The 57,671-nt window shown below is 48.5% G+C and carries 43 protein-coding genes and 1 tRNA gene (2 of these 44 cut by a window edge); 41 read left to right on the plus strand and 3 right to left on the minus strand.

The window, feature by feature from the left end:
• The 25 genes from DWZ40_RS06295 to DWZ40_RS06415 all read left to right on the plus strand — a co-directional run.
• Nucleotides 1-96 carry the final stretch of a M42 family metallopeptidase gene (locus DWZ40_RS06295; RefSeq protein WP_118541826.1) on the plus strand. It extends 945 nt beyond the left edge of the window, so only the last 96 of its 1,041 coding nucleotides appear in the window; its start codon lies beyond the left edge, outside the window; it ends in the stop codon at nt 94-96.
• Nucleotides 97-157: 61 nt separating this feature from the next.
• Nucleotides 158-1,744 carry an ABC transporter substrate-binding protein gene (locus DWZ40_RS06300; RefSeq protein ID WP_118541828.1) on the plus strand — a complete coding sequence of 529 codons (1,587 nt, stop codon included), beginning with the start codon at nt 158-160 and terminating at the stop codon, nt 1,742-1,744.
• A gap of 190 nt (nt 1,745-1,934) precedes the next feature.
• Nucleotides 1,935-2,861, plus strand: coding sequence for a nickel ABC transporter permease (nikB, locus tag DWZ40_RS06305; RefSeq protein ID WP_118541830.1), 927 nt, complete (start codon nt 1,935-1,937; stop codon nt 2,859-2,861).
• Nucleotides 2,862-2,873: 12 nt separating this feature from the next.
• The gene (locus tag DWZ40_RS06310) at nt 2,874-3,749 is read left to right on the plus strand and encodes an ABC transporter permease (RefSeq protein WP_118541832.1); all 876 of its coding nucleotides are present in this window, start codon (nt 2,874-2,876) and stop codon (nt 3,747-3,749) included.
• 10 nt (nt 3,750-3,759) lie between these two features.
• Entirely contained in the window at nt 3,760-4,770 is a 1,011-nt protein-coding gene (locus DWZ40_RS06315; protein WP_118541834.1) for an ABC transporter ATP-binding protein, read from the plus strand.
• A complete protein-coding gene (locus DWZ40_RS06320) occupies nt 4,763-5,728 on the plus strand; it encodes an ABC transporter ATP-binding protein (protein WP_118541836.1) in 966 nt (321 codons plus the stop codon). Before DWZ40_RS06315 ends, DWZ40_RS06320 begins: the two co-directional genes overlap by 8 nt.
• Nucleotides 5,729-5,765: 37 nt before the next feature.
• The gene (locus DWZ40_RS06325) at nt 5,766-6,809 is read left to right on the plus strand and encodes a M42 family metallopeptidase (RefSeq protein WP_118541838.1); all 1,044 of its coding nucleotides are present in this window, start codon (nt 5,766-5,768) and stop codon (nt 6,807-6,809) included.
• A gap of 188 nt (nt 6,810-6,997) precedes the next feature.
• Nucleotides 6,998-7,085: transfer RNA gene (locus tag DWZ40_RS06330), tRNA-Ser, on the plus strand.
• A 144-nt stretch (nt 7,086-7,229) separates the two neighbouring features.
• Complete coding sequence (locus tag DWZ40_RS06335; RefSeq protein WP_118541840.1) at nt 7,230-8,216, plus strand: diaminopimelate dehydrogenase; 987 nt, start codon at nt 7,230-7,232, stop codon at nt 8,214-8,216.
• Nucleotides 8,217-8,860: 644 nt separating this feature from the next.
• Nucleotides 8,861-9,643: an HAD family hydrolase gene (locus tag DWZ40_RS06340; RefSeq protein WP_118541842.1), complete on the plus strand. Its 783-nt coding sequence runs from the start codon at nt 8,861-8,863 to the stop codon at nt 9,641-9,643.
• Nucleotides 9,644-9,779: 136 nt separating this feature from the next.
• Nucleotides 9,780-11,318: a DUF2130 domain-containing protein gene (locus DWZ40_RS06345; RefSeq protein ID WP_118541844.1), complete on the plus strand. Its 1,539-nt coding sequence runs from the start codon at nt 9,780-9,782 to the stop codon at nt 11,316-11,318.
• A 205-nt stretch (nt 11,319-11,523) separates the two neighbouring features.
• On the plus strand, nt 11,524-12,453 hold the full coding sequence (locus tag DWZ40_RS06350; RefSeq protein ID WP_182430472.1) for a peptidylprolyl isomerase: 930 nt from the start codon (nt 11,524-11,526) through the stop codon (nt 12,451-12,453).
• 198 nt (nt 12,454-12,651) lie between these two features.
• A complete protein-coding gene (locus DWZ40_RS06355) occupies nt 12,652-13,152 on the plus strand; it encodes a DUF5721 family protein (RefSeq protein ID WP_118541848.1) in 501 nt (166 codons plus the stop codon).
• A 100-nt stretch (nt 13,153-13,252) separates the two neighbouring features.
• Nucleotides 13,253-14,380: a response regulator gene (locus DWZ40_RS06360; RefSeq protein ID WP_118541850.1), complete on the plus strand. Its 1,128-nt coding sequence runs from the start codon at nt 13,253-13,255 to the stop codon at nt 14,378-14,380.
• Nucleotides 14,377-15,897 (plus strand): sensor histidine kinase, encoded by a 1,521-nt coding sequence (locus DWZ40_RS06365; protein WP_118541852.1) that lies wholly within the window; start codon nt 14,377-14,379, stop codon nt 15,895-15,897. The genes DWZ40_RS06360 and DWZ40_RS06365 overlap by 4 nt, the downstream gene beginning before the upstream one ends.
• A 254-nt stretch (nt 15,898-16,151) precedes the next feature.
• The gene (locus DWZ40_RS06370; RefSeq protein ID WP_118541854.1) at nt 16,152-17,231 is read left to right on the plus strand and encodes an ABC transporter substrate-binding protein; all 1,080 of its coding nucleotides are present in this window, start codon (nt 16,152-16,154) and stop codon (nt 17,229-17,231) included.
• A 205-nt stretch (nt 17,232-17,436) separates the two neighbouring features.
• Complete coding sequence (locus DWZ40_RS06375; protein WP_118541856.1) at nt 17,437-18,954, plus strand: sugar ABC transporter ATP-binding protein; 1,518 nt, start codon at nt 17,437-17,439, stop codon at nt 18,952-18,954.
• A 2-nt stretch (nt 18,955-18,956) separates the two neighbouring features.
• Nucleotides 18,957-20,018 carry an ABC transporter permease gene (locus tag DWZ40_RS06380; RefSeq protein ID WP_118541858.1) on the plus strand — a complete coding sequence of 354 codons (1,062 nt, stop codon included), beginning with the start codon at nt 18,957-18,959 and terminating at the stop codon, nt 20,016-20,018.
• A complete protein-coding gene (locus tag DWZ40_RS06385; RefSeq protein WP_118541860.1) occupies nt 20,018-21,031 on the plus strand; it encodes a sugar ABC transporter permease YjfF in 1,014 nt (337 codons plus the stop codon). The genes DWZ40_RS06380 and DWZ40_RS06385 overlap by 1 nt, the downstream gene beginning before the upstream one ends.
• Nucleotides 21,032-21,392: 361 nt before the next feature.
• A complete protein-coding gene (htpG, locus tag DWZ40_RS06390; RefSeq protein ID WP_118541862.1) occupies nt 21,393-23,393 on the plus strand; it encodes a molecular chaperone HtpG in 2,001 nt (666 codons plus the stop codon).
• A gap of 427 nt (nt 23,394-23,820) precedes the next feature.
• Nucleotides 23,821-25,332 carry an SPFH domain-containing protein gene (locus DWZ40_RS06395; RefSeq protein ID WP_118541864.1) on the plus strand — a complete coding sequence of 504 codons (1,512 nt, stop codon included), beginning with the start codon at nt 23,821-23,823 and terminating at the stop codon, nt 25,330-25,332.
• A gap of 13 nt (nt 25,333-25,345) precedes the next feature.
• Nucleotides 25,346-26,437 (plus strand): hypothetical protein, encoded by a 1,092-nt coding sequence (locus DWZ40_RS06400; protein WP_118541866.1) that lies wholly within the window; start codon nt 25,346-25,348, stop codon nt 26,435-26,437.
• 16 nt (nt 26,438-26,453) lie between these two features.
• The gene (locus DWZ40_RS06405) at nt 26,454-27,290 is read left to right on the plus strand and encodes a TPM domain-containing protein (protein WP_118541868.1); all 837 of its coding nucleotides are present in this window, start codon (nt 26,454-26,456) and stop codon (nt 27,288-27,290) included.
• A gap of 220 nt (nt 27,291-27,510) precedes the next feature.
• A complete protein-coding gene (locus DWZ40_RS06410) occupies nt 27,511-27,939 on the plus strand; it encodes a hypothetical protein (RefSeq protein WP_118541870.1) in 429 nt (142 codons plus the stop codon).
• A 304-nt stretch (nt 27,940-28,243) separates the two neighbouring features.
• The gene (locus tag DWZ40_RS06415; protein ID WP_118541872.1) at nt 28,244-29,464 is read left to right on the plus strand and encodes an MFS transporter; all 1,221 of its coding nucleotides are present in this window, start codon (nt 28,244-28,246) and stop codon (nt 29,462-29,464) included.
• 62 nt (nt 29,465-29,526) lie between these two features.
• Here DWZ40_RS06415 and DWZ40_RS06420 read toward each other — a convergent pair whose 3' ends face one another.
• The gene (locus DWZ40_RS06420; RefSeq protein WP_118541873.1) at nt 29,527-31,101 is read right to left on the minus strand and encodes a helix-turn-helix domain-containing protein; all 1,575 of its coding nucleotides are present in this window, start codon (nt 31,099-31,101) and stop codon (nt 29,527-29,529) included.
• 144 nt (nt 31,102-31,245) lie between these two features.
• Nucleotides 31,246-33,657: a pyruvate formate lyase family protein gene (locus DWZ40_RS06425; protein ID WP_118541875.1), complete on the minus strand. Its 2,412-nt coding sequence runs from the start codon at nt 33,655-33,657 to the stop codon at nt 31,246-31,248.
• Between the two features lie 338 nt (nt 33,658-33,995).
• Between DWZ40_RS06425 and DWZ40_RS06430 the strand changes: the two genes are divergently transcribed.
• The 15 genes from DWZ40_RS06430 (at nt 33,996) to DWZ40_RS06500 (ending at nt 55,481) form a co-directional block, all read left to right on the plus strand.
• Nucleotides 33,996-34,931 (plus strand): glycyl-radical enzyme activating protein, encoded by a 936-nt coding sequence (locus DWZ40_RS06430; protein WP_182431634.1) that lies wholly within the window; start codon nt 33,996-33,998, stop codon nt 34,929-34,931.
• A gap of 3 nt (nt 34,932-34,934) precedes the next feature.
• The gene (locus tag DWZ40_RS06435) at nt 34,935-35,858 is read left to right on the plus strand and encodes a tetratricopeptide repeat protein (protein WP_118541879.1); all 924 of its coding nucleotides are present in this window, start codon (nt 34,935-34,937) and stop codon (nt 35,856-35,858) included.
• Nucleotides 35,859-36,057: 199 nt separating this feature from the next.
• Entirely contained in the window at nt 36,058-37,437 is a 1,380-nt protein-coding gene (locus DWZ40_RS06440) for an MmgE/PrpD family protein (protein WP_182431635.1), read from the plus strand.
• A 27-nt stretch (nt 37,438-37,464) separates the two neighbouring features.
• Entirely contained in the window at nt 37,465-38,286 is an 822-nt protein-coding gene (locus DWZ40_RS06445; RefSeq protein ID WP_118541883.1) for an alpha/beta hydrolase-fold protein, read from the plus strand.
• 140 nt (nt 38,287-38,426) lie between these two features.
• Nucleotides 38,427-39,959 carry a serine hydrolase gene (locus DWZ40_RS06450; RefSeq protein ID WP_118541885.1) on the plus strand — a complete coding sequence of 511 codons (1,533 nt, stop codon included), beginning with the start codon at nt 38,427-38,429 and terminating at the stop codon, nt 39,957-39,959.
• Nucleotides 39,960-40,161: 202 nt separating this feature from the next.
• Nucleotides 40,162-42,261 (plus strand): sigma 54-interacting transcriptional regulator, encoded by a 2,100-nt coding sequence (locus tag DWZ40_RS06455; RefSeq protein WP_182431636.1) that lies wholly within the window; start codon nt 40,162-40,164, stop codon nt 42,259-42,261.
• A gap of 105 nt (nt 42,262-42,366) precedes the next feature.
• Nucleotides 42,367-45,720, plus strand: coding sequence for a CocE/NonD family hydrolase (locus DWZ40_RS06460; protein WP_182431637.1), 3,354 nt, complete (start codon nt 42,367-42,369; stop codon nt 45,718-45,720).
• Between the two features lie 27 nt (nt 45,721-45,747).
• On the plus strand, nt 45,748-46,983 hold the full coding sequence (locus DWZ40_RS06465; protein WP_118541891.1) for a prolyl oligopeptidase family serine peptidase: 1,236 nt from the start codon (nt 45,748-45,750) through the stop codon (nt 46,981-46,983).
• Nucleotides 46,984-47,259: 276 nt separating this feature from the next.
• A complete protein-coding gene (locus tag DWZ40_RS06470; RefSeq protein ID WP_118541893.1) occupies nt 47,260-48,213 on the plus strand; it encodes an ABC transporter permease in 954 nt (317 codons plus the stop codon).
• 13 nt (nt 48,214-48,226) lie between these two features.
• Nucleotides 48,227-49,093: an ABC transporter permease gene (locus DWZ40_RS06475; protein ID WP_243035239.1), complete on the plus strand. Its 867-nt coding sequence runs from the start codon at nt 48,227-48,229 to the stop codon at nt 49,091-49,093.
• Nucleotides 49,094-49,106: 13 nt separating this feature from the next.
• Complete coding sequence (locus tag DWZ40_RS06480; RefSeq protein WP_118541897.1) at nt 49,107-50,093, plus strand: ABC transporter ATP-binding protein; 987 nt, start codon at nt 49,107-49,109, stop codon at nt 50,091-50,093.
• Between the two features lie 10 nt (nt 50,094-50,103).
• A complete protein-coding gene (locus tag DWZ40_RS06485) occupies nt 50,104-51,069 on the plus strand; it encodes an oligopeptide/dipeptide ABC transporter ATP-binding protein (RefSeq protein WP_118541899.1) in 966 nt (321 codons plus the stop codon).
• Between the two features lie 85 nt (nt 51,070-51,154).
• On the plus strand, nt 51,155-52,840 hold the full coding sequence (locus DWZ40_RS06490; protein WP_182431638.1) for an ABC transporter substrate-binding protein: 1,686 nt from the start codon (nt 51,155-51,157) through the stop codon (nt 52,838-52,840).
• A 175-nt stretch (nt 52,841-53,015) separates the two neighbouring features.
• A complete protein-coding gene (locus DWZ40_RS06495) occupies nt 53,016-54,155 on the plus strand; it encodes a CapA family protein (RefSeq protein WP_118541903.1) in 1,140 nt (379 codons plus the stop codon).
• Between the two features lie 30 nt (nt 54,156-54,185).
• Nucleotides 54,186-55,481 (plus strand): SLC13 family permease, encoded by a 1,296-nt coding sequence (locus tag DWZ40_RS06500; RefSeq protein ID WP_118541905.1) that lies wholly within the window; start codon nt 54,186-54,188, stop codon nt 55,479-55,481.
• Between the two features lie 50 nt (nt 55,482-55,531).
• Here the strand turns inward: DWZ40_RS06500 and DWZ40_RS06505 are convergent, their stop codons facing one another.
• A complete protein-coding gene (locus DWZ40_RS06505) occupies nt 55,532-57,142 on the minus strand; it encodes a helix-turn-helix domain-containing protein (RefSeq protein ID WP_118541907.1) in 1,611 nt (536 codons plus the stop codon).
• 191 nt (nt 57,143-57,333) lie between these two features.
• Here DWZ40_RS06505 and DWZ40_RS06510 point away from each other — a divergent pair, with 191 nt between their 5' ends.
• A protein-coding gene (locus DWZ40_RS06510) for a pyruvate formate lyase family protein (protein WP_118541909.1) crosses the window boundary here: on the plus strand, nt 57,334-57,671 show its 5' end (the start). 2,065 nt of this gene lie beyond the right edge of the window; only the first 338 of its 2,403 coding nucleotides appear in the window; the start codon lies at nt 57,334-57,336; the stop codon falls past the right edge of the window.

Genomic DNA, 57,671 nt, shown 5'->3' on the forward strand with positions numbered 1-57,671 from the left:
ATGGGAACCTTCTGCTCCCACGGCATGGAGCGTACCCACCTGGACGGTGTGAAGAACACTGCAAAGCTTCTGGCAGCTTACCTGTTGGAGGAATAAAAAACGATGCCTGTGAAACACACAGGAACGAAAGGGAAAAGAAAAAAGGAGTACATATCTTATGAAAAAAACAGGAAAAATCCTTCTGGGATGCCTGCTTGCAGCTTCTGTCTTCATGACAGCCTGCGGCGGTTCCAAGAGCAGCAGCTCTGCAGACAACACACAGACCGAAGCTGGTAAAACGGAAGGCAGCGCGGCTGCAGGTTCCAGCGATGGCATCATCCGTGCAGCGATGAAGGCTGACATCACATCTTTGGATCCGCATGACCACAACGATGTACAGTCTTCTTACGTAACCCGCCACATCTACAGCAACCTGGTTCGTGTCAATGAGAACAATGAGGTTGTCGGCGATCTGGCAGAGAGCTGGGATTACGCAGATGACACAACCGTAAACTTCAAATTAAAAGAGGGTGTAACCTTCTCTGACGGCACTCCGCTGACCGCTGAGGATGTAAAGTTCTCCCTGGAGAGACTGAAAGCATCTGCAAAGGTTGGACATCTGGCAGCCATGATCGATTCCGTAGAAGTTGTGGATGACTTAAACTTCATCATCCATATGAATCAGCCGTCTAACGCACTGCTTACTTCCCTGGCTCACTCCGGCGGCGCAATCATGTGCAAGAGTTATGTGGAAAAACTGGAGAGCGAAGGCAAGAAGGTTGCAGACGCACCGATGGGAAGCGGTCCATACACGTTCGTTTCCTGGATGCCGGGCTCCAGCGTTGAGCTGAAGAAAAACCCGAACTACTTCGATGAAGAGCGTGCCGCAAAGAATGAAGGCATCATCTTAAAGGCAATCTCCGAGGAGACTTCCAGAACCATCGCATTGGAGAACGGCGAGGTTGACCTGCTCTTAGACGTTGGAAGCAACGATGCACAGAAGATCCGTGACAACGAGAACCTGGCTCTGGATGAGTATGAGTCTTCCCAGATCGAGATGATGAACTTAAATACTTCCAAGGCTCCGTTCGACAATGTTTTAGTAAGACAGGCCATGAACTATGCCATCAACAAGGAGGATGTTCTGATCGTTGCGATCAATGGCGAAGGTACTACCGTAGACGGTTACCTGGCACCAGGTGCGATCGGCTACAAGGATACCGCTGTAAAATACGAGTACAATCCGGAAAAGGCAAAAGAACTGTTAGCTGAGGCTGGCTACGCAGATGGATTTACCTTTACCGCATATCTCTCAAACGATACCCGTGCAAGAAGTGCAACTGCAGTTCAGGCAAACTTACAGCAGATCGGCATCACCATGAACATCGAGCAGATGGAGGCTTCCACATTCTTCGAGAAGACCGGTAACGGTGAGCACGATGCATGCTTTTCCGGCTGGGTAGCAAACGCAGAGCCGGATAACACCTACCGTCCGCTGTTCATGAGCACCAATGCAGGTGCAGGCGGAAACCGTGCATTCTACAAGAATCCGGATGTAGACGCACTGATCGATGATGCTGCAACCAACCGCGATGAAGCAAAGGTTGATGAGGATTACAAGGAGATCACCAAGACGATTTCCGAGGATGCGATCTGGGTTCCGTTATATTCCCAGACTGGCTTTATCGCAAGAAATAAAGATCTGCAGGGAGTTGAGATTTCTTCCTTCAGCATGCATGTTCTGTCCGGTGCACATTACGAGTAAGCACCACAGGCAAATTTGAATGAAATGCATGAAAAGCACATCCCGTATGGGTATGTGCTTTTCATGTTTTGTTGCTTTGCATATCAGAGAGGCGCCAGAGGTATCCTGGCTGATCCCTGCAATGGCAAAACGGCTACAAGGTTTTTATAGACCGCGAAATTTCGCAGAACAATAAGGAAGGAGTTGCGAAATGCATAAGTATATCATCAAGCGTCTGCTGATGCTGATCCCGGTTATCATCGGTGTATCATTTCTGGTGTTTTTTATCATGTCACTGGCTCCAGGTGATACTGCCCGCACCATTCTCGGTGAGACAGCCCCGATTGAGGCGGTAGAAGCTTTGCGGGAGGAACTGGGACTGAATGATCCGGTTCTGGTCCGGTATTTTCATTATATGGTAAATCTGCTTCACGGTGATCTGGGCGAATCTTATAAGTCCGGTCAGCCGGTATTCAATGAGGTTATGACACGTTTCCCGGCAACCATTAAGCTGGCTTTCTGGGGTATGCTGTTTGCTGTGGTATTATCCATTCCGGTGGGCATCATCTCCGCGACCAAGCAGTATTCCCTGACCGACAGCATCAGCATGGTCCTGGCTCTTTTGGGCGTTGCGACCCCGAACTTCTGGCTGGGCCTGATGCTCATCATTGGTTTTTCCCTGCATTTAAAATGGTTCCCGTCCGGTGGTGATGAGACCTGGCGTTCCCTGGTGCTTCCGGTCATTACACTGGGTACCGGCTGTATGGCGAGCATTACCCGTATCACCCGTTCCTCCATGCTGGAGGTCATCCGTCAGGATTACATCCGTACCGCGAAGGCAAAGGGTGTGAACCGCCGCGTGGTTGTGTACAAGCATGCGTTAAAGAATGCGCTGATTCCGGTTGTTACGGTCATTGGCCTGCAGTTTGGTTCCCTGCTTGGCGGTGCAGTCTTAACGGAGGCTGTATTCTCCTGGCCGGGTGTTGGTACCTATCTGGTAAACAGCATCAAGGCGAAGGACACCCCGGCGGTACTGGGCTGTGTAATCATCTTCTGTATCTGCTTTAGTATTGTAAACCTGGTGGTCGATATCCTGTACGGATACATTGACCCGCGGATCAAATCAAAATACAAATAGGAGGTGAAGAAGATGGTAAGAGTAGCAACGACAAATAAAAAACGCAGCATGGCAGCCGATGTATGGCACAGACTGAAACGAAACCGTATGGCTATGGTTGGTCTGGTTGTCTTGCTGATTCTGGTATTCATGGCTGTTTTTGCAGACGTGATCGCAGATTATGACACCAAGGTTATCGCACAGGATATCAAAAACCGTCTTCAGGGCCCGAGTATGGCACACTGGTGCGGCACCGATGAGTTTGGCCGTGATATTTTTGCCCGTCTTGTCCATGGCTCCCGTGTTTCCCTGGTCGTAGGCCTGATCTCCGTGAGTATTTCCCTGACCATCGGTGGTATGCTGGGAGCAGTCGCAGGTTATTACGGCGGCAAGATCGACAACATCATCATGCGTATCATGGATATCTTTCTGGCAGTTCCAAGTATCCTGCTGGCTATGACCATTGTTGCGGCACTGGGAACCAGCCTGGTAAACGTGATGCTGGCGATCGGAGTATCCGGTGTGCCGCAGTATGCACGTATTGTGCGCGCATCCGTTATGAGTATCAAGGATCAGGAATTCGTTGAGGCATCCCGCGCGATCGGTGCGAAGAGCCCGACCACCATTTTCCGTGAGATCCTTCCGAACTGCCTGGCACCGATCATCGTTCAGGCAACTTTATCCGTGGCAAGTGCGATTCTTTCTACGGCATCCTTAAGCTTTATCGGCCTTGGCGTACAGCCGCCGTCTCCGGAATGGGGCGCAATGCTGTCCGGCGGACGCGGTTATTTAAGAGATGCCCTGCACTTAACGTTATTCCCGGGTCTTGCGATTGTCATTACGATCCTGGCACTGAACCTTCTGGGCGACGGTCTGCGTGATGCGCTGGATCCACGTTTAAAACAGTAGGAGGTATATCATGGAACAGAAAAATTATACTGTTGATATTGAAAACCTTTCCGTCCGGTATACCACATCCGACGGCGTGGTGGAAGCGGTCAACGGCATAGATTTAAAGATTGAAAAAGGAAAAACACTGGGACTGGTAGGAGAGACCGGTGCGGGCAAGACCACTACGGCGCTGTCCATTCTCCGCCTGATCCCGAATCCGCCGGGCAAGATCACCGGAGGCGTGATTCGTCTGGAGGGAAACAATATTTTTGAATACAGTGAAGACGAGATGGAATCCATCCGCGGCAAGCAGGTTTCCATGATCTTCCAGGACCCGATGACTTCCTTAAACCCGGTTATGACCGTAGGCGACCAGATCGCGGAGGAGATCCAGCTTCATGAGAAGAAGATGTCCAAGAAGGAAGCCATGGACAAGGCACGCGAAATGCTGGAAATGGTTGGAATCCCGGGACAGCGTGCGGATGAGTACCCGCATCAGTTCTCCGGCGGTATGAAACAGCGTGTTGTCATTGCAATGGCTCTGGTCTGCAACCCGGATCTTCTGATCGCGGACGAACCAACCACGGCACTGGATGTGACCATTCAGGCACAGGTGCTGGATCTGATGCAGAAATTAAAAGAGCAGTATCAGACCTCCATGCTCATGATCACCCATGATCTGGGTATCGTGGCAGAGGTATGTGATGAGGTCAGCATTATGTACGCAGGACAGATCGTGGAGCACGGCAATCTGGTAGATATTTTTGAGAATACCGCGCATCCGTATACCGAAGGTCTGTTTGGCTCCCTGCCGGATATCGAAAACCGTGAAGAAGAGCTTCACCCGATTCCGGGACTGATGCCGGACCCGACCAATCTGCCGAGTGGCTGTCCGTTCCATCCGCGCTGCAAATATGCAACGGAGCTTTGCAAAACCAGAAAACCGGTTCAGACGAAGCTGTCTGAGACCCATATGGCTGCATGCCTGGCATACGAAGAGGGAACCGGAGTTGTAGTAGGAGGAAAGCACAATGTCTGAGCCGATCTTAGAAGTCAAAAACCTGAAAAAATATTTTAATACCCCGGGCGGTGTACTCCATGCAGTCGATGACATCAGCTTTACTCTGGAAAAAGGAAAGATCCTTGGCGTGGTAGGCGAGTCCGGCTGCGGAAAATCCACGATGGGTCGTGCCATTCTCCGTCTGCATGAGCCGACCTCCGGCGAGGTAATCTTTGATGGACGCGATATCACGAAGGTTTCCTTAGAGGAGATGCGCAAACTCCGCTCCGATATGCAGATCGTATTCCAGGATCCGTTTGCATCCCTGAATCCGAGAAAATCGGTCAGCGAGATCATTGGAGAGCCGCTGCGCCTGCACCATATTTACCGCACCAAAGCGGAGCGCGAAAACCGTGTACGCGAGCTGATGGAAGTCGTAGGACTGGCAGAGCGACTTGTGAACAGCTATCCGCATGAGCTGGACGGCGGACGCCGTCAGCGAATCGGAATTGCCCGCGCGCTGGCACTGAATCCGAAGTTCATTGTCTGCGATGAGCCGGTATCTGCACTGGACGTATCCATTCAGGCACAGATCTTAAACCTGCTTAAGCAGTTAAAGAAAGAGATGGGACTGACCTACATGTTCATCACCCATGATCTGTCGGTTGTCAATTACTTCTCCGATGATATCATGGTTATGTATTTAGGAAAGATGGTTGAGTACGCACCGTCTGCAGAACTCTTCCAGAATCCGACCCATCCGTATACCAAAGCGCTGTTATCTGCAATTCCGCTTCCGCGCCTTGGCGAGAAGAAAAAACGAATCCTGTTAAAAGGTGAGATCACTTCCCCGATCAATCCGAAGCCGGGCTGCCGTTTTGCACCGCGCTGCATGTATGCCGAGGACCGCTGCTTTGCGGAGTCTCCGGAGTTAAAAGACATGGGCAACGGACACAAAGTAGCCTGCCACTTCTGCGAGAAGTTTTATCAGAAATAAAAGCGGCCGCACAGACCGCTGCAAAGGAGATACAACGATGGAAATCAGAATCGACAAACAATTTATTGGTGACTGTTTCCGGGACTTTGTCAATGTACCAAGCCCGGTCAGCTACTATGATGAGATTCTGCCGCTGATCGAAGAGTACGCCGCAAAGTTCGGCCAGACTGTGACCTACGACAGAAAAAACACTGCTTACATTACGTTAGACGGTGAGGATAATTCCAAAACGGTTATGATCGGTGCCCATATGGATACGCTTGGTCTGATCGTGAGAAAGATCGAGAAAGACGGTACCCTGCGGGTACGTCAGCTTGGCGGTGTGTCGTTCCAGAGCATTGAGGGCGAGACCGTAACCGTACATGCAAGAAACGGGAAAAAATATACGGGCCTATTTGTCTGCCAGTCCCATTCCACCCATGTATTTGATGATGCCAGAACCCTCGAGCGCGATGAAAATACCATGATGATCAGTCTGGATGAGAAGGTTGAGAGCAGAGAAGATGTCCTGGCTCTTGGTATCCGCCACGGCGATGTGGTATCGTTTGAACCGCATTGCAATATCCTGGACAATGGCTATGTGAAGTCCCGTTTCATCGATGATAAGATGGCGGTTGCAGCTGTATTTGCAGCCTTGAAATTCATGACGGAGAATGGTTTCAAGCCAAAATACCGGACCTTGCTTTCTTTCCCGTTCTACGAGGAAATCAACCACGGCGGTGCTTATATCCCGTCTGAGGTAGAGGAGTTTGTAGCAATCGATATCGGCCTCATCGGACCGGATTACGATGGAAACGAGCATGCAGTGAGCATCTGCGTAAAAGATAACTTCTCTCCGTACGACCGGAATTTAACCGGCAAGATCATCGCGGAGGCAGAGGCGAACGGTATCAACCATGCAATCGATATTTTCTATCGCTATGGTACCGACGCCAATGCAGCTGTACGTGCCGGAAACAATGTCCGCGCAGCAGCGTTCGGCATGGCATGCTACTGCAGCCATGGCATGGAACGCACCCATTTAGACGGGGTTGTGGAGACTGCGAAACTGGCCGTCGCTTACATGATGGAATTAAAATAGTCAAACTGGCTGCTGCCTGCGAAATGCAGGAACAGCAGCGAAGTGAGAAATGCGAGAAAAAGTGAGATAAAAAAGTAAGATAAAAATACAGGATTACAAATGGCGGATATTTACAATTTGCTGATTTTCGTGTATACTATAAAAGCTGTTTTGCATGTTGCGGAATTCCGCATGCAGGACAGCTTTCAGGAGATATACCCAAGTGGCTGAAGGGTCCGCACTCGAAATGCGGTAGGTCGGGCAACCGGCGCGAGAGTTCAAATCTCTCTATCTCCGTATAAGACCGGAATTCCCCGGATAGAAAACGGGAGTTCCGGTCTTTTTGTATTTCCGCAGGCAGCAAGTCAACGTTCATGCTTGTATGAAGCTTTGGCGCCTGCCGCGATCCCCCATATCCAGAAAACAAAGGAGAACAAACTTATGAGCATCAGAGTTGGTATTTTAGGTTACGGTAACTTAGGAAAGGGCGTTGAGAGCGCAATTGCCCAGAACGCTGACATGGAGCTGGCAGCAGTCTTCACCCGCAGAAACCCGGAGAGCGTGAAGGTCCGCACCGCAGGTGTGAAGGTTCTTCATGCAGATGAACTTTCCCATATGCAGGATGAGCTGGATGTCCTGATCCTCTGCGGCGGCAGCGCAACCGATCTTCCGGTTCAGACTCCGCAGTACGCTTCCATGTACAATGTAGTAGACAGTTTCGACACCCACGCAAGAATCCCGGAGCATTTCGCAGCAGTCGATGCAGCAGCAAAGAAAGCCGGCAAAGTCAGCCTCATCTCCTGCGGCTGGGATCCAGGTATGTTCTCCTTAAACCGTCTGTACGCAAACTGCGTTCTGCCGGAAGGCAAGGATTACACTTTCTGGGGCAAGGGCGTCAGCCAGGGACATTCTGACGCAGTACGCCGCATCGAGGGCGTAAAGGACTGCAGACAGTACACCATCCCGGTAGAAAGCGCCGTTGAGGCAGTCAGAAGCGGTTCCAATCCAGAACTGACCACCAGAGAAAAACACACCAGAGAGTGCTTCGTAGTCGCAGAGGAAGGCGCAGATCTTGCGAAGATCGAGAACGAGATCAAGACCATGCCGAACTACTTCTCCGATTATGACACCACTGTACACTTCATCACCGAGGAGGAGATGAAGCGTGACCACAGCGGACTTCCGCACGGCGGCATGGTGATCCGCACCGGTGTGACCGGCATGGAGAAAGAGCACAAGCATGTGATCGAGTACAGCTTAAAGCTGGATTCCAATCCGGAGTTTACCGGTTCTGTCATCGTGGCTTACGCAAGAGCAGTTAGCCGCATGAACAAAGAGGGCATGAGCGGATGCAAGACCGTATTTGATGTTGCACCGGCATACCTTTCCCCGAAGAGCGCAGAAGAGCTGCGCGCACATATGCTGTAAAATATAACAATTTAGCACAGTAAGTCGATTAGAAGGTCCGGGCGTGTACGAGTCTGACTTCCTCCATTTTCACATATCGTTGTTCGCTTGCTTTCGCTGACACATGTTCGCCTGCATCGGATTACATCCGCTGCATTCGGACATGTGTCCTCAAGAGGCGAAACAACTGATATGTTGAAAATTCCAGAAGTCAGACTCATACACGCCCTACTTTATTGACACCGCTGCGTACGAAAAAACCTGCAGCCATTACTGATTTGGCCGATAGTTATCCTATTTTCGCCGTTTCAGTAATGGTTGCAGGTTTTTTATATGTAATGGAGCCAGTATAGCAGGAAGCCCCCGCCCCGCCATGCGTAAGCGCATTCTTTTAGCGAATTTTGCCCGTTTTGTGAGCATAGCGACCGTTTCGGAGCTCTGTCTGAGCGAACGCAGTGAGCGAGTTAGCGGAGGAACGGTCAATAGGCGGCGGAGCAAAAAGGGCGAAAATTCGCGTGAATGCGGTTACGCATGGCGGGGCGGGGGCTTTCGGACTTATTGATATTTACTGTGCGATATTGTTTAAATAAGACTTTATCGGATCTGGAAAGTGTGATAAGATTTTCCGTAGACAGGATTAAACGTAGAAGGAGGACTGGACTTCCATGATCAAACTGGTGGTATCAGATATAGATGGAACGTTGTTAGAGGACGGAGGACATGAACTGAATCCGGAGCTGTTTGAGGTGATTTTGAAGCTGCGGGAGAAGGGCATGCAGTTTGCGGCTGCCAGCGGCAGACAGTGGGCGAGCATTGAGCAGGTGTTTGACCCGATCAAGGAAAAGATTTTTTATCTGTCTGATAATGGTGCTTATGTGGGGTGTCATGGAAGACAGTTGTTTGTGCATCCGATCGAGCGTTCCCTGGTGGAAGAATTGGTGAAGGATATCCGGAAAGCCGGTCTTACGGTTATGGTAGGCGGACCGGATGTGGCTTATATGGAAAATCCGGATCCGGAGTTTGAGGACTGGATCTTGAATGGCTACAAATTCCAGGCAAAGAGTGTGGCAGATGTGCTGGCCGTGGATGACCAGTTTATTAAGGTGTCGGCATACCGCAAGACTGATATTGAAGCGCATACAAAAGAACTGCGCGAAAAATACGGAGACCGTTTGAAGATGACCATTTCTGGTGATATGTGGCTGGATTGTATGGCAACCGGTGTGAATAAGGGCGAGGCAGTGAAACTGCTGCAGGAGAGTCTGGGCATTTTGCCGGAGGAGACCATTGCGTTTGGTGACCAGTTAAACGATATCGAGATGCTGGGACGTGCTTATTACAGCTTTGCCATCGGAAATGCAAGACCGGAGGTAAAGGCAGCCGCCCGGTTTGAGGCCGATACCAATGTGCGGGACGGTGCGCTGAAAATTTTGAAGCTGTTGTTGTAAATGGTATCCTATGTGTGGGGGAGAAAGTGACACATGAAAGAACATGGAAAAGTTATGCCAGACAGGTCAAAATGGTTGTTTGAAAAAAGTGTACCGGTAACGGTGTTGCTATGAATATAGAAGGATTTCGATAAATATGGAAAAGAAACTGGTATGTCCCAATTGCGGGGAGCCCTTTGAAATCGATGAAAAGGGCTATGCGGCGATCGCAAAGCAGGTGCGGGACAGGGAATTTAAGGAAGAACTGAGCCGCCAGCAGGCTTCGTTTGAGTCGGAAAAGAAAACGGCGCTGGAACTTGCAAAGGCGCAGACCGCAGAAAATTATGAGAAGCAGCTGGCAGCACGAGAGGCAGAAATACTGAAGCTGAAGGCTCAGAGTGAGCAGGCAGGGAAAGCACAGGAACTGGCAGTCACGAAGGCTGAGGCAGCAATAAAGGAACAGCTGCAGGAACAGCTTCGGAGTCAGCAAAAGGAGCTTACAGAGCTGAAAGCACAGGCAGAACTTGCAAAAACGCAGGCGGAGCTGGCTGGAAAGCAGGCTGCGAAGCAGGAGCAAACGCTGCGGGAGAGTTATGATGTGCGGCTGAAGCAGCAGCAGGAAAACTACGGCATGCAGCTGAAACAGCAGCGGGAAAGCTATGCCGTGCAGTTGGAGCAGCAGAAGGAGAATTATGGAGCACAGCTCAAACAGCAGCAGGACTCCATGGCGGAGCTGAAAGCGCGTTACGAGGAACAGTTAAAGCAGCAGGAGCAAGCCATGAAGGAACGCTACGAGGCGGAGCAAAAACTTCAGGAACAGGCTGTGAAAGAGCGGTATGAGATCCAGCTGAAAGACAAGGAAGAGATGATCGAATACTACCGCGACTTGAAGGCAAAGCAGTCTACGAAGATGGTGGGCGAGACTTTAGAGCAGCATTGTGAGGTATCCTTTAACCAGGTGCGCGCGATCGGGTTTCAGAACGCTTATTTCGAAAAAGACAATGAAGTCTCAAAGAGCGGCAGCAAGGGCGATTACATTTTTCGTGATTACGATGAAAATGGATTGGAATACATCTCGATCATGTTTGAGATGAAGAATGAGAACGAGACCACTGCGACCAAGCATAAAAACGCAGATTTCTTAAAGGAACTGGACAAAGACCGGAAAGAAAAGGGCTGCGAGTATGCGGTTCTGGTGACTTTGCTGGAGGCGGACAATGATTTTTACAATACCGGGATTGTGGATATGTCCCACAAGTATCCGAAGATGTATGTGATCCGCCCGCAGTTTTTTATCCAGATCATCACGATCTTACGCAATGCGGCCATGAATTCGCTGCAGTATAAGCGGGAACTGGAGGCTGTGCGCAACCAGAATCTGGATATTACCCATTTTGAGGAAAAGCTTCTGGATTTTAAGGATAAGTTCGGCCGCAACTACACGCTGGCGAGCGATCGCTTCCAGAAGGCGATCGACGAGATTGATAAGACCATCGATCACTTGCAGAAGGTGAAGGATAATCTGCTGGCTTCGGAAAACAATCTGCGTCTGGCAAACAACAAGCTGGACGATCTGACCATCAAGAAGCTGACCTGGAAGAATCCGACGATGCAGGAGAAATTTGCTGAGGCACGGGCGGAAAGACTTTCTGAGCGTGAAGCAGCATCCGGGGAACAGCAAAGCGGGCAGAAATAGAAACAGAAGTGGAATGGAAAGTATGACAGATCAAAACATAGAGCGAACGGCTCAGAAAATAGAGAAAATAACCCAGAGAACAGAGACAGACTGGGAACAGCGAAGCATACAAAACAGAAAAAACAGAACAGACAGAAAAAACAGAACAGGCAACTGGAACGCAGGCAGGTGTACAATCAGAAAATGGCTGGCAGCGATTCTGGCAATGATTCAGATTTTTCTTCTCACAGCCTGCAGCGTAAATCTTCCCATGGTTTCAGACAGCACCGAGACAGATGGTTACAGCGATGCACAGACCATGCTGATCATTGCCACGGAGCGCAACCGCTATCGCCAGGTTTACACGGACCAGATCTGGAATGTGGAGATCAGTGATGCCAAGACGCCGTTCCAGACGTATCTGCTGGATCAGATCCGCAGCTTTTTAGGAGAAGTGAAAACCATGAATCTTCTGGCAGATGAGCAGGGCCTAACGCTGAACAGCCAGGAGCGGGAGCAGTTAAAGCAGCTGGCAGACGATTATTATGATACGCTTACCGATGCGGATAAGGCTTACACCAAGGCAACCCGGGATGATGTCTATACGATGTATGAGGCATACCATCGTGCAAACCGGATCGTGGACGAGTTGACGAAGGACGTCAGTCTGGAGATCAGCGACAGCGAGGCGCGTGTCATCCAGGTACAGGAGATCGCGGTCAGCGAAGAAAGCAAAGCACAGGAACTGTATGACCAGTTGACCAACAGTGGAGCAGATTTTGCAGCCACAGCAAGAAAGGAATCGGAAAATCCGGACATTGAGATTTCTGTGGGACGGGGAGAACGGGAAGCTTCCTATGAAGAGCCTGTTTTTGCTTTGGAAAGCGGACAGATCACCGAGCCATTTTCCTACCAGGGAAAGTGGTATCTGGTGAAATGCGTGAATGATTTTGATGAGGAAGCAACACTGGAGCGGAAAAACAAGCTGGCGCTGGAGCGGAAAAATCAGGCCTTTCATAGCATTTACGATTCCTTTGCCGCGGAACATCCTGTGGAAATCCAGGGAAGCATCTGGAATAAGGTTTCGTTAAGTGATGGTGCGGACTGCACCACGTCGGACTTCTTTGAGCGGTACCAGGAATCGATGGGCCAGTAAGAAAATCCGTAACACAGAAACAAGGCAGCAAAACAGAAACACAGGATCAGCAAAACAGAAACAGCAAAACAGAAACAGAAACACAGGATCAGTAAAACAGAAACAGCAAAAACAGAAACAGAAACACTGGATCAACAAAACAGAAACAGCAAAAGCAGAAACAGCAAAACAGAAACAGCAAAACAGGGGGATTTGCGGATGATCGCATTAAAAATAGAAGATTTGAAAAGCTTCACGGCACAGCTGTTTATGGGGGAAACATTCGATGGCTGGCTGGTGCGGGAGGCGAACATTGTTACATTTAACAGCTTTACCATAGACGGGCATATCCGCCAGGGATATTATTCGGAAGAAGAACTTGAGGCAAACCGCGTGGAAGAGTTTTCTTCCTGGAAGATGCTTCGTCCCATCTGCTATTCCCTGATCAAGGGGAAGCGACTTCCAGAAAGCTTTCAGATCACGCTGCAGCTTTCCCCGGAGGAAAACGAGAAGTTCCTAAGACGTGTGAAGCCGGATTTTCCGGTGGACCAGCTGGCGGCTTTGTATCTGAATATCCGCTATGAAAACCATGCAGCGTCCTGCGTGACCGGGACGTCGCTGAACGTTTTTACGCTGGACAGGCAGATCGAGCATGAGTGGGACGATACGGTCCGCAGATATTTCAAAAAGCTGCAGATCCCGTACGTATCTGCCGAGTAGTGAGATGGTTCATGCAGTGCAAATAACAACAGGCTGATGCTGGTGCAGCGCATGAACCGGCTGTTACGGGGAAATGTGACCGAAGAGGGGGAAAACGGGTATGGTGAAGGTATTTCTTGTGGAGGATGAAGCAATCATACGACGCGGCATCAAAAAAAATGTAGAGTGGGAGAAAAATGGATTTACCTTTGTCGGGGAAGCCGGTGACGGGGAGTATGCGTATCCGCAGATCTTAAAGACGGAGCCGGATATCCTGATCACGGATATCAAGATGCCGTTTATGGACGGGCTGGAACTCAGCCGTCTGGTGAAAAAGGCACTTCCCGACACAAAGATCATTATTTTGAGTGGCTACAATGAATTTGATTATGCAAAAGAGGCAATCACGATCGGGATCAGCGAATATCTCTTAAAACCGGTCACGGCAGCCAGCCTGACGGCGGTACTCCGGAAGGTGAGGGAGGAAATCCGGGAGGAAAAAGAGAAATCCAGGCTGTTAGAGCGCTATTTTGTGAGCTATGAACAATACAACGAGTTTCTTGATAAGACCGACTATACCGGAGTCAACCGGAAGCTGATCGAAGACTTCTTAAAGCTGGGATCTGCCGGGGAAGAAGGGCTTTTTGTGGATGAATATTTTGCTGCTGTGGGAGAAAACAATTATAAATCCCTCCTGCTCCGTCAGTACATGACAATCGATATTTTTTACTGTGCCCAGGAGTTTTTCAAGGGACTTCATGTCAGCACGGAGGAGCTTGCACCGGAGTTTGGGGATATCAAATATATCCCGAAGATCGCCGGAAGCGTGGAAGAAACGATGCATTACCTGAAGAAGCTGTTTGAGACCGCTTTGTCCGAACGGGACAAGGTATCTGGAAACCGCTATGGTTCCCTGATCGATACGGCCAAGCAGTATCTGAAGGAGCATTTTGAAAGCAATGAGATCTCGCTCAATACGGTTGCCGCAGAGGTCGGTGTCAGCAGCAGCTATTTTTCTTCTATTTTTAAGCAGGAGACCGGGCAGTCCTTTGTGGAGTATCTGACAAAACTCCGGATCGATAAGGCCTGTGAGCTTTTGCGGTGTACGACACTGCGGAGTGCCGAGATCGGGGAGCGTGTGGGCTACAATGACCCGCATTATTTCAGTGCGACCTTTAAAAAGGTGACCGGGGTATCGCCAAAAGATTATAAAAACGGCAGTCAGGAACCGGAAAGAAGGGATGTATGAAGGCGGGAGCGTGGATCGCCAGAAAGGTATCCTTAAGAAACCGGCTGCGTCTTCTGATCATCCTGACGGTCATTCCGCTTACCATGATGGTGCTGGCGATCGCAGGCATGATCCATAATTACTCCAGCTCCTACAATAAGATCATGAATAACTTAAAGGTCATCAACACCTACAACATGAATTTTAAATCCGATATGGAATATTCCATGTACCGGGTTATGATCGGTCTCATCAACACGAGAAAGTTTGATGCGGGGGATATCATCGAAGGCCAGACGCAGTATGCCACAGTGGTAAAGAACCCGTTTCATATGATCGAGGATGCCCGGTACGATATGGAGTACAGAATCACAAGAAAACCGGGGACAGACGGGGACATTAACATCAAAGGAATCCTGTCATGTCTGGATTCTCTGGAAAAAGCGGTGCAGAAGATGATCGAAAATTCCCATAAGGCCGGAAGATACGATGAAAACCAGGCAATCTGGGAAAATGATGTCCAGGGCCTGTGCTCGATGATTCAGGATTACATCAATAAGTACATCTACTATGAGACACATAATATGGAAGAACTGCAGCAGGATCTGGAGCAGCAGACCAACCAGATCGTCTATGGATTTCTGGGACTTCTGGGGGTGATCCTGGTAACGGGAATCTTCTTTTCTACTTTGCTTACGAATTCGGTGACGAGACCGATCAACAGCCTGAAGATGACGGCAGAGCGTCTTGGAAGCGGAGACTGGGATGCCCGGGCCGAGCTTGGCAGTCTGGAGGAGATCAATGTCCTGGCCCGCACGTTTAACCAGATGAGCGGGGAGATCGCCGGACTGATCGGGCGGATCCGCAAGGAGCAGAAAAATCTGCATATTGCGGAAATGAAGCTGTTGCAGGCGCAGATCAACCCGCATTTTCTGTATAATACTCTGGACTCGATCGTCTGGATGGCGGAGGACGGCGATAACCAGAAGGTCGTGGAAATGACAGCCGATCTAAGCGATTTTTTCCGTACTGTCTTATCCGAGGGACGCGATTTTATCACGATCAATGAGGAAAAGCGGCATATCGAAAGCTATTTAAAGATCCAGAAGATCCGTTATGAAGAGATTCTGGATTACCGGATCAGTATCGATGAGCGGATCGGACAGAAACAGATCCTGAAGATGATCCTGCAGCCGGTCGTGGAAAATGCACTTTATCATGGCATTAAAAACAAGCGGGGCGGCGGCATGATCACCATACGCGGCTATGAGGATAAAAGTGGTCTGGTGTTTGAAGTGGAAGACAACGGGCGTGGAATGGATACCGGCACCTTAAAGCGTCTGCGGGAAAAGGTAAGCGGCAGTGATGCAGCGCAGGAGGTCAGTGAAAAAGGCGGGTTTGGCATGTCAAATGTGGCGCAGCGGATCCGCATGTATTATGGCGGCGATGCGGCGATCACGATCGAGTCGGAAGAGTATGTGGGTACCTGTGTGAAGATTTATATCGGGCACGGATGCCCCGGTGGAAGAACGGAGTGAAAGAGAATGCCCGGACTGGAAGCTTCATCACTTAAAAACATATAGAAACAGATAAAATCAAAAGAAAACACACTTCTTCTTAAAAAAAACACACCGATTTCCCGAAAACGGGAAAAAATTTCAAAAGAATTCGAAAAGACAGTAAAATAATCCCATTTTTTCAAAAAATGCTCTGTTTCAAAAAACAGGGCTTTTTTTTATAATGAAATTACGATATGGATACGAAAACATATTCAAAAAGGAGGAAGGTATTTATGAAAAAGCAACTCACAGCAATCGCACTTACAGCAGCTATGGTAGGTTCTCTTACCGCTTGCGGCGGCAGCAAGCCTGCTGAGACAACCGCAGCTCCGAAGGAAGAGGCTAAGACCGAGGCACCAGCAGAGACTGAGGCGAAAGCAGAAGAATCTAAGGAAGAGGCAGCAGCAAGCGGAGATTTGATCACCGTTGGTTATGCACAGGTTGGTGCAGAGTCTGACTGGAGAACTGCAAATACGGAGTCTTTCAAATCTACCTTTACCGAAGAGAACGGCTATAAGCTGATCTTCGACGATGCACAGCAGAAACAGGAAAACCAGATCAAGGCAATCCGTTCCTTCATTCAGCAGGAAGTTGACTACATCGTAGTAGCACCGGTTGTAGAGACTGGTTGGGAAACCGTTCTGGAAGAAGCAAAAGAAGCAGGAATCCCGGTTATCCTTTCTGACCGTCAGATGCAGCTTTCCGATGACTCCCTGTATGAGGCATGGGTAGGCGGTAACTTCGTAAAAGAAGGCGAGACCTGTGGTGACTGGCTTGCAAAATATCTGGAAGACCAGGGACGCGGCGAAGAAGAGATCAACATGGTAACCATTCAGGGTACCATCGGTGCTTCTGCACAGGTTGGCCGTACCGAAGGTATGGATAACAAGTTAAAAGAGCACTCCAACTGGAAGATGTTAGACAGACAGTCTGGTGAGTTCACCCAGGCAAAAGGTCAGGAAGTTATGGAGTCCTTCTTAAAGAGCTACCCGGATATCGACGTTGTCATCTGTGAGAACGATAACGAGGCATTTGGTGCGATCGATGCGATCCACGCAGCAGGCAAGACCTGTGGTCCGGAAGGCGACATCATCGTAGTAAGTTTCGACTCTGTTAAGGCGGCATTTGAATCCATGATCAAGGGCGACTTAAACGCAACCTTCGAGTGCAACCCGCTTCATGGACCGCGTGTAGCTGAGATCATCCAGAAACTGGAAAAAGGCGAGAGCGTAGAGAAGATCCAGTACGTAGACGAGGCATATTTCGATACATCCATGGATCTGGAAAACATTCTGAAAGACAGAGCATATTAATTAGAAACACCCATCCGGAATTGAGCGGAATGGCAAAAGAAACGTGAGTTCCGTCAGGAAGAATACAAAGTGCGGAGCCGGAGGCGTAGGCTTCCGGTTCTGCACTTTTTGACTTTATGGGATTGGAAATAGGGCTGTTCGTTTTTCGAGGAGTAGCAACAACGTTTGGAGCAGGCAAGATGAAATGATAGGAGGCAAAGCTTTTATGGAACAAGGATCAGTTCTTGAAATGAGAGGGATTTATAAAACATTCCCGGGCGTAAAAGCTCTGCAGAATGTGGATTTTACACTGAAAAAGGGTGAGATCCACGCACTCATGGGGGAAAATGGTGCGGGAAAATCTACCCTGATCAAGGTATTGACAGGCGTGGAGGAATTTGAGACAGGACAGATCATGATCGACGGATTCGATCAGCCTGTAGTAAACCGGAGCCCTCAGGAGGCACAGCAGAGAGGAATCAGCACGGTATATCAGGAGGTAAACCTCTGTCCGAACCTTTCCGTCGCAGAGAATCTTTTTATCGGCAGAGAGCCGAGAAAGGGCGGTCTGATCGACTGGAAGACCATGAATAAGAGAGCAGGAGAGCTGTTGAAAAGTCTGGATATCAATGCCGATGTCACACAGACGATCGACCATTATTCCATCGCAATCCAGCAGATGATCGCGATCGCGCGGGCCGTGGATATGTCTGCGAAGGTCCTGATCCTGGATGAGCCGACCTCTTCCCTGGATGACAATGAGGTAGAAAAGCTGTTCGTTCTGATGCGGAAATTAAAGAGCGAAGGCGTAGGAATCATTTTTGTCACGCATTTCCTGGAGCAGGTCTATGCGGTCTGCGATAAGATCACGGTACTTCGAAACGGACAGCTGGTCGGACAGTTTACGACTGCAGAGCTGCCGCGTTTCCAGCTGGTAGCAAAGATGATGGGCAAAGACTTCGACGATCTGGCTGCGATCAAGCACAGCGGAGAAGAAGAACGAAACTTCGATGGCGCTGACATTGTCATCAAAGCGGCAGGTGTCGGAAAGAAAGGCTACATCAAGCCGTTCGATCTGGTCATCCGCAAAGGCGAAGTCATTGGTCTGACCGGACTGCTTGGTTCCGGACGTTCCGAGACCGTCCGCGTGATCTATGGCGCAGAAAAACCGGACACCGGTGAACTGGAAGTAAAAGGAGAGAAACTGATCTCCAGACATCCGCTGGATTCCATGAACCGCGGAATGGCATACCTGCCGGAAGACCGGAAAAACGAAGGCATCATCGCTGATCTGTCGGTAAGGGAAAATCTCATTATCGCACTTCAGGCAAAGCAGGGAATCTTCCATCTGTTAAGCAGAAAGCAGCAGGAGGAATACACCGACAAATACATCGACATGCTTCAGATCAAGACAGCCAGCCGGGAAACACCGATCAAATCCTTGTCCGGTGGAAACCAGCAGAAGGTAATCATCGGCAGATGGCTGCTGACCAACCCGGATTTCCTGGTTCTGGACGAGCCTACACGAGGCATCGATGTCGGAACCAAGACCGAGATCCAGAAGCTGGTCGTGGAACTGGCAGAAAAAGGAATGGCAGTTGTATTCATCTCTTCCGAGGTAGAAGAAATGCTGCGTACCTGCGACCGCATGATCGTCCTGCGTGACGGCGCGAAGGTCGGAGAACTGAGCGGCGCGGAGATGAACCAGGCTTCCATTATGACAACGATCGCAGGGGGGCAGTAACTATGAAAGAATTCAATATCAAAAAACTGACATCGCAGAGATTGTTTTTGCCGATCTTCTGCCTGGCGCTCGTTCTTTTCGTCAACGTCATGACAACGCCGGACTTCTTTGCAATCTCAGTCCGTGACGGCGTTCTTTACGGCTATATCATTGATATCATCAACCGCGCATCCGAGCTTGTGATCCTGGCGATCGGCATGACCCTGGTGGTATCGGCTTCCGCAGGTACCGATATTTCTGTAGGTGCGATCATGGCAGTGAGTGCAGCGGTATGCTGTAACCTTCTGACTGGCGGTGAGCGCGCGGCAACCGAATATGCATGCCCGCTGATCCTTGGTTTCCTCGCAGCCCTTGTGATCGGCGCATTGATCGGATGCTTTAACGGTGTCCTGGTTGCAAAATTAAAGATCCAGCCGATGGTGGCAACCCTGATCATGTTCACAGCAGGCCGCGGAATCGCACAGCTGATCACCGACGGTCAGATCACCTACGTGCGTGTGGAAAGTTACAAGGTATTAGGAAGCTTCCTTCCGCATGTTCCGGTACCGACCCCGTTCATTGTGGCGATGCTTATGGTGATCGTGACATCGCTGATTTTAAAGAAGACGGCGCTCGGCCTGTATATCCAGTCTGTCGGCATCAATGCAAAGGCTTCCAGGCTGGTCGGCATCAAATCAACGATGATCGTCTTCCTTACATATGCATTCTGTGGAATCTGCTCCGGTCTGGCCGGTCTGATCGCTTCCAGCCGTATCTACTCTGCAGATGCAAACAACATTGGTCTGAACATGGAGCTGGATGCGATCCTGGCCGTAGCGATCGGCGGAAACTCCTTAGGCGGTGGTAAATTCTCACTGGCAGGCTCGATCATTGGTGCTTATACGATCCAGGCGCTGACGACCACCCTTTACGCCATGCATGTTTCATCGGACCAGGTTCCGGTCTACAAGGCAATCGTGGTAGTCATCATCGTGGCCCTTCAGTCCCCGGGCTTTGCGAAATGGCGTAAGTCCCTCGCACAGAAAAAAGACGCGCAGATGAACGCAGGAAAGGAGGCTGCATAATGAAACAGAAAAAAAAGCTGAACCAGACCAGCTTCCTTTTGCTGATCACGATCGTATTGTTCTTTGTTATGTATGCCATCGGATGTATTGTTTTTAAAGAGCAGGGCTTTGCAAAGACCCAGAACTTCTTAAACCTGTTTATCTCCAATGCCGGACTGATCGTCATTGGTGTCGGCATGACCACCGTCATGATCACCGGTGGCATTGATATCAGCGTCGGCTCGTTTGTAGCGATGGCCTGCATGATGCTGGCTTGGATGATGGAGCGTGCACAGATCGGTGCAGTTCCGGCCGTCATCATCGTGCTGGTAACCGGCATTGTATTTGGACTGGTGCAGGGATTTTTAGTAGCTTATATGGATATCCAGCCATTCATTGTGACCCTGGCCGGAATGTTCTTTGCCAGAGGTATGACCGCGATCATCTCCAAGGACATGATCAGTATTACCAATGAAACTTTCATGGCATGGGCAAAAGCCAAGATCTACCTTCCGTTTGGCGGCTACGTAAACCGGAAGGGCGTCATGATCTATCCGTACATTTACCCGACCGTTGTGATCGCGCTGATCATTCTGATCCTTGCGTTTATCATGCTGCGTTATACCAAATTTGGCCGCAGCATCTACGCAGTCGGCGGCAATGAGCAGTCCGCCCTGATGATGGGCTTAAATGTACGCCGCGTGAAATTAAAAGCGTATGTGCTGGACGGATTCCTCTGCGGAGTCGGCGGTATCCTGTTCTGCTTAAATACTCTGGGCGGCTTCGTGGAGCAGGCAAAAGGCTTTGAGATGGATGCGATCGCATCTTCCGTTATCGGCGGCACCCTCTTAACCGGTGGTGTCGGCAACGTAATCGGAACCCTGTTCGGTGTTCTGATCAAGGCAACGATCGAGGCATTCATTACTTTCCAGGGAACCTTATCCTCCTGGTGGACCCGTATCACGATTGCAGCACTCCTGTGCTTCTTCATCGTGCTGCAGTCCGTACTTGCCATGATTAAAAAGAAAGATTAAACGATAGGTGAATGATATGATGGCGGTCGGTTTCTGGTGGGAAATCAGAAACCGGCCGCTTGGCTTTCCTCGTATATCGGGAAATCTACCTGCTTTTCACGTTGAATTGAGTTTGGCGAAAAATAAAAAAAGTATAAATTATTAGCACTCAACACAAATGAGTGCTGATTTTTTATTGACTTTTCGATTCTAAGGTATTAAAATACCGTTATGACAAGGGCGAAAACAGGAATGGAATTCCGACTTTTCGTTGCCGGGCACGCATGCGTGGACAGGAACGAATTATCATCCCATGTGCCGGGAACTTTCGGAGCATGGAACCAAAGATGCCCTGCTTTAGAATGGAAAAGGAGTGTTAGCTATGAGCAGAACAGGTAATTTATCGATTAACAGTGAAAATATATTCCCGATCATTAAAAAGTGGCTGTATTCCGACCACGACATTTTCTATCGTGAGCTGGTTTCCAACGGCTGCGATGCCATCACCAAGTTAAAGAAACTGGAACTGATGGGCGAGTACACCAAGCCGGAGGATATGGAGTACAAGGTACAGGTTACCGTAAACCCGGACGACAAGACCATTGCCATCACCGATAACGGTCTCGGTATGACCGAGGCTGAGGTAGAAGAGTACATCAACCAGATCGCATTTTCCGGCGCTCAGGATTTCCTGGAGAAATACAAAGACAAAGCCAACGAAGATCAGATCATCGGTCATTTCGGCTTAGGCTTCTACTCTGCATTCATGGTAGCTGATAAAGTAACCATCGACACTCTCTCCTACAAAGAGGGCAGCAAGCCGGTTCACTGGGAGTCCGAGGGCGGTCTGACCTTTGAGATGAAGGACGGCGAGAAAGCAGAGCAGGGAACCACCATTACCCTGTACTTAAACGAAGACAGCTATGAGTTCTCCAACGAGTACCGCGCAAGAGAGGTCCTGGAGAAATACTGCTCCTTCATGCCAGTGCCGATCTTCTTAAACAACGAGAAGGCAGAGCCGCAGTATGAGACCATCGAGAAGGACGAGCTGACGGACAAGGACACCATCATCGAGACCATTGTAGAGCCAGCCAAGACTGAAGAAAAAGAAAACGAGAACGGCGAGAAAGAGACCGTTGAGACCGAGTCAGCAAAAGAGAAATACAAAATCCTCAAACGCCCGGTTGCATTAAACGACACCACCCCGCTTTGGAGCAAGCATCCGAACGAGTGCACCGACGAGGAATACCGCGACTTCTACCGCAAGGTCTTCCACGACTACAAGGAGCCATTGTTCTGGATCCACTTAAATATGGATTATCCGTTCAACTTAAAGGGTATCCTGTACTTCCCGAAGATCAACACCGAGTACGATTCCATCGAGGGAACTATTAAGCTGTACAACAACCAGGTGTTCATTGCCGATAACATCAAGGAAGTCATTCCGGAATTCTTAATGCTGTTAAAGGGCGCCATCGACTGCCCGGATCTGCCACTGAACGTTTCCAGAAGTGCCCTGCAGAACGATGGATTTGTAAAGAAGATTTCCGACTACATCACCAAGAAGGTAGCCGATAAGTTAAGTGGTATGTGCAAGACCGACCGTGAAAACTACGAGAAATACTGGGATGACATCGCTCCGTTCATCAAATTCGGCTGCATCAAGGATGAGAAATTCGCAGAGAAGATGAACGACTACATCCTCTTTAAGAACCTGGACGGCAAGTACTTAACCTTAAAGGATTGCCTGGAGGAGAATAAAGAGAAGCATGAGAACACCGTCTTCTATGTAACCGACGAGAAGGAGCAGAGTCAGTACATCAACATGTTCAAGAAGGAAGGCTTGGACGCTGTTATCCTGCCGCACAGCATCGACAGCCCGTTCATTGGTCACTTAGAGCAGAAGAACGAGGGCTTAAAGTTCCTGCGTATCGATGCAGACTTAAACAGCACCTTCAAGGAAGAAGTTAAGGAAGATGACGAAGAATTCAAGAAAACTTCCGAAACCCTGACCGAGACCTTCAAGAAAGCACTCGGCAACGACAAGCTGGAGATCAAGGTGGAAAAGCTGAAAGATGAGAACATCTCCTCCATGCTGACTGTATCCGAGGAAACCCGCCGTATGCAGGATATGATGAAGATGTACAACATGTACGGTATGGATCCGTCTATGTTTGGCGGCGCAGGCGAGACCCTCGTCTTAAACGCAAACAACAAGCTGGTACAGTATGTCCTGAACCACGGAGACGGCGAGAACACCAACAAGATCTGTGAGCAGCTCTACGACCTGGCTCTGCTGGCACACGGCAGCTTAAGCCCGGAGCGCATGACCGGATTCGTGGCACGCACCAATGAGATTATGATGATGCTCGCCGAGAAGTAACAGTTTAACACAGTAAATATCAATAAGTCCGAAAGCCCCCGCCCTGCCATGCATAACCGCATTCACGCGAATTTTCGCCCGTTTTGCTCCGCCGCCTATTGACCGTTCCTCCGCTAACTCGCTCACTGCGTTCGCTCAGACAGAGCTCCGAAACGGTCGCTATGCTCACAAAACGGGCAAAATTCGCTAAAAGAATGCGGTTACGCATGGCGGGGCGGGGGCTTCCTACTATACTGGCTCCATTACATATAAAAAACCTGCAACCATTACTGAAACGGCGAAAATAGGATAACTATCGGCCAAATCAGTAATGGTTGCAGGTTTTTTCGTACACGCTCGGACCTTCTATTTGTTACTGTGCGATATTGTTTATATGGGAGAAGTTATGGTAGAATGAAGAAAACAGATTGCGGAAGGAGATACGCGTATGGGACTGATCAGAGCAGCATCGGAGGCATTTAGAGGAAGCATGGCAGACCAGTGGAAGGAATTTTTCTACTGCGACGCCCTGGAGAAAGATATTCTGGTGAAACGGGGGCAGAAACGCACATCTTCCCGTTCTTCTAATACAAAGGGAAACGATAACGTCATTTCCAACGGCAGCGGCATTGCGGTGGCAGACGGCCAGTGCATGCTGATTGTGGAGCAGGGAAAGGTGGTAGAGGTTTGTGCGGAGCCGGGCGAATTCACGTATGACAGCTCTACCGAGCCGAGTATTTTCACCGGAAACCTGGGAGACAGCATCAAGGAAACGTTTAAGCTGATCGGCAGGCGTTTTACATACGGCGGCGATATAGCAAAGGACCAGCGGGTGTACTACATCAACACCAAGGAACTTGGAGAAATTCTGTTTGGAACGGCAACCCCGATTCCGTTCCGCGTGATCGTGAGTGAGGAGATGGGCTATAAACTGTCAGTGGACATTCGCTGCAATGGTCTGTTTACCTATAGGATCTGCGATCCGATCCTGTTTTACACGAATGTGTGCGGAAATGTGACAGACACTTACGACAGCGACGAGATCGCGGCCCGCTTAAAGAGCGAGATGATGAATGCCCTGCAGCCGGCGCTGGCAAAGCTTTCTGCGCAGAGGATCCAGTATTACGAGATTCCGGCACATACCATGGAAATTTCGGATGCGTTAAATGAGGTGCTTTCCAGCAGCTGGCGGCAGAAACGTGGCATTGAGGTTTATTCTGTCAACATCAATTCCTTAAGCATTCCGGATGACCAGAGAAAGAAGCTGACCGAGTGGGAGGAAAATGCCATGACGACCAACCCGAACACAGCGGCAGCCCGTCTGGTCGGCGGTCAGATCGATGCCATGAAGGCGGCAGCAGCCAACAGCGGCGGTGCCATGACCGGATTTATGGGCATGGGTATGGCGATGAATGGTGCAGGCGGCACAAGTGCGCAGAATCTGTTTGCGATGGGGCAGCAGGGGCAGTATCAGCAGTTTGGAGGTGGACAGCCGATGCAGGGACAAGTGTTTGGCGCTGGACAGAACGGACAGCAGTTCGCTCCAGGACAGCAGCCTGCAGCCGGACAGTCTGCAACGGCGGACGCGGCAGACACCTGGACCTGTTCCTGTGGTGCAACGGTAAGCGGTAAATTCTGCCCGGAGTGCGGCACGAAGAAGCCAGAGCCGAAGATGCAGCCTGCCGGAAGCTGGACCTGCGCAAAGTGCGGCACTGTGGCAACGGGCAAGTTCTGTCCGGAGTGTGGTTCTCCGAAGCCTGCAGACGCAGACGGCTGGACCTGTTCCTGTGGAACGGTGAACAAGGGAAAATTCTGTACCAACTGTGGAGCAAAGAAACCGGCAGGCGCATTGCTGTATAAGTGTGACAAGTGCGGCTGGGAACCGGAAGACCCGGCACATCCGCCGAAATTCTGCCCAGAGTGTGGAGATGTGTTTGATGATGGGGATATCGTGAGATAAGAAAGGAACCTACATGGGAGAACTACAGGAATACAAGTGTCCCTGCTGTGGCGGTGGAATCCGCTTTGACAGCAAGGCGCAAAAGCTGAAATGTCCGTACTGCGACACGGAATTTGAAATTGAAGCATTGCAGCAGTACGACACGACCCTGAAAGAAGAAAAGACCGATGATATGCAGTGGGAAAAGGCAGAGGGCAGTACCTGGCAGGAAGGCGAGGAGCAGGGACTGAACACTTACCACTGCGAATCCTGCGGCGGTGAGATCGTAGCAGACGAAAACACGGCGGCATCGACCTGTCCGTTCTGCGGAAATCCGATCGTTATGACCGGAAAACTTTCCGGCGCCCTGCGTCCGGATATCGTAATTCCCTTCAAGCTGGATAAAAAAGCGGCGAAAGCAGGGCTGAAAAAACATCTGGAGAGGAAAAAACTTCTTCCGAAGATTTTTCAGGATCAGAACCATATCGATGAGATCCGGGGAATTTATGTTCCATTCTGGCTGTTTAACACGGAGGCGGATGCGAATATCCGCTATCGTACGACCCGGACCCGTTTCTGGAGCGACAGCCGGTACAATTACACGGAGACCAGCTTTTATCTGGTCAACCGCGGTGGTAAGATCGGGTTTGAGCGGGTGCCGGTCGATGGTGACTCCAAGATCCCGGATGATCTGATGGAATCGATCGAGCCATTCGATGTCCGTGAGGCAGTTCCTTTTCAGCCTGCGTACCTGGCGGGGTATCTGGCAGACCGCTACGATGTGGATTCGGAAAAAAGTGCTCCGCGTGCCAATGAACGGGTGAAAAAATCAGTGGAGCGTGCGTTTGAGGAGACGGTGACCGGCTATGCCACGGTTGTGGCTGAGAACAGCAGTGTCCAGCTTCATGACGGGAGTGCGCAGTATGCCCTCTTTCCGGTCTGGATCTTAAATACGACCTGGGAGGGAAAACAGTATCTGTTTGCCATGAACGGACAGACCGGAAAGTTTGTGGGTGATCTTCCGGTTGACAAACATGCAGCGACGCGGATGACGATCAAACTGACCGTGATCATTGCCGTGGTATTTTATATCCTGCGGTGGATCTTATGGTTTGCAGGAATGTAGCGGGAGGTAAGACAACATGATGAAAATAAAAAAACGGTATGCAGTGCTCCTGCTTGCGATGTGTCTCACCATCCTGTCTGGATGCATTCCGGTATTTGCCGATACAGCGGGATTTTCCGAGGAATACAGCCGCTTTCAGAATCCGGATGGAATTATGGCGGAAGGCGACGCAGAAAAATTAAATGAAGAACTGGATGAAATCAGCCACAGGCAGAATCTGGATGTTACCGCAGTGCTCGTAGAAACTTTTTACGGCGAGAGCGTGCAGGCATATGCGGATGATCTCTATGATAGCTGTGATTATGGTTACGGCGATGAGAAAGACGGTCTTCTTCTGCTTGTGAGTCTGAAAGACCGGGACTGGTACATTTCCACATTTGGTTATGCAGCAACCGTATTTACCGATGCAGGAATTCAGTATATCGGGGAACAGATTGCACCGAAGCTTGCAGATGGTGCATATTTGGAAGCTTTTGAAACATACATTTCACAATGTGATCGTTTCATTGCACAGGCGAAAAAAGGAAAGCCTTATGATACCGGCGCAATGCCGCGAAATCTTTTGTCGCCCATCTGGCTTCCGATTTCCATTCTGGTTGGTTTCGGCGGCGCTTTGCTGATCGTTGGAGTCTATAAAGGACAGTTAAAGAGTGTCCGGATGCAGCGGGAGGCAGAAAACTATGTCCGGGAAGGAAGTTTTCAGGTTACAAACCGGGGCGATTATTTTTTGTACCGGCACGTGAGCAGAACACCGAAACAGCAGCCGAAGCGTTCAGGCGGAAGTGGAGGCGGAAGCAGCATGCATACTTCTTCTTCCGGGCGGAGCCATGGAGGCGGCGGAGGGAAATTCTGACAGCCCGGATGGAGAAGAACAACCGTGGAAAACTTCCGGGGAATGGCGGCTGCTGCGAAATGATAAAATAAAAAAAGTAATATGAGCAGAAAAAAAGTTATGTCTTAAAAAAAGAACAGAAATCTTACTTGCCAAATTCTTTCATTTCCTTATAATAGATAAAATAAACGTGCGTTTTGGACGCAGTATACAATCTTAGGTTAGACAAGAGGTAAGACAGATGTACAAAGGCATAAAGAAATTGGCAGAATTGATTTTGGAATCCGAGGAAAAATTTCTGACAGGCCAGGATGAGCAGGAAATCTGCCTGGGCAGTCTTTTAAAAACCCAAAGCACAGATGAAATCTGGTTGAGCGAAGATGGGGAATATCATACGGTTATGATTGGCAACAAAGAAGAACAGGAAAGCAGCATGCAGGTGTGCCATGAGGCGCAGCATCCGGTTTGCCTTCCGAAGTTATTGTGGGTTGCCAATGCGCTTCAGAAACTGCTTGAGCAGGCAAATGGCAATCTGCCGATCGAGGAGAATGAAAATCCGGAACTGATCCGTTATGCAGCTGAGATCATCCGGAAATATGCAGACGGGCTTTCCCACGATGCGCGCAGCGCAAAGGAAATCTGTGCAGAGGGCGGTCAGAATATCGCGTAAACTTCATGCTGCGTTTCCATGAAACAGGGAAAGACGACAAAAATAAGATAAAACAAGATCCATGCAAGGCAGAAAATAATTGAAAAGTCTCTTGTGGAAGGGTGTGAAAGACATACCGGTTTCCATAAGAGACTTTTTATTTTACAGGGAATTTACATTTTATGCCAAAATCGAAACTTATTTTACAGACCTGGCACAAAAATTGCTTAATAAATAGGTATAAGAGAAAACCAGCAGCGCATCGAAAGGGGGATTTTGTCAACATACGATATGCAGCTGCGATAAAACGAAAAGGAGAATTGGTATGGGTGAAAAAGGTAACAAAATCAAATTTCGAGACATTTTAAACAGAAACTTAGTGCTGATCATTATCATTCAGATTTTGTCAGACTGTGTAAACAACATGGTAAGCGGTTATACCAATATGGCAGCGAAATCCGTTGGCATCGCTGTTGCTTCCATCGGTGTTGCGGCTTCAGCCTATTCCATTGCCGGAATGATCGTCCGTATGCCGGCAGGTGCGCTTGCTGACTCCCAGAAAAAGAAAGTGGCATTGATCGGTGTTCTGTTCTTGCGTATGCTGACCTGTCTCATCTTAAGTACCTTTGGCCTGAGCGGAAACGCGAACTTCATCATTGCCCGTGCAATTTACGGCATTGGCTGGTCTTTCGTGGGTATCGTCCTTCCGGCTGTTGTGGCTATGATGATGGACAAGAGAGCCATGGGTACGACGTATGCGATTTTGGCACTGGTACAGCAGTTCTTTAAAACCTATGCAAAAGCACTTTCTGTTAACATTTATCAGAGTCATGGTCCGCTTGCAGTAGCATTCGTATGCTGCGGATTTACCATTGCAGCAGTAGTTCTTGTTCTGTTCCTTGACTTCAATGACCCGAGAGTCCTTGCTGCAACCCCGAAAAAGAGAGGCGGTATGCTTTCTTCCCTAAAGGTATCCTACATTCCGATCTGCCTGCTTCTTTCTCTGGTTGTATTCGGATGGCAGATGCATAACCAGTTCGATAATGTGCTGGCGCAGGAGCGCGGCATTGACATTGCATCGATCTTACAGCTTGGTGCATTCGTTACCCCGATCACTGGATTTGCGGCAGCTGCACTTTGCGATATCATTGACCCGAAATTAGTGCTCTGTACCCTGTATATCTTTCTCGGTGCAGGTAATATCATTGTGGGACGCGCAACCGGTTACACGATGTTTGCCGTTGGTGAAATCTTGAGCCTGATCGGTGTTCAGTATTCCAGAGTTATCTCCATTTACCTGTTTAAAAACTGTGACGTAACGGAAAAGGGTGCTGTGCATGCGACAAACTATCTGTCGACGGATGTTTTGTCCATCATTTCCGGTACAGCACTGGGTGCTCTGATCTCTGCTACGGGTTATGAGACCAGCTATACCATAACCGGTGTGGCAGCTCTTGCAGCCATGGTTCTGGTATTCCTGTTTGGTACGAAGATGATCAAGTCAGCCGGAAGCGGTACCGCACCGAAAACAGAGGAAAAAGCATAAACAGTCGAAACGGCATAAATACAGAAAGATGCCAAATGTGTAAAAGATAACGTGATATCAGACTACAGGCGGATGGTCAGCCCGAGATAATCCTCATAATACCGCATGATCAGGCAGGACATGATCATGCGGTGTCTGGTATAACCATCTTCCAGCGGGATTTCCGCAATTTCATTGATTTTATTTAATTTATTCATAACCGTATTGCGGTGCATGTACATGGTGGCGGCAGTCTTATGAAGGCTGCAGCCGCAGAGCAGATAGTAGTACAGGACATCGCGCAGATTCGATTTATGCGCTGCATCATAACGGCAGATCTTAATGATAGAAGGGTGAATCAGATAGATCAGGTCGTTGTGGTGCAGCGTTTCTGTATATTTGCTTGCGCAAAGGTCGATGATGTAGTACATGCTGTAATCTTCATAGGAAAAGACACGCTCGTTTTCCGAAAAACGGTGCAGCTTACAGCCAATCCGGATGGTTGCGGATGCGATGGAGTAGAGGGTATACAGGCGGGATCGCTGCCTGGAGGCATTGCTGACGCCTGCGTGGGCCTGAAATTGTTCCATTAATGCGGTCAGGCGGTCGTAGTCAAAATCCAGCCTGCCATTTGGCCGTTCTTCCTGTGAAAAGAGAATGACAATATCGCTTCCGCAGATGGCCATATTGGTTTCCGGAAAGATGCTCTGCAGCTGCTGCATCAGATAACTGAGATTTTCGTTGTGCTGCGGTTCTGTCTCTGGGCGGATCAGAATAAAGGCACAGAAATTTTTAACCGGGTAGGCAAGACGGGAAAGGCGCTTTGCGATCTGGGTTTCATCGGTCAGCTGCTGCTCGGTCAGATCTTTAAAAAACTGGGCGCAGACCGCATCCTGATTGATCAGCAGTTCCAGATTTTCCCGGAGCGTGTGTGCTGCAATATCGCAGAAATCCATCAGCAGATGGCGGAAATCTGTATGATCTGACTGTGGGTTTACGGCCAGAAGAGCAGTAACCGTGTGATGGCTGTCGGTCTGGATGCGACAGATAAAATAAAGTTCGCCATGATCCAGCGTAAACGAACAGCAGGAATCTTTTGGATGCGCGGCAAAGGTATCCTGGATTTTCTGGGCGTAGGCAAATGGCAGGCTTCCGTGGGAAGTCAGTTCTGCTCCGAGCGGTTCCTCAAAATACGTTTTGGGGCTTCCGACGATCAGCTTAAAACCGGAATTTAAGAAATAAATCTGGGAATGGATCATTTCCGATGCAGTGTTCAGAAGCTGGGGCAGGGTCAGACCATCGCAGAGGGCTTCGCGGAGTGTGCTGCTCCAGTAGCGGTAGTTGCACAGAATGATGTTGATACGGTTGTACAGTTCAAACAGATCGAGTGCCGAAACGATGATGTTATGGTTTTTGCAGTCGGGAAGCCTGGTCTGGTTGACGTCTTCTGCTGCAAGAAACATGGTAATGGACGAAGTGTCCGGACATGCCTGTAAAAGCCGGATCCCGTCGGGATAATAGCCGATATAGAGATAATCTTCCAGAAGCTTTGCCTGGTTTTTTAAGAGGATGATCCCCTGGAATTCCCGGTCTGTTTGCGTGATGTGCTGCTCCAGTATGGTGTTTTCCATGCTCTGGAGGATATACATGATGTCCATAAAAACGTCTGATCCTTTCTGACAGAGATCTGTCTAAAATATAGCAATGATAAATTCATTTTATAAAAAACAGATATAAAAATCAAGATGCCCGCTGCGTTTGCAGTGGGCATCCTGATCTTTGAAGGGATAACCGAAAAAAGATTATAAGTCGTGGTCCATACGGTTGATGACTTCATCCTGGATACCAGGAGTCAGTCTGGTGAAGTATGCGCTGTATCCGGCTACGCGCACGATCAGCTCTGGATGATCCTCTGGATGTGCTTTTGCATCAACCATTTCTTCCTTATTTACAACATTGAACTGAACGTGTTTTCCGCCGTGGGTTAAGTAGGTCTGGATCATACTTCCGAGTTTTTCCAGATCAGCCTCGGTCTTTAATGCGGATGGATGGAACTTCATGTTCATCAGGGTTCCCTGATATGGATCCTGGTCTACTTTCATTGCACTCTGGAAGACTGCGATCGGACCGTGGGTGTCGGTTCCGTGAGCCGGAGACAGGGAAGCATCGGCAAGGATTTCGCCGCCCTTTCTGCCGTCCGGGGTTGCACCGGTAACAGCGCCGCCAGGCTGATGTGCGGAAATAGAGATGGCATTCGGTTTTAAGGTGTCGCCGTATACACACGGAAGGCTTAAGCAGGTATCGGCATGCAGTTTGTACATGTCAGCTACAAATGCATCGACTTCCGGAATGTTGTTGCCGTATTTCGGCTGGGAAGCAAAGTCGGCACGCATCTCATCGTAACCTTCCCAGTCAGCATCCAGGGCTTCCATCAGCTGTGCCATGGTGTATTTCTTTTCATCAAAGATGAGCTTCTTGATCGCGTAAAGACCATTTCCGGCATTGACTGCGCCGACTGCGCCCAGCACGGCACCATTCTCAAACTGGAAGCGGCGGTTGAACATATCTTTTCCGATCTTTACGCCGTCTTTCATCAGGCTGGAACGGAAGACATCCGGGAATAAGTCGCGTTCTGCGATCATCTCTACGTTAATGCGCTCATTAGCCATGCGCATGAGATAACGGATCTCGTCAAAGACCGCTTCCTTGATTTCATCGAAGGATCCCATCTTTGTAACATCGCCGACTTCCTTGCCGACCATCTCTTTGGTGTAACGGCAGAAACCATTGTGAAGGGCGATATCCATAGCCTGCGGAATGATGAAGAAGCAGGCAACCTGGGTACGGGTCTGTGCCTGGACGTTGCCGTCTACGCAGCCGGTACAGCACCAGTCACGCGCATCCTCGATCGGGAGACAGTTGGTCGGACTCTGTTTTGCAAAGAAGTTGATGTAGCTTTCATCGCCGACAAAGGCTGGCATGCCGATTCCGCTGCGCACGCATTCCAGGGCTTTTATCATCAGCTTCATCGGGGTGCCCTTGTGGACACGTACGGTTACCGTGTGGTGCGGCAGATGGGTATCCTTGGCTGCTTCCAGAAGCAGATAGGAAAGTTCGTTGGTTGCATCAGTTCCGTCGCGCTTTACGCCGCCGATGGTCCAGTTGTACCACTTTGCCATACCGGCATTCTTGGCACGGTTTGCCTTACCGGATACACGGTTGATCTTCATGCACTTGCAGCGCATGATCTCTAACAGTTCCAGAACTTCATCATCCGTGATGATGCCAGCCTCAATGTCTTTTTTATAGAACGGATACATGTACTGGTCAAAGCGGCCTGCACTGGTGGTCGGGCTTGGGCAGCACATTAAGAAGGTAAACCAGAAGCTCTGCAGTGCCTCACGGAAGGTATCTGCCGGCTCGTAAGGAACCTTGCGGCAGATGCGTGCCATCTCTTTTAATTCAGCAGCGCGCTTTTCATCTTTTTCTTCGGCAGCCATCTTTTCAGCCAGGTCAGCGTAACGGTTTGCAAAGCGGACCCATGCCTCAAATACGATGACAACACCTTCCCAGAAATCACGTTTCTCAATGATATCCGGGCTTTCGTAGCGCAGGTTTGCCAGATTTTCTTTGGCTTCTGCGATAATGCTCTTGGCACCTTCATTTAAGATTTTTGCGTAATCGACAGCAACCAGGGAGAAGCCAGGTCCAAGACCGTAGCCGGACATAGCGAAACCGCCGCCGGAGCCGCCGGTTTTATCTTTCCACGGAGGAAGGATGGTGCCGGATTTCATGAATGGCCACAGGCGGTCATTCTGTCCTAAGGATTTGCCCATGGTTTCTACCAGGTTGGAGTTTGCGGTGTTGCCTGCAAACTGCTCGTTTAAGCGGTAAAGTTCTTCTTCATCTTCCGGGGTGATGGTGTAGATCTCACTCTTTAAGCTCTCTACTTCGTCTTTGGTCCAGACACCGTATTCGTACTGCATTTCCAGACCGAATGGTTTGGATGCGCCGGAACCGCAAAGCAGATCCTCCGGCTCGATAAAGATGGTAATGTTATCCAGAATATTGGCATGGAGTTTGGAACGGCGCAGCAGCATTGGCTCGCCGCCGGTTTTCTCCAGTGATTCATTGGCAAGACGGAACAGTTCTACGCACAGCGGATATTTGCTGATGCGGAGACTTTCTTTCATACGTTTTACACGATCAGTCATAGTGATACCCCTCCTTGGTTAATTGACAGACTGTATTTTTATCTCTGATAAAAACATAACATTGTCGGAGATTCCATTGCAAGAAAACGGACGCAATTACCGAAAGGTTGTAAGAAATGCACAGAGGTGAAACAAAAAAATGTGCGGACGACACAGAATCCATCGATGGAATTTTAGGCAGCCGGATGTCTCCTTGACCTTTTTGTGTGCTTTGGCTATGATGAATAGAAGGTTTAACCATAGCGGGAACCTGCGTTTCCAGGTATAGTAATATAAGAAAACAATTTATAAACAAAAGAATGCCTGCAAAGGAAAATAAGACAGAGGGGGTTGGTGTTATGCCGGCAGACAGAACTGCTACGACGACAGTATTCAATATTCAGACTTATTGTATCCATGATGGTCCCGGAATCCGCGTGACCGTATTTGTAAAAGGATGCCCGCTTCGCTGCACCTGGTGTGCGAATCCGGAATCCAATTTAAAAAAACCACAGCTGATGTTTTATAAGGATAAATGCACCGGGTGCGGCCGGTGTGTTCCAGTCTGTCCGCAGAAGGCAATTTCCATCCAGGAAACCGACGGAAAAGTCCATGCGGTGATCGACCGTACACGTTGCACAGACTGCGGAGCCTGCGTAAAACCATGCCCGGCAGAAGCGCGTGAGATCGCGGGTGAGATCATGACGGTTCAGACAGCATTGGACCGTGTCCTTGCCGACAAGCTGTTCTTAGATACTTCAGGCGGCGGTATGACCATCAGCGGCGGGGAATGCCTGGCATGTCCGGACTTTACGGAAAATCTGTTAAAGGCAGCCCACGAAGAGGGCGTATCTACTGCCGTGGAAAGCAGCTGTTATGCATCGGAAGACGTGATCGACCGGGTATATTCCAATGTGGACCTGGCACTTTGCGATGTAAAACATATGGATCCGGAAAAACATAAAGAATATACCGGGGTCAGCAACGAGCGGATCCTGAAAAATATCATCCATATCAATCAGGATCTCCATGTACCGGTATGGATCCGCGTTCCTACCATAACCGGACACAATGACAGCGAGGAGAATATCCGGGCAATGGCAGAATTTGTGCAGAAAAACTTAACGCCGGATACCAGGGTCTGCCTGCTTCCGTATCATCGTCTGGGTGAATCCAAGAATGAAAGTCTTGGACATAACATGGACTGGTCCATTGAAATCCCGTCGGACGAGCATATGAACCATTTAAAGGAAATCGTGGAATCTTATGGACTTACCGTACAGATTGGAGGCTAAAACGTGGCATTTGACTTAACGAAGTTTTATAAAGAACTGGATACCTGTTATGCAGAACATGATCTGGAAAAAACAGAACGCTTCTTAAAAGAACAGCAGAAAAAAGCATACGAAAGCGGAGCCTGGATCCCGCAGAACAACGGCTGTCCAAGCTGTGTTCCGGAGATGGAACCCAATATGGATTATGTCGCTGTATGCAATGAGATGGCATGCTTTTACCGGGGCTTGAGCCGATGGGAAGAGTCCCTGGAGACATTTTCCCTGGCGCAGAAGGAACTGGAATCCCTATACCGCAAACATACGGCAGAATATGCCACGATCCTGTTAAATAAGGCAGGCACTTACCGTTATATGGGAAAACTTAAGGAGGCTCTGGAACACTTCTTACAGGCAGACCGGATCTACGCGGGACTGGATTATAAGGATCCGGGAACCCTGGCCGGGCTGTATAATAACATCGGGCTGGTTTATCTGGACCGGAAACAGCCGCGGGAAGCAGCAGACTATTTCCGGCAGGCGATGGAAAAGCTGGATCAGTGCGAAGATTGTGAAACCGAGCGCGGAACAACCTGGAACAATCTGGCGGTGGCATATGACCAGAAAGGGGAACGTGAGAAGGCAGAGGAAGCAATTGAAGAAGCAATCCAGATTTTACAGCAGCTGGACGGCGGCATGAATCCACATTATCCGGCTGCACTGAATACGAGAGGAACCTTTGCATACAGAAAAGGCAATTACGAACAGGCACTGGCTGACTTTGAGGAAGCATTGCAAAAGACGCGCATGGTCTACGGCGAGAATACAGAGTATGCAAGCGGATGCGCAAACTGTGCGCTTGTTTGCAGAAAACTGGGACGGGAAGACGAAGCGAAGAAGTGGGAAGAGAAGCAGAGAGAGATTGAAGAGAAGCTGCACGGCGAAAACTGAATAAAACTATAAGGAAGAAACGGCTGCATTCATGGTGCATGACATGGATGTGGCCGTTTTTTGTTTCGCAGGAAATTGTATCCTGCGAAGCAAGATATTCTGCGGGAATGTGCCAGGTCACATTCTATTTTTTACGCAACTGGCACGCTTTTTGCTTATCTATATAGTAGAACAGATTGCGCAAAAAAAGGAGGAGTCTATGGGAATCAGTTATGAACTAGCCAGGTTCATTGCAGAAACAAACTATGAGGATATCCCGCATGCAGTGATCGAAACACAGAAAAAATCCATTCTGGATGCAGTGGGGATTACGCTGGGAGCTGCGGTCCTGGGGGATGGCTGCAGGGAATTCGTAGAATTGGCGGTAGAAAACGCGGTGGGCGGAAAAAACGAGGCAACCGTGATTGGGTTTGGCAAAAAACTGCCGGCAGCCTGGGCTGCTTTTGCGAATGCGGCCATGGCACATTCGCTGGATTTTGGGGATACGCAGATGGATGCGGTGGTACATTCCAATGCATCGACCTTTCCGGCAGCACTTGCCGTGGCCGAGCAGTTGGGAACGGTAAGCGGAAAGGAACTTTTGGCGGCACTGGTACTGGGAAGTGAAACCGCGTGCAGGGTGTCTTTGGGCGCCAGGGAAGATCTGGAGAAGTATGGCTGGTATATGCCGACCATTTACACTTCTTTCGGTGCAACTGCCGCAGTGTGTAAGCTTTTGCATCTGACACCGGAACAGATTGTAGATGCCCTGAGCTTTAATCTCTGCCAGACAACCTGCAGTGCAGAGCTGATGAACAATGCGAAAACCGTAGTGCGGTCAGTGCGGGAGGCATTTTCCGCACGCAATGCAGTCCTTTCTGCCCAGATAGCAAAGAAAGGGTTAAAGGGATTTGAGGAGCCTTTGGAAGGAAAATTGGGATTTTATCATGCCTATGCAAGGGACCATTATGATCCAGAATCGGTGATCCGGCAGCTTGGAGAGCATTATTATGCAGGAGAACTGTATTTCAAACTCTGGCCAAGCTGTGCAGGAACGCATCCGGCAATCATAGCAGTACAGGAACTGATGAAGCAAAATCCAATCCGGCCGGAGGAGATTGAGCGGGTTCACGTTGTAGTATCCAAACGGAATCAGATGCTTGTGGAGCCGGAAGAAATACGGAAGGCGCCGGAATCTTCGATCATTGGAAAGTTCAGCATCCCATATACTGCTTCTGTGGCAATTCTGAACGGAACGGTTGTATTAGATGACTTTTGGCCGGAAGCTTTAAAGAATGAAAACGTGAGAAAATTGGCTGCAAGATTCACATATGAGGTTAATGACGATTGGGGAAAAGCAGAAGGAATGAATACGGAAGTGACAATCTATACCTGTGATGGTCAGTCATTCCGATATTTTTATACAGAAATCGGAACAGAGCGAAAGGATGCTTCTGTGGAAGAAATCGAAGAAAAAGTAAAGTCCTGCGCAAAACATGCGCTGATCCCACAAAAGAATGAAAATCTGGAGCGGCTGATGCATCAGATTGAAACACTGGAAACAGCAGAAAACATAAAAGAAATGACAGCTTTGCTGTAAAGAAAGCCGCGAATAAAGGAGAAAAACATGAGTATTTTACAGTATCATTTTCGGTCAAGAGTGTTGAACATGTCCACATCCATTACGGTAACGATCCCGGATCAGTCTGATGGAAAGACGCCGTGGGATAAGACGCTGGACGATATTTATTATCCGGGAAAGAAGTACCCGACGATTTATCTTTGTCATGGAGGAAGCGGCGATAATACGACCTGGGCAAGAAATACCCAGGTGGAACTTTACGGAAACCAGAAGCGGGTTATGACGGTCGGGATGGATCTGGAAGAGAGCTTTTGCTGTGATATGAAAGTGGGAAGAAACTATTTCACTTACGCGACGGAAGAGGTACCGCGTCTGGTACAGGCACTGTTTCCGTCTTCTCCGGCGCGCGAGGATAATTTTGTAGCCGGATTTTCCATGGGAGGCCACTGTGCCATGAAGATTGCACTCCGGTGTCCGGAAAAATATGCGGCAGTCTGGGCCATGTCTGGTGCAAAGGATCCGGTGCGGATGTATCACCTTGCACTTGAACGCGGAATCCATGCTTCAAATGATCTGATCCAGGCAGCCATGGGACCGATCGATGAAGTGTACGGAACAGAGAATGATCTGCTTTATCTCGCAAAGAGCCTTGCAGAATCCGACCGACCGAAGCCGCTTATTTTCCATTCCTGTGGCAAACAGGATTACGGTCTCGCATTGTGTCAGGAATTTGCGGATTATCTGACCAGTGTGGGACTGAAAAACGAATTCTTTACACCAGATGGAATTCACGATTACTATTACGCAAACCAGATGCTGCGGAAAGCGATTTTTGAAAAGTTCCCGATCCGCGAGGTGAATTATTAGATTCAGAGGAAAGTCTGAAAATAAGGAAAAAGCAAGAACAAGAACAAAAACAAGCAGAACTAAGAGCAAAAACGAGGAGAATCAAGAGCAAAACGAGGAAAACCAGGAACAAAACGATTGGGAGAAAGGAAGAACAGATTATGGGAGATATGATGCTGGAACATGGGAAAATGCCGGTCAGCACGCCGGAAGAACAGGGGGTATCTTCGGCAGCAATCATCAGTTTTTTGGACCGCTGCAAACGGGAACAGCTGGAACTGCACAGCCTTCAGATCGTCAGAAATGGAAAACTGATCACCAGTGCGATCGCAAAACCATTCACGGAAAAAAGTTTTCACCGGATTTTTTCCGCAGCAAAGGGAGTAGTAGCGACCGGTATGCTGCTTGCGATCCAGGATGGATATTATGATCTGCATGAGTTAGTCGTGCCACGGCTTCCAAAAGAATGGATTCCGGAGGATCTGGACGAAAAATGGAACCGGCTGACGATTTATCATCTGCTGACCATGAATACCGGTCATGACTGTGACACTTTGTTTCAGATGTGGGGAAAGAGTGACTGCTGGATCAAAACGTTTTTTGAAGTACGGCCTGCTTACGAGCCGGGAACGTATTTCCGCTATGATATGGGTGCCCAGTATGTTATGAATGAACTGGTTCGTCTGGCAACGGGAAAAGATCTGGGACGGTACTTAAAACCAAGAATTTTTGATCCGCTTGGAATTGAATATACGAACAATTATACAGAGCCGGAGGGACATTTCTTTTCCTCCACGATCCAGTTCCATCCAGATGCCTTAACGAAACTTTCCCAGCTTTACCTGCAGAAAGGTTCCTGGGAAGGCAAACAGCTGATTCGTGAGGATCTGGCAGTGGCAGCAGGACAGCATCATGTTCCATGCAACCACTACCGGGATAGCGGATCCGGTCAGCCGGATTCTACATCTGGTTATGGATTCCATCTGTGGAGAAACAGCGTTGGAGGCTTCCGATTTTCTGGTGGACAGGGACAGTTTGGAATTGTCCTGCCAGACCAGAATATGGCAGTCGGAATCCTGGCTACGGAGAATGACAACCGCAAGATTCTTCAGGCATTTTTCGGCGAGGTCTTTACCCATCTTTACAAGCTGCCGATGAGACCGGATCCGAAGAATCAGAAGAAACTTCAGGATATGTGTGAGAACTTCAACCTGGCACCACAAAAGGGAGATGCAGTCGGAAATATTGCATCGCTCGTGAATGGAAAAACCTACGTGTTTACCGAAAATCCGATTGGTCAGAAATCCATTTCCTTTGGCTTTCGTGAAGATTATGTGGAAATTCAAAGTGAAGATGAAAAAGGCGCGGTTACACATGTGTGCGGTTACGATGGAAAATGGATTCACAATAAGGGCAGCAGATATCTGTTACATGCAGGCGATCCGGACTCTATTGCAGATCTGGACCGGATTTTCTATTACGACACCCACGATGTGATGCTTTCAGGAAGCTGGCAGAGCGCAGACAGCTTTGCGTTCACGTTGAGAAGCGATTCCCTGTTGTGTGGCTATCCATATGTGTGTCGGTTCTTAAAAGACCGGATTGAAATTTCTGTTCCAGCGTATACGTTCCAGCCGAGAAATAAAACTGGAAAAGGCGATGTGGTTACTTTAACCGGAATGCTTCAAAAGTAGCAGATCAGATAAGGTAAAAAAGCGGAAGAAACATTTCTGAAATGAAATTGTTCTTCCACTTTTTTATGTGTTGCGTATTAAAAGAGAAGTGACTGGTGCGGATCCGCCAATGTTGACAGAGTCTTTCGTAATTTGTAAAATGAAATCAAATTTGCAAAGATGAAATGGTTATTACAGCAGGATGATTGCAGCAGGAGGAAGTATGACAAAAATATACTATTATCTTACAGGAACTTATGATCTGGATTCCATCACATACAGTGCAAAGCGGATTGGCGTGGATGTTACCATAAAAAGATTGCCGGAAGATCTGCCAAAAGAAGAATTGCAGGAGCAGATCCGTCAGTGGGAACAGGAAGGAGCGGAAATTATCCTGTGCAGGGGAGCGGCAGAAACCCGTATTATGAATATGGTTTCCAAAGCGTATGTCATGGGCGTGAACTTTTCTGCGGATTCCACGATTGAAATCCTGAGCGGATATCAGCGGCTTCATCCACATTTTTTTGAACAGAAGAGAAGAGTACTGCTGATTTCAACAAAGCTGCTGAGTGTGAATGTAGCTGTCTTGAAAGAGCTGTTTCAGGTCGAAGTAGAAAATCTGCCTACAAAAACCTGGTTTGCGGAGCATCATGCAAATGAAGAGGATCTGGATGCGTACGCTGCAACGTTTGATCTGGTGATTACAGGCACTCACCGTGTAGAGCGGATGACGAAAAAAGGAATCAATGCATTCTACTTTCCGAATTCTGAACGGGATACATTTTATAATAATTTTATGATAGCAGACATTATTGCAAAATCGCGAAGAGAACTGAAAGAAAAAAATGCTGTGATCCAGAGTATCCTGGACAACAGTTTTAATGCGATCCTGACTTTGAATCAGGACGGGATCATTCTTCGTGGAAACGGGCAGTTGAAACGTTATTTTAAGGAAAATGGCGAAAAGCTGGTGGGGAAAAATATCAGTGACCTGATGCCGGATTTTAACCGTGAACTGCTGAAACGCCTGTTTGTGGAACAGGAAGAATTTTACGGGGAAGTAGCCCAGTTTCAGGACAGCATGCTGATCATAAACGGTTTTCCAATCTATGAGAATGGACAGATCATCAGTGGTGCCCTTAACTTTGAGGAACTGCGGCAGATTGAAAAAATCGAGCAGCGCGTGAAGTCTGAACTTTACAACAAGGGTCGGATTGCGAAATATACGTTTCAGGATATCATCGGCGAGTCTGAGAGTATGAAACAAACAAAGCATTATGCAAAGGAGTTTGCACGCCATTCTTCCAATATCCTGCTTTACGGGGAAAGTGGAACCGGTAAGGAGCTGTTCGCCCAGAGTATCCACAACGAGAGCGCCTGCAAAAACGGTCCATTTGTGGCAGTCAACTGCGGTGCTCTTCCTGCAAATCTGTTGGAGAGTGAACTGTTTGGTTATGCGGCCGGTTCTTTTACCGGAGCATCCAAAAACGGAAAAAAGGGATTGATCGAGCAGGCAAACCAGGGAACGTTGTTCCTGGACGAGATCTCAGAGATGGATCCGCTGGGACAGGTGCGGCTTTTGCGTGTTCTTGCGGAACACACCATTGTGCGGGTCGGAGATGATAAGGTCATTCCGGTGGATGTGCGCATCATTGCGGCGTCCAATAAGAATTTAAAGAAACTGGTGGAAGAGGGAAAATTCCGAGAAGATCTTTATTACCGCCTGAATGTGCTGATGCTGAAAATTCCGGCACTCCGGGAACGAAAAGGAGATGTGGTACGCCTGACGGAATATTATCTGCATCATTTTGGGGATTTAAATAAAAAACACATTGAACTGACGGAAGATGCCATGCAGGCGATGGCGGAATATCCATGGACCGGAAATGTAAGACAGCTACGCAATTTCTGTGAGCGTCTCGTGATTATCAGCATGACCCGGATCGTGGATCGGGAATTTGTTGTTCGCCAGTTAAATGACAGCTTTTTTGATTCGGTAAAAGACAGCAGTGCTGGAATGGTGCAGAAAAATCCAAAACAGGCGGAGCAAATGGAAGCAGAACTACCGGAAACAAAAGCAGTTGAAAGAAAATGGTCAGAGACAAAACAATCAGAAACAAAACAATTAGAAACAGAAGAGCATGTTGTGCCGCAGCCACCGTATCATTCGGTATTCTCAAAAGCAGACAGCGAATATGACCGGATTCTGGATGCGTTAAACCGCGCTCATGGAAACCGTGGAACGGCAGCTGAGATTCTTGGAATCAGCAAAACAAGTCTCTGGAGGCGAATGAAAAAATTTAATATCTCAGAAAAGTATTAAATACCGGCATAAAATGAAAAATTTGGCATGAAATTTGCTCATTACATATGCATAAAGGCATCAAAACGTGGATATTGGGATGTCGGAAAACGGAGAGAGGGGTGTATGTATATGAAGAGATCTTCCATGCCAGGTGAGTATGCAGGATTTTCTGAAAAAAAGTATGGGGATTACAAAGTAACATCACAGTATGTGGATGGTTATGATGGAACAAAGCTTGCCGTAGATATTGTGCGTCCAGTAGACGAAAACGGAAAGCCGGTGGAAGAACCGCTTCCGGTTCTGCTTTTGATTTCCAGGGGAAAACGGTTTACAACTCCGGACGACCCGACTGGTCCAGATGTGATTGCCCATTGCGTGCCGTATGGTTACGTTGGTGTGATTGCGGAAATGCGCGGCTGTGGAGCTTCCTACGGAACGAATAACAGCTTCTGCAGCATTGAAAACCGCCAGGATGTAACGGCAATCATTAACTGGATCGATGCACAGTCCTGGTGTGATGGAAACGTTGGAACCTTTGGCGGTTCGAACCGTGGACTGGGACAGTTTACTGCTTCTGTAGCAAAACCGGAACCGGCAAAGGCATTAAAAGCCATTACGCCGGTCGTTGCAAATGCAGATTTCTATTATCAGGATTACCCGAATGGTGTCTGTGCACTGGCATTAAAGAAGCTGCCGACCTTATCTGGAAGCCAGAATGCGCCGAAACAGTTGACGAAAGAAGAAGTTCTGGAAAAGGTAAAACCGGTAGATGAGGACCCGAATGGAGATATGGCTTATGAGGCATATCTGACCGGTCAGTACGGGAAAAACCATGGATTTATGGGATGGCTGTTACTGCCGGATATGTGCCGCGATGACCCGAATCCGAATCTGGACGGAGAAAAGACCAATCTTACGATTCCGCCGATTACGGACATTGATGTATTTAAAAAGACTGATATTAAGGTACACCAGTTTGCCGGTTTTATCGAGTCCGGTGCATTTGGTCAGCTGACTGCCGCAAAAGAATGGGGCGGAAGTATTCTGGTTGGTCCGTGGGATCACAGAGAAAGCCGCCGCGGTACCAAGGGATTCCCGGAAGGCATGTTTGATTTTAAGGCAGAACATTTAAAATGGTTTGACAGCTGCCTGAAAGGTAAGAAAAACGGATTTGATGAAAAACCGCCGTTTATGTATTACACCCAGAATGCGGGAGCAGGAAATTACTGGAGATGTTCCGATACCTGGCCGTTAGAGTCTGAGCGGATGATGACGCTGTATCTGTCGGATGAAAAATCCAATACTGTGGATTCTGTCAACGATGGTGTCCTTTCCCAGACAAAACCGGCAAGCGAGTCTGGTGCAGATTATAAGGTAGATCTGTCTGTGAAAGTATTTGATGATGGACAGGGCGGAGAACTGGACCGTATGCATATGACCTGGGATGGTGATATGACACCAGGTGTAGATAAGAAGGGACTGACCTTTACCAGTGCACCGCTGTTCCGTATGTATCAGAATGAAATCACCGGAACCACACCGGTTGATCTGTGGGTAAGCTGTACCCAGAAAGATGCAGATTTTATCCTGTTTTTGGAAGAAGTATTCCCGGATGGAAGAAGCAAATATGTGACCATGGGCTGCCAGCGTGCTTCCCACCGGACAAGCGAGCCGCGTGAAGCATGGAATGAATGTGGTGCAACATACCATCCGTGTATGCGTGCAGATATGGAACGCTGCCTGGAAGAAGGAATGGACAAACCGGTGCATCTGCAGTTCCATTTAGAGCCGATCTCTTATGTATTCCAGAAAGGCAGCCGGATCCGTCTGACCCTGGTATGCTCTGCAGAGACGGCATTCCAGCATAACATTTATGATCCGGAAAACCTTCCGACTGTAACCTTGTATCAGGGCGGAGACCATGCATCCTTTATCCGGATCCCGTTTGTAGAGCACACGGAGAACGTATATAACGGTACGGTAGAACTGGATGGCGAAACCGGACCTGGTACCTTATATTTCTTCAACAAACATACCTACCTGTATGCGAATGGAATGTGGCACCGCTATGAAAGCAATGGTCCGGAAATGAAGTATACGATGGAAGCTGGCAAGGCTGTATTTGCTGCTGGATTTACCTTCCACCTGGAAGGAAACCCGAAGATGGACGGTATTCTTCAGCACTATGAGGGAGGAGACAAGGAAACAGTCCCTTTTCCGGCTAAGCGGAGCCAGATCGTAGCACAGGTTCCGGTGACACCAAAGGAAGATATTTTATTTGCTCCGGATGTAAAAACCTTAAAGCTTGAAGTATTTGCTTCGGAAGATGGCAATAAAAAGGCTCCGTGTATCGTGTATATCCATGGTTACAGCGGAACCCCGTCCAATGTAAAAAAGCCAATCGCAGATCTGACGAAGTATGGCTATACTGTAATCGGCATTGACCTGCGCAACTATCCGCCGAATGCTTATCCGGATTATGTATATGACCTGAAAGGAAATATCCGTTATATCCGGGCGCATGCAGAAGAACTCGGCGTGGATCCGGAAAAGATCGCAGTATATGGTTCTTCTCTTGGCGGAAACTCTGCCCTGAACCTGGCATGCCGTGCCTGGGATGAGGAGACAGAAGGTCATGTAGGCGGAAATGAAGCGTATTCCAGCCGTGTTCAGGCAGCTGTTGTCGGATACGGATGGTCGGATATCCTCTATATGGGGCAGGATCTCATGGAGGAGTACAAAGATGCAGCAGAAGCACTGCGAAATCAGAAATTCTTAAATTCCGACGGTCCAAACGCTCCGCTGGCTCAGGTCATCGATTTTGCCGGAGAGGGAAAAGGCATGGCTGTGCTGCGCGAGTATATGGAAAGCGGAAAAGAGGGAAGCGATTCGTATCTGGATGGAAAACTTGCAGAGGCGAAAAAAGCAAGCCCGGTAGGAGCCATTGGACCGGATTGCGCCCCGCTTGCACTGTATGGCGGTCTTGGCATGACTTCTGTGGATATTCCATTTGGTCAGACCAGAAGAACCTTTGAGGTGTGCGGAAAATATGCAGTCGATTGTTTCCTGTTCTGCAATACCAACGGCGCTTATGGGGACAAGCCGGAAGTGGTTGCGGGGATCCGGAGCTTCCTGGATCACTATCTGAAACAGGATGTTACCAGCTTTAAAAAGACGGTAATGCAGCTGGATTCCAGTCGGATTCTGGAGAATAACCATGAGCGGAAACTGGAGTACCTTCCGGTTGTCTGCAAGGAAAACAGTATCTGGATTTCAGCACGTTATCTGAAGGAATGTGTTGATCTGGAACTTTCCGATGCAGAAACGATTACGCTCCAGGATGAGGTTTATGTAAATGGAAAAGCTCTGGAAGGAACCGGCTATGTAAGCGAATATTATGCGGATAAGAATATGGTGGTATTCGCAAAGGAAGGCGAAATCCCAGGCAAAAAAGTAAAGAGCCGCACCAGCAAATAAAGAATCCTCAGGCAAAGGAGGCGTTTTATGGCATTAAAGTCAGAAGTATCGCCAAATACAGGAAGAAAATATTGCTTTCAGCTGAAATCGATTTTAATTTCACCGGACAGCAAAAAGATATTTTTAAATCAGTATCTCCATGAACTGTGTCGTATTCCAATCCGGACGGAGGGGGATGTATACGTCGCTCTGGCGGATCTGGTGAAGATTTTCAGTCCGGACTGGAAACTGGAAGGGACGCAAGACCTGATCTGCAAAGATAAGCGCATTCATTTTACACCGAATTATATGCTGGTAAGTACCGATGAAGAGAGCATTGCCCTGCGGCATGCTCCCTTCGAGAAGGAAGAAATGGTATATATCCCGTTCGCAGAAGTCATGCAGAGGTTCTTTGGCTGTTACAGCTTTCAGATTGGAAACTATATTGGTGTCAGTGCTTCCGAGGAAGACAGCCGGATCCGCTTTGATGGTCCGAAATGCCCGGAATTCAATCAGAGAAGACTGGATTTCAGACGGGAAAAACAGTACGGGGATGTCTATGTAACCTACTGGATGGAGGAAGAACAGCGCCTGAATAATTACCGGATGTATATCCCGTTTTCCTATGATGGCACAAAACCGTACAAACTGCTTGTCTGTCTGCATGGCGGTGGCGGAAACTCCGATACGGTGTTTATCCGCAGCGAACAGAAACTCCAGTATTATGCGGAGCAGCATGGGTATATTCTTCTCGCACCGAATTCCTACGTTTCAGGAAGTAATTATGGAAGCTTTATTCCACCGCATTACATGTTTCCGGAACCAGGGGAAAAGAGTGGGGAACCGCAATTTTATACGGATGCAGAAAAGAAAGAGTTTCAGGTTGCCCAAAGAGGGGTAAAGCAGGTCCTTGATGAGGTACTTGCACGCTGGAATATCGACCAGAACCATATCTTTGTGATGGGAAATTCCATGGGAAGCTGCGGAACGTTTCATCTGCTTTCCACCTGGCCTGAACTGTTTCAGGCGGGCGTTCCGACCGGGTGTATGCCGCTTGTGGAATACATGGATCTGGCGCCTTTAAAGGGAAAGAAGATCTGGTACATGACAGGAACGGAAGATCCCAATAATCCTGAAATTATGAAAGAATGCTGCGATATCATGAAGAAAGCCGGTGTGGATATCCGCTTCCATCTGATCGGCGGCGGCTATCATTCTGATGCATGGGTCAATGAAATTGATAAAATGTTTGAATTTTTTGAACATATTGACGATGTAAAGTGAAATATAAATAACGAAATGAAATAAAAATTACATAATGAAATGAAAAATTCACCCATTGTGTGATGAATGAAATGTAAAAAACAAAAATGCATGCCATGCGCCGAAAGCCGCAGACCGGAAAAAGCCATAAAAAGAATGATAAAAAAACAACACATTCTTGTGGCAAGGTTGGCATGCATTTTGCTTTATAATCAAGTAACTGATCAGCTTTACATGCTTTTTACATTTTAGGAAAGGAGAGTAGGACTTATTTCGTGAAGAGTCCGAAAATAATGTATGGGTCGTTACATAGCAAAACGAATTTTGTGGATGATTCCGGTTCTTTTAGGAGTATCCTTCCTGGTTTTCACACTGATGTATTTTACACCAGGAGATCCGGCAGCTATCATTCTGGGGGCGGAGGCAACAAAAGAACAAATTGCAATCACGAGGCATGAGATGGGACTGGATCAGCCATTTCTGATCCGCTATTTCAAATATGTATGGGATGCCATTCATCTGAATTTCGGAACTTCGTACGTGAACGGTCGTTCCGTTATGACAGAACTGATCCAGCGTTTCCCGTATACCTTCCGCGTAGCACTGATCAGTGTCGGCATTTCCATGCTGATCGGTATTCCGTTAGGGGTTATGGCAGCAGTAAACCAGTACACCTGGAAAGATAACCTGTCCATGATGGTTGCACTGTTCTGCAGATCCATGCCGAACTTCTGGTTTGCACTGATGCTGGTATTATTCTTCTCCCTGAAATTAAACCTGCTTCCGGCTATGGGCGTTGACAGCTGGAAATGTTACATCTTACCGTGCTTTGCGATCGGTGTCGGAAGTGCGGCGGGTTTGGCAAGGCAGACACGGTCGGCGATGCTCGAAGTAATCCGTCAGGATTATGTGACAACAGCGAGAGCGAAAGGACAGACGGAAAGAAAAATTATTTATGGACACGCTTTCCGCAATGCACTGATCCCGATCATCACCCAGGTTGGTACTTCCTTGGGGCATCAGATGGGCGGTGCGATCATTGCAGAATCCATCTTCTCTATCCCGGGAATCGGCTCCTATATGTCAACTGCGATCGGAAGCCGTGATTATCCGGTGGTACAGGGAGGTGTATTGTTTATCGCAGTCGTATTTGCGTTTACCATGCTTCTGGTAGATATTTTATACGCATTCGCAGATCCGCGTATTAAATCACGTTATTCCAGCAGCAAGAAGAAAGCAAAAGCAGCATAAGGAGGAAGAAAACGTGGAGAAGACATCAAAAAAGAAAAAACAAAATCAGGTTCTGGTGGTTCTGCATCGTTTAAAACGCAACAAGATGGCAATGGTCGGTCTGTTTGTGATCACCCTGATGGTGCTTGCTTCCGTATTTGCACCGTGGATCGCACCGTATGGCTATGAGCAGCAGGATCTTTACAACATTTTCAAGGCTCCGGGCGGAGCACACATTTTAGGAACGGATAACCTCGGACGTGATATTTTCAGCCGTCTGTTATATGGCGGAAGACAGTCCTTAAAAATCGGTATTGTATCCGTTGCCATTGCGGCCTCTTTGGGAATCATTTTTGGATCCATCGCCGGTTACTATGGCGGCTGGGTCGACAATGTGCTGATGCGTGTTCTGGATGTCTTCCAGGCAGTTCCTGGACTTCTGATGTCCATCGCGATCGCAACCACACTGGGACCTGGCATCAACAATGCCATGCTTGCAATCGGTCTGACCACCATTCCGGGTTATGCGCGTATGACGAGAGCTTCGTTTTTAAGTGTCCGCGGAATGGAGTATGTAGAGGCGGCAACTGCAATCAATGCGACCGATTCCAGAATCATCTGGAAGCACATTCTCCCGAATGCGATTTCTCCGATGATCGTCCAGATTACCATGGGTGTTGCTTCTTCCATCCTTGCTGCAGCGTCCTTAAGCTTCATGGGACTTGGTGCACAGCCGCCGCTGCCGGAGTGGGGTGCTATGCTGACAGCTGGAAGAACCTATATGCGTGATTATCCATATCTGTGTATTATCCCGGGTCTGGTCATTATGGTAGCAGTACTTTCCATTAATATGCTGGGTGATGGTTTAAGAGATGCTCTTGACCCGCGCCTGAAGAACTAAGGGGGATCCGAGTATGAGCCAGGAAAAGAAAGAACAGCTGATCGAAGTAAAAGATCTAGTTGTGGAATATACCTCAGACGGAAATGTGGTGCATGCAGTAAACGGTGTATCTTTTTCCATCAATAAAGGAGAAACACTGGGACTGGTAGGTGAGACCGGTGCCGGAAAGACAACCATTGCAAAAGCAATTCTGGGAATTTTGCCGGATCCGCCGGCGAAAGTGCGCGGCGGTTCCATTGTACTGGAAGGCAAAGACATGTTCAAAATGTCTGAAAAAGAGATGCGTTCCATTCGCGGCAACAAGATTTCCATGATCTTCCAGGATCCGATGACTGCATTAAACCCGATCTACACAGTAGGTCAGCAGATTGCAGAGACCATCGGAATCCATGAAAAACATTTAAGCAAGCATGAAACAGAAAAACGTGCCATTGATATGCTGGAGATGGTAGGAATCCCGGGCGAGCGTTATGGAGAGTATCCGCACCAGTTTTCCGGTGGTATGAAGCAGCGTGTTGTCATCGCAATGGCACTGAGCTGTAATCCGGAGCTGCTTCTGGCCGATGAGCCGACTACCGCACTGGATGTAACCATTCAGGCACAGGTTCTGGATATGATGAACGAACTGAAGAAGAACCTGAATACGTCCATGATCATGATTACCCATGATCTTGGAATCGTGGCAGAGATGTGCGACAATGTAGCAGTTGTCTATGCAGGCGAGATCGTCGAGATCGGCACGGCGGAAGATATTTTTGACCGCACGTCCCATCCGTATACGGAAGGTTTGTTTGGCTCTCTTCCGAGTTTGAACAGCAAGGTGAAACGCTTAAAACCGATCGCAGGCATGATGCCGGATCCGATGAATCTGCCGAAAGGCTGTGCATTCTCTCCGAGATGTCCGTATGCAACGGATGCCTGCCGGGAGAAAAAACCGGAAATGAAAAATATAGGCGGAAACCATTACTGCCGCTGCTTCAGAGTTTCACAGGAAGGGTAAGGAGGTCAACATGGCAAACACAGAGAATATTCTTGAGGTACAAAATCTGAAAAAATATTTTCAGACGCCGAAAGGAACCTTGCACGCAGTGGATGATGTGACATTCTCCTTAAAACGGGGCACTACACTTGGTGTAGTAGGAGAGTCCGGATGCGGCAAGTCCACCTTGGGGCGGACCGTCCTTCACCTTCTTGACAGTACGGACGGTAAGATTTTTTTCGAAGGAGAAGATGTAACAAAGGTTGATAAGGCAAAACTCAGAAAGCTGCGCGAGCAGATGCAGATCATTTTCCAGGATCCGTTCTCATCCTTAAACCCGCGTATGTCGGTGAGTGAGATCATCATGGAACCGCTGATCCTGCGCGGCGGAATGAGCAAGAGCGAGATGGAAGCGGAAACGTCCAAGCTGATGGAAACCGTAGGCCTGGCAGAACGTCTGGCAAATTCCTATCCGCATGAGCTGGATGGAGGACGTCGCCAGCGTATCGGTATTGCAAGAGCACTGGCTTTAAATCCGAGCTTTATTGTATGTGACGAGCCGGTATCTGCACTGGATGTATCAATTCAGGCACAGATTTTGAATCTGATGCAGGATTTACAGGAAGAGCGCGGACTGACCTATATTTTCATTACTCATGACCTGTCGGTTGTAAAATATATTTCAACCGAGATCGCGGTTATGTATCTGGGTCAGATGGTGGAAAAATGTGAGTCGGATGAACTGTTTTTACATTCTCTTCATCCATACACAAAGGCACTGCTTTCCGCAATCCCGATTCCCGATATCCATGCAAAGCGTGAGCGGATCCTGTTAAAAGGAGAAATTACTTCTCCGATTAATCCGAAGCCAGGCTGCCGTTTCGCAGCCAGATGTCCGTATGCATCGGAAGAGTGCCACAAACCACAGCAGTTAGAGGAAGTATTACCGGGACATTTCGTATCGTGCTGCAAGGTGCGCGAAATCAACAATTTATAATGTAGGAATTCACTCCCGGGGAAGGCTTGTTTCCCGGGTGAGAAATAAAAAGGGTTGCCGAACAGGCAGAATGGAGGATTTACGTATGAGATTGAAAAAAATGACAGCACTCGGACTTGCTGCAGTTATGGGACTGAGCATAACTGCATGCGGCGGCGGAAACAGCGGTGGAAACGGTAGTGGGGCACCGGCAGAAACCACACAGGCAGCAGCTGCGGAAACTACGGCAGAAGCACTCCCGGAAGGTGTTGCGGATACCGTCAGCACCCGTATTTCCCGCGGTGATGTGGCAGCACTGGAGCAGGAAATGGTTGTTTCTACCCATTCCAGCAAAGATACGTTAAATGTACAGCTTTCCGGAGATCCGGGTACATTATTCCCATACACAAAGGGCGCAGGTAATGTTACGGAGATCATTAACCGTGAAGTCTGCGAGCCGCTGTTCTTCCATGGATATAACTTTGAGATTGTTCCGCTTCTGGCAACCAGCTGGGAGCATCCGGATGAGCTGACTTACATCTTCCACTTAAGAGAAGGTGTGAAGTATTCGGACGGAACCGATTTTGTGGCGGATGATGTAAAGTTCTCCATGCAGATGAACTATGACGATACCCAGCTTCAGCAGAACGTAAAGAGCGTGGATATGGACAATGTTGAGATTATCGATGATTATACCATCAAAATCCCGTTAAAAGAGCCGGATGCTTACTTTATGACGGAGCTGCAGGGCGTTGCGATTACGAAAGAAGAAACTTATAAGAACAGCCCGGATGGCTTTACCGAGAAACCGATCGGTACCGGCGCATATTATGTAGATGAGTTCGTGGGCGGCAACCGTGCAGTCCTGAAGGCAAACCCGAATTACTGGGGCGGCGAGCCGGCAATCAAGACTGTAACCTTTAAGGTAATCAGCGATACCGCACAGCGTTCCATTGCACTGGAGACCGGCGAAGTTGACCTGCTTACCGAGTTAAGCCAGCAGGATTACAGCCGTATCGAAGCAGATGACCGTTTCAACACCATCATCCGTTCTGGTTATAAGTCTGATACACTGGATTTCAACTGCAGTGAGAACTCCATTTGTCATGATGTAAAAGTGCGTCAGGCCATTGCTTACGCAATTGATAAAGCAGCTATCTATGCAGCTGTATACCAGAACAAGTTCGGTTCTATTGCTACTGCATATCCGTCTGATGGTATGATCGATTACGATCCGAAGTGGGAAGAAGGCGGCTACTATGCAACCGATCTGGAAAAATCCAAAGCACTGTTAAAAGAAGCTGGTATTGCAGAAGGAACCAAGATTACCATCATCAACAATGGTGACAAGACATACTCTTCCGTAGCAGAGATCGTACAGGCAATGCTGTCCCAGGTTGGTTTAAACGCAGAAATCACCTCTTATGAGAGAGCTGTTTATAACAGTATCATGGATGACGCAGCAGGCGGCTGGGATATCGCATTTGGCAGCAAGACTTCTCCGGCTGGTTATGTAGCAGATATGGCACATGCTTACTTTGAGAAAGCAGGTATCAACCGCTGCCATTATACCAATGACGAATTCAATGAGTGGCTGCTTGAAGCAAAGAAAACCGAGGATGATTCCAAGAGAGCAGAGATTACAGATAAGATCGTTAAGGTTCTGCAGGAGGATGTTCCGTCTCTGGCATTCCATCGTCAGGCGATCAACTATGCTTGGGTAAAAGATTTAAAGGGCTTTAACGTATATGGTCAGAACAATATTCGTGTAAAATATCTTTATTTTGAATAAAATCCCCTTATTGAAAAGTAGCTCCGGCATAAAAACCGGAGCTGCTTTTTGTTTACTGTAACCAAAGGAACTGGATGGAAATTGGTTCAAGTAAACATATTTTATAAGAATGTGTTTTGATAAAATATTGACAACGTAGCTATGGAAAACAAATCAATAAGGAAGGAGCTGGGGTATGGAGAAGGAAAAACTTGTCATGTACGGAGTGGGGGATGTAGCACCGTACCGGGACGATCTGTCGTCTTCGTTTGTCCATGTGAAAGATCTGTTTCAGGAAGGAGACCTGACATTTGGTCAGCTGGAAAGTGTCTTAAGTGAGACGGGACCGTTATCAAGCTGTACGCGCATGGGGTGTTCGTCCAGACCGGAGGTTGCCGGTGCGTTAAAAGATGCAGGATTTGATGTGATCAGTTTTGCGTCGAACCACGCACTGGATTATGGCAGGGATGCATTCAAAGAAACGCTTGTGCATTTACGCAATGCCGGTCTTTATGTGATCGGTGCCGGAGAAAACGAAGCGAAAGCAAGAGAGTATCCGATCATCGATGTGGAAGGCACGAAAGTTGCGTTTCTCGGATATGGTTCCATTCTGCCGCAGGGGTTCTGGGCAGAGGAAGCAAGACCTGGATGCAATCCGGCCCGTGGAATTACCGCTTACGTGCCGGTGGAGCATGACCAGCCGGAAACACCGTGTCGGATGTACAGTTTTCCACATCCGGATGATCTGGAAAAGATGCTGAACGATATCCGGGAGGCAAAACAGAAGGCAGATCTGGTTGTGGTATCCATGCACTGGGGCATTCATTTCAAGGAAGGTGTCCTTGCCGGGTATCAGAAATATTATGCGCACTTTGCCATTGATGCAGGCGCAGACCTGATCCTTGGACATCATGCCCATATTTTGAAGCCGATTGAAATGTACAAAGGCAAGGCTATTTTCTATAGTCTTGGAAACTTTGCCATGGAAGAAGTCACCGATATGCTCCGTGACGTAAAGGCGAAGGGACAGGACATGAAGACTTCGAAGAGCCACACGGAAATGACGGCGATCAGCGATGCATTTAAGACAACCAAACGGAGTTTTCCGATGGACTGTTATCTGACCATGATCGCAAAATGGACGGTGAAGGACAAAAAAATTGACCAGGTTGGCTTTGTACCGGCGTATCTGCCGGAAGATGGTGCTCCGTATGTGGTGAAGCCGTCAGATCCGAAATTTAAGGAAATCTTCGACTACATGGTGCGCATTACAAAAGGCCAGAATATGGATCCGGATATCTATCATATCGATGGGGACTGGGTGGAATTAACGTAAAAAAGAAAAAGGGAACGAGGAGGTAGTAACATGTCAAGCAGTGCAATTATTGTTTGTTTGATTGGGATTGTTGTCGCAATAGCCCTGGGCTATAAGTTTAACGTCAACATGGGTGTTACCGGCATGGTTTTTGCATGGATTGTCGGTTGTCTGATGATGGGAATGAAGGTAAAAGAAGTGGTGGCTTTATGGCCGAACAGTGTTATTTTCCAGCTGTTGTCCATCACGTTATTCTTTGGATTTGCATGCTGCAACGGCACGATGCAGGCAGTTGCAGATCATCTGCTGTATGCAGTCAGAAACCAGTCCTGGATGATCGGTCTTGCGATTTATTTTATCGCGATTGTCCTTGGTGCGATCGGATGTCCGCCGCCTGCAGCGAATGCAATCATGGCAGTGATCGGCTTCTCCATCGGACTTCCGGCTGGTCTTCATCCGGTGATCATCGCATGGGGCGTATGTCATGGTGCAGCGATCGGTGCATGTATGCCGTGGGCAGCATCCGGTGCAGTTGTAAACTCCACGATTGCAGCAAACGGATTTGAGGCAGAGGCAGCTGGCATGACCTGGGAATTCTTCCTTGCATATTTCCTGGTTTCTACCGTGATCCTGCTTGGTCTTTACTTTGTATTTAAGGGCAATAAACTGAAAACCATCAGCGTTGAGAAACCGCAGCCATTCAATGATGTTCAGAGAAAGAACCTGGTTATCATTGCAATCGTGGTAGGACTGGTTGTTATTCCGTCCATGCTGAGCAAATTCATCAAGAACCCGACGCTTGCATTCCTGTCATCCAGACTGGATATCCAGATGCTGAGCTTTGTAGGATTTGTAGTTTGTGTATTAATGAAGCTGGCAGACCAGCGTGCAGCCATCAAGAGTGTACCGTGGAACACGATCATTCTGGTCGGTGGTATCGGAACCCTGATGAACGTTGCAACCCAGGCTGGTGTGGTTGATGTGATTTCCGGCTGGCTGAACAACAGCGTTCCGGAAGGTATGATGGTAGCATTTATGACACTGCTTGGCGGTTTCTTAAGCTTCTTCTCCGGCGGTATCAACACGGTATTCCCAATGCTGGCTCCGATTGTCGGAACTGCAGTTGCCGGAACCGCGATCAAACCGGTTACCATGTTTATCGGTATTCTGCTTGGTGCATGTTATACTGCACTGTCTCCGTTCTCAACCGGTGGTGCGATCTTCATGTCGAACTGTCAGGATGAGAAAGTCAGAGGCAAACTGATTACCTGGCAGCTTGGACTGGCAGTACTCGGTATGGGCGCTTCTGCAGTACTGGCAGCAGTTGGTATTCTGGGACTGTTCTAAAATTTAAGATAATAAAAAATGTGGCGGTCGTAATGGACTGCCACATTTTTTTACTTTCGCAAGAGACTGCTCTCTAACGGTGGAAGCTGAAATGGAGAATGCTGGTATTGCTCTACATACCGGATGATCATACAGCTTAGGATAAGCTGGTGGCGGGTATAAGGGTTTTCCAGATTATCGTTGATCAGCTCCTGGATCTTATTGAGTTTGTAAATGGTCGTGTTGCGGTGCATGAACATTTTGCGGCTGGTCTCGCTGATGCTCCGGTCATTCATCAGAAAGGTGAACAACGTATCGCGCAGGTTGTTGTTGTAGGCGCGGTCATAGCGCGTCAGGGTCAGAATAGCAGGGTGACAGAGATAAAGGATGTCGTTGATTCCCATTTCATTGGACGCAGCCTGTTCGCAGAGCCGGATGATATAGTAGGGCGCGTAGCGGTCAAACCGCAGACACCTCAGGGTAAGTTCATCGTCAAAACGGATTGCAACGGCAGCTGGCAGAATCTGGAAGCACTGGAAAAACAGAACACGTACTCCCTGCAGACGCTGCGATGGATTGGATACCATGGCATAAGCGTGATATTGCTGGAGCAGGGACGAAAATGTTTCATTTTCCGTAATGGTGATCGGTGCATCTGGTTTGTCATCACTTGTCATGATGTAAATGCATTCGTCGAGCAGGGCCACGAGATCGGAAGGAAACAGTGCCTGAAGCTCGTGACAGAAGTGCCGGAGTTCCTGCGGATAGATTGGAAGCGGGAATCCGTCATCGTCGATGGAGCGGATGATGATTCCGCGCATAAAGCGTTTCGGGTGATTGGGCAGCTGTTTTAGTTTCCGCTCCAATTGCTCCAGATCTTCTGGTGTATCCCCTAAAAACTGGGCAGCCAGGGACTGGAACGTGTCTTTGCTTGTCTGATACCATTCATCCTCCAGCATGAGTCTGGCTGCAATGGGCGCCATCACGTATAAAACGTTTTCCAGCATACTGGTGCTGTTGTTGGTGCAGGCGAGAAAATAACCAAGCACGGTATGGTTTTGTGTGATCGGGATCAGCGAAAATACATAGCCGTTTTTCCGTGAAGTGCTGATCACGGCATTTGGCGTTAAGTGGTTTAGCTGTCCGACCAGTGTCTGGAACGGCGAGTCCGGATTTTCCAGAAATTCCTTCGATCCCACATCCATGTAGGCTTCGTCTGCTTCCTGGATGCTGCGCAGTGCCGGCTGCAGATTCGAAGTAAGCAGGCAGATGGAAATCTGGAACTGCTTTCTGGCAGCCTGTAAAAGCGGCTTGATCCCTTTTCCGCCATTCTTGGTCAGCAGGGTCTTCCATTCATCGTAGCGCAGGATGCTTTGACTGAGATGGTTATACAGGGATGTGAGCGGGAGTGATGTAACGATCAGGATCACGTTGCGTTTCGGGGCATTCTGAAGCGATTCCGCATTTCCAGCTGAAATTAAAACACAGTTTTCCGCGATGCTTCCGCGAATCAGCAGCCGTGTAATACTATCGGCAGTTCCAACGTAAATCATGGATGGATCATCGGCCTTTTCTCCATCACACAGATAGATCCCTCGAAGCTCACGAAAGGTTTTTGGAAATGTGAAGGGAGAACAGAGATAAGGCTTTAAGTCGCTGATGACCATAGGAAGGGTAATCATGCAGGCATTCCTCTTTTCTTGAAAAATATATAAAATATATAAACGTTATGTGCAGTTCAACCGTAGGATTTTGCTCTTCTGCACAATATAATAAAATACAGGACTCGATTTTGTGAAATAGATGTCGAGAACGGATTGATTATAGCATCAAATATTTGGAATTGCAAATTAGCAAAAAGAAAGGAAAAATTATGTACGAACGTATTGAACGCATCAAAAAGCGCGTGATCGTAGATCATTATCCGATCTGCATCGAAAAATACCGCATCACGGCAGACGTGCTGGAGCACTCCAAGCATGACCCGGCTATGGTTCAGCGTGGAAAAATGCTGAAAGCTTATGCGGAGAGAATGCCAATCGCTATCGCAGATGACGAGCTGATCGTAGGTCTGGGCGCTTCCAAGCCGATGGGGCTGGAGATCGACCCGAACTACGGAATCTGGACCCAGGATGAGATCGACAGCCTGATCGAGGACGGTTATATCATGGACGAGCAGGATCAGAAAGATCTGCAGGAGCTCAATAAAAA

The organism is Clostridium sp. AF32-12BH, assembly GCF_003477935.1.
GTDB lineage: Bacteria > Bacillota > Clostridia > Lachnospirales > Lachnospiraceae > Brotaphodocola.

What these genes read in the sequence shown, in the direction of transcription:
- htpG (WP_118541862.1), top strand. Translation starts at nt 21,393, where the DNA reads ATGAGCAGAACAGGTAATTTATCGATTAACAGTGAAAATATATTCCCG.
- DWZ40_RS06320 (WP_118541836.1), top strand. Translation starts at nt 4,763, where the DNA reads ATGTCTGAGCCGATCTTAGAAGTCAAAAACCTGAAAAAATATTTTAAT.
- DWZ40_RS06360 (WP_118541850.1), top strand. Translation starts at nt 13,253, where the DNA reads ATGGTGAAGGTATTTCTTGTGGAGGATGAAGCAATCATACGACGCGGC.
- DWZ40_RS06355 (WP_118541848.1), top strand. Translation starts at nt 12,652, where the DNA reads ATGATCGCATTAAAAATAGAAGATTTGAAAAGCTTCACGGCACAGCTG.
- DWZ40_RS06455 (WP_182431636.1), top strand. Translation starts at nt 40,162, where the DNA reads ATGACAAAAATATACTATTATCTTACAGGAACTTATGATCTGGATTCC.
- DWZ40_RS06425 (WP_118541875.1), bottom strand. Translation starts at nt 33,657, where the DNA reads ATGACTGATCGTGTAAAACGTATGAAAGAAAGTCTCCGCATCAGCAAA.
- DWZ40_RS06335 (WP_118541840.1), top strand. Translation starts at nt 7,230, where the DNA reads ATGAGCATCAGAGTTGGTATTTTAGGTTACGGTAACTTAGGAAAGGGC.
- DWZ40_RS06460 (WP_182431637.1), top strand. Translation starts at nt 42,367, where the DNA reads ATGTATATGAAGAGATCTTCCATGCCAGGTGAGTATGCAGGATTTTCT.
- DWZ40_RS06500 (WP_118541905.1), top strand. Translation starts at nt 54,186, where the DNA reads ATGTCAAGCAGTGCAATTATTGTTTGTTTGATTGGGATTGTTGTCGCA.
- nikB (WP_118541830.1), top strand. Translation starts at nt 1,935, where the DNA reads ATGCATAAGTATATCATCAAGCGTCTGCTGATGCTGATCCCGGTTATC.
- DWZ40_RS06415 (WP_118541872.1), top strand. Translation starts at nt 28,244, where the DNA reads ATGGGTGAAAAAGGTAACAAAATCAAATTTCGAGACATTTTAAACAGA.
- DWZ40_RS06395 (WP_118541864.1), top strand. Translation starts at nt 23,821, where the DNA reads ATGGGACTGATCAGAGCAGCATCGGAGGCATTTAGAGGAAGCATGGCA.
- DWZ40_RS06350 (WP_182430472.1), top strand. Translation starts at nt 11,524, where the DNA reads ATGATTCAGATTTTTCTTCTCACAGCCTGCAGCGTAAATCTTCCCATG.
- DWZ40_RS06495 (WP_118541903.1), top strand. Translation starts at nt 53,016, where the DNA reads ATGGAGAAGGAAAAACTTGTCATGTACGGAGTGGGGGATGTAGCACCG.
- DWZ40_RS06485 (WP_118541899.1), top strand. Translation starts at nt 50,104, where the DNA reads ATGGCAAACACAGAGAATATTCTTGAGGTACAAAATCTGAAAAAATAT.
- DWZ40_RS06400 (WP_118541866.1), top strand. Translation starts at nt 25,346, where the DNA reads ATGGGAGAACTACAGGAATACAAGTGTCCCTGCTGTGGCGGTGGAATC.
- DWZ40_RS06490 (WP_182431638.1), top strand. Translation starts at nt 51,155, where the DNA reads ATGAGATTGAAAAAAATGACAGCACTCGGACTTGCTGCAGTTATGGGA.
- DWZ40_RS06445 (WP_118541883.1), top strand. Translation starts at nt 37,465, where the DNA reads ATGAGTATTTTACAGTATCATTTTCGGTCAAGAGTGTTGAACATGTCC.
- DWZ40_RS06385 (WP_118541860.1), top strand. Translation starts at nt 20,018, where the DNA reads ATGAAACAGAAAAAAAAGCTGAACCAGACCAGCTTCCTTTTGCTGATC.
- DWZ40_RS06325 (WP_118541838.1), top strand. Translation starts at nt 5,766, where the DNA reads ATGGAAATCAGAATCGACAAACAATTTATTGGTGACTGTTTCCGGGAC.
- DWZ40_RS06450 (WP_118541885.1), top strand. Translation starts at nt 38,427, where the DNA reads ATGGGAGATATGATGCTGGAACATGGGAAAATGCCGGTCAGCACGCCG.
- DWZ40_RS06480 (WP_118541897.1), top strand. Translation starts at nt 49,107, where the DNA reads ATGAGCCAGGAAAAGAAAGAACAGCTGATCGAAGTAAAAGATCTAGTT.
- DWZ40_RS06375 (WP_118541856.1), top strand. Translation starts at nt 17,437, where the DNA reads ATGGAACAAGGATCAGTTCTTGAAATGAGAGGGATTTATAAAACATTC.
- DWZ40_RS06410 (WP_118541870.1), top strand. Translation starts at nt 27,511, where the DNA reads ATGTACAAAGGCATAAAGAAATTGGCAGAATTGATTTTGGAATCCGAG.
- DWZ40_RS06300 (WP_118541828.1), top strand. Translation starts at nt 158, where the DNA reads ATGAAAAAAACAGGAAAAATCCTTCTGGGATGCCTGCTTGCAGCTTCT.
- DWZ40_RS06340 (WP_118541842.1), top strand. Translation starts at nt 8,861, where the DNA reads ATGATCAAACTGGTGGTATCAGATATAGATGGAACGTTGTTAGAGGAC.
- DWZ40_RS06430 (WP_182431634.1), top strand. Translation starts at nt 33,996, where the DNA reads ATGCCGGCAGACAGAACTGCTACGACGACAGTATTCAATATTCAGACT.
- DWZ40_RS06365 (WP_118541852.1), top strand. Translation starts at nt 14,377, where the DNA reads ATGAAGGCGGGAGCGTGGATCGCCAGAAAGGTATCCTTAAGAAACCGG.
- DWZ40_RS06465 (WP_118541891.1), top strand. Translation starts at nt 45,748, where the DNA reads ATGGCATTAAAGTCAGAAGTATCGCCAAATACAGGAAGAAAATATTGC.
- DWZ40_RS06440 (WP_182431635.1), top strand. Translation starts at nt 36,058, where the DNA reads ATGGGAATCAGTTATGAACTAGCCAGGTTCATTGCAGAAACAAACTAT.
- DWZ40_RS06505 (WP_118541907.1), bottom strand. Translation starts at nt 57,142, where the DNA reads ATGATTACCCTTCCTATGGTCATCAGCGACTTAAAGCCTTATCTCTGT.
- DWZ40_RS06370 (WP_118541854.1), top strand. Translation starts at nt 16,152, where the DNA reads ATGAAAAAGCAACTCACAGCAATCGCACTTACAGCAGCTATGGTAGGT.
- DWZ40_RS06405 (WP_118541868.1), top strand. Translation starts at nt 26,454, where the DNA reads ATGATGAAAATAAAAAAACGGTATGCAGTGCTCCTGCTTGCGATGTGT.
- DWZ40_RS06310 (WP_118541832.1), top strand. Translation starts at nt 2,874, where the DNA reads ATGGTAAGAGTAGCAACGACAAATAAAAAACGCAGCATGGCAGCCGAT.
- DWZ40_RS06470 (WP_118541893.1), top strand. Translation starts at nt 47,260, where the DNA reads ATGGGTCGTTACATAGCAAAACGAATTTTGTGGATGATTCCGGTTCTT.
- DWZ40_RS06380 (WP_118541858.1), top strand. Translation starts at nt 18,957, where the DNA reads ATGAAAGAATTCAATATCAAAAAACTGACATCGCAGAGATTGTTTTTG.
- DWZ40_RS06420 (WP_118541873.1), bottom strand. Translation starts at nt 31,101, where the DNA reads ATGGACATCATGTATATCCTCCAGAGCATGGAAAACACCATACTGGAG.
- DWZ40_RS06345 (WP_118541844.1), top strand. Translation starts at nt 9,780, where the DNA reads ATGGAAAAGAAACTGGTATGTCCCAATTGCGGGGAGCCCTTTGAAATC.
- DWZ40_RS06315 (WP_118541834.1), top strand. Translation starts at nt 3,760, where the DNA reads ATGGAACAGAAAAATTATACTGTTGATATTGAAAACCTTTCCGTCCGG.